This window comes from Streptomyces sp. NPDC002886, assembly GCF_042888445.1.
Taxonomy (GTDB): Bacteria; Actinomycetota; Actinomycetes; order Streptomycetales; family Streptomycetaceae; genus Streptomyces.
This window is the reverse complement of record NZ_JBIAPV010000003.1, coordinates 1-57,671: the sequence shown is the minus strand read 5'-3', so window position 1 is coordinate 57,671 and position 57,671 is coordinate 1. Positions and strand designations below refer to the sequence as shown.

General features: G+C 72.7%; 43 protein-coding genes (1 of these 43 running past the window's edge). 32 read left to right on the top strand and 11 right to left on the bottom strand.

The genetic code is table 11. The features are described 5' to 3' along the window. The 11 genes from ACFYYB_RS12470 to ACFYYB_RS12420 all read left to right on the top strand — a co-directional run. Nucleotides 1–840 carry the 3' portion of a PucR family transcriptional regulator gene (locus ACFYYB_RS12470; protein ID WP_389435065.1) on the top strand. The gene continues 738 nt to the left of window position 1, outside the view, so only the last 840 of its 1,578 coding nucleotides appear in the window; its start codon lies beyond the left edge, outside the window; the stop codon is at nt 838–840. Nucleotides 841–1,449: 609 nt separating this feature from the next. Further along, nucleotides 1,450–2,895 carry an aldehyde dehydrogenase family protein gene (locus ACFYYB_RS12465; RefSeq protein WP_389435063.1) on the top strand — a complete coding sequence of 482 codons (1,446 nt, stop codon included), beginning with the start codon at nt 1,450–1,452 and terminating at the stop codon, nt 2,893–2,895. Nucleotides 2,896–3,048: 153 nt separating this feature from the next. Continuing rightward, on the top strand, nt 3,049–3,774 hold the full coding sequence (locus ACFYYB_RS12460; RefSeq protein ID WP_389435061.1) for a thioesterase II family protein: 726 nt from the start codon (nt 3,049–3,051) through the stop codon (nt 3,772–3,774). A gap of 116 nt (nt 3,775–3,890) precedes the next feature. Next, nucleotides 3,891–5,888 carry an acyl-CoA dehydrogenase family protein gene (locus ACFYYB_RS12455; protein WP_389435059.1) on the top strand — a complete coding sequence of 666 codons (1,998 nt, stop codon included), beginning with the start codon at nt 3,891–3,893 and terminating at the stop codon, nt 5,886–5,888. Beyond that, nucleotides 5,866–7,317: a hypothetical protein gene (locus ACFYYB_RS12450; protein ID WP_389435057.1), complete on the top strand. Its 1,452-nt coding sequence runs from the start codon at nt 5,866–5,868 to the stop codon at nt 7,315–7,317. The genes ACFYYB_RS12455 and ACFYYB_RS12450 overlap by 23 nt, the downstream gene beginning before the upstream one ends. A 20-nt stretch (nt 7,318–7,337) precedes the next feature. Further along, on the top strand, nt 7,338–8,591 hold the full coding sequence (dxr, locus tag ACFYYB_RS12445) for a 1-deoxy-D-xylulose-5-phosphate reductoisomerase (protein WP_389435055.1): 1,254 nt from the start codon (nt 7,338–7,340) through the stop codon (nt 8,589–8,591). Next, a complete protein-coding gene (locus ACFYYB_RS12440) occupies nt 8,588–9,892 on the top strand; it encodes a M50 family metallopeptidase (RefSeq protein ID WP_389435053.1) in 1,305 nt (434 codons plus the stop codon). Before dxr ends, ACFYYB_RS12440 begins: the two co-directional genes overlap by 4 nt. 197 nt (nt 9,893–10,089) lie before the next feature. Then, nucleotides 10,090–11,247 (top strand): flavodoxin-dependent (E)-4-hydroxy-3-methylbut-2-enyl-diphosphate synthase, encoded by a 1,158-nt coding sequence (gene ispG / locus ACFYYB_RS12435; protein ID WP_327304277.1) that lies wholly within the window; start codon nt 10,090–10,092, stop codon nt 11,245–11,247. Between the two features lie 168 nt (nt 11,248–11,415). Further along, nucleotides 11,416–12,261: a GNAT family N-acetyltransferase gene (locus ACFYYB_RS12430; RefSeq protein ID WP_389435051.1), complete on the top strand. Its 846-nt coding sequence runs from the start codon at nt 11,416–11,418 to the stop codon at nt 12,259–12,261. 109 nt (nt 12,262–12,370) lie between these two features. Beyond that, nucleotides 12,371–12,940, top strand: a complete 570-nt coding sequence (locus tag ACFYYB_RS12425) for a GNAT family N-acetyltransferase (RefSeq protein ID WP_389436173.1) — start codon at nt 12,371–12,373, stop codon at nt 12,938–12,940. A 57-nt stretch (nt 12,941–12,997) separates the two neighbouring features. Beyond that, a complete protein-coding gene (locus ACFYYB_RS12420) occupies nt 12,998–14,701 on the top strand; it encodes a proline--tRNA ligase (RefSeq protein ID WP_389435049.1) in 1,704 nt (567 codons plus the stop codon). Between the two features lie 141 nt (nt 14,702–14,842). On the opposite strand, the gene ACFYYB_RS12415 is transcribed toward ACFYYB_RS12420, so the two are convergent. From ACFYYB_RS12415 to ACFYYB_RS12400, 4 genes are read right to left on the bottom strand one after another with little or no spacing between them, the layout of a single operon-like run. After that, nucleotides 14,843–15,814, bottom strand: coding sequence for a slipin family protein (locus tag ACFYYB_RS12415; RefSeq protein WP_389435047.1), 972 nt, complete (start codon nt 15,812–15,814; stop codon nt 14,843–14,845). Between the two features lie 41 nt (nt 15,815–15,855). Next, the gene (locus tag ACFYYB_RS12410; protein WP_389435045.1) at nt 15,856–16,758 is read right to left on the bottom strand and encodes an aminoglycoside phosphotransferase family protein; all 903 of its coding nucleotides are present in this window, start codon (nt 16,756–16,758) and stop codon (nt 15,856–15,858) included. Between the two features lie 52 nt (nt 16,759–16,810). Continuing rightward, the gene (locus ACFYYB_RS12405) at nt 16,811–17,266 is read right to left on the bottom strand and encodes a ferritin-like domain-containing protein (protein WP_389435043.1); all 456 of its coding nucleotides are present in this window, start codon (nt 17,264–17,266) and stop codon (nt 16,811–16,813) included. Further along, nucleotides 17,263–17,814: a hypothetical protein gene (locus ACFYYB_RS12400; protein ID WP_389435041.1), complete on the bottom strand. Its 552-nt coding sequence runs from the start codon at nt 17,812–17,814 to the stop codon at nt 17,263–17,265. Before ACFYYB_RS12400 ends, ACFYYB_RS12405 begins: the two co-directional genes overlap by 4 nt. Nucleotides 17,815–17,968: 154 nt before the next feature. Here ACFYYB_RS12400 and rimP point away from each other — a divergent pair, with 154 nt between their 5' ends. The 9 genes from rimP to ACFYYB_RS12355 all read left to right on the top strand — a co-directional run bounded on the left by rimP (nt 17,969) and on the right by ACFYYB_RS12355 (nt 31,056). Next, nucleotides 17,969–18,466 carry a ribosome maturation factor RimP gene (gene rimP / locus ACFYYB_RS12395; protein ID WP_266904030.1) on the top strand — a complete coding sequence of 166 codons (498 nt, stop codon included), beginning with the start codon at nt 17,969–17,971 and terminating at the stop codon, nt 18,464–18,466. Nucleotides 18,467–18,468: 2 nt separating this feature from the next. Further along, a complete protein-coding gene (gene nusA / locus ACFYYB_RS12390) occupies nt 18,469–19,569 on the top strand; it encodes a transcription termination factor NusA (protein WP_389435038.1) in 1,101 nt (366 codons plus the stop codon). 188 nt (nt 19,570–19,757) lie between these two features. Then, on the top strand, nt 19,758–20,051 hold the full coding sequence (locus ACFYYB_RS12385; protein ID WP_383955177.1) for a YlxR family protein: 294 nt from the start codon (nt 19,758–19,760) through the stop codon (nt 20,049–20,051). Nucleotides 20,052–20,194: 143 nt separating this feature from the next. Continuing rightward, nucleotides 20,195–23,365, top strand: coding sequence for a translation initiation factor IF-2 (gene infB, locus ACFYYB_RS12380; RefSeq protein WP_389435036.1), 3,171 nt, complete (start codon nt 20,195–20,197; stop codon nt 23,363–23,365). A gap of 173 nt (nt 23,366–23,538) precedes the next feature. Then, nucleotides 23,539–23,832, top strand: a complete 294-nt coding sequence (locus ACFYYB_RS12375) for a DUF503 domain-containing protein (protein WP_030161467.1) — start codon at nt 23,539–23,541, stop codon at nt 23,830–23,832. A gap of 28 nt (nt 23,833–23,860) precedes the next feature. Continuing rightward, complete coding sequence (rbfA, locus tag ACFYYB_RS12370) at nt 23,861–24,343, top strand: 30S ribosome-binding factor RbfA (RefSeq protein ID WP_389435034.1); 483 nt, start codon at nt 23,861–23,863, stop codon at nt 24,341–24,343. Further along, nucleotides 24,343–25,251 carry a tRNA pseudouridine(55) synthase TruB gene (truB, locus tag ACFYYB_RS12365; RefSeq protein ID WP_327304267.1) on the top strand — a complete coding sequence of 303 codons (909 nt, stop codon included), beginning with the start codon at nt 24,343–24,345 and terminating at the stop codon, nt 25,249–25,251. Before rbfA ends, truB begins: the two co-directional genes overlap by 1 nt. Before the next feature lie 328 nt (nt 25,252–25,579). Then, nucleotides 25,580–30,043, top strand: coding sequence for a serine protease (locus ACFYYB_RS12360; RefSeq protein ID WP_389435031.1), 4,464 nt, complete (start codon nt 25,580–25,582; stop codon nt 30,041–30,043). Nucleotides 30,044–30,099: 56 nt separating this feature from the next. Further along, complete coding sequence (locus ACFYYB_RS12355) at nt 30,100–31,056, top strand: bifunctional riboflavin kinase/FAD synthetase (protein WP_389435029.1); 957 nt, start codon at nt 30,100–30,102, stop codon at nt 31,054–31,056. Nucleotides 31,057–31,161: 105 nt separating this feature from the next. Here ACFYYB_RS12355 and ACFYYB_RS12350 read toward each other — a convergent pair whose 3' ends face one another. The 3 genes from ACFYYB_RS12350 to eccE form a co-directional block, all read right to left on the bottom strand. Continuing rightward, the gene (locus ACFYYB_RS12350) at nt 31,162–33,924 is read right to left on the bottom strand and encodes an SCO5717 family growth-regulating ATPase (RefSeq protein ID WP_389435027.1); all 2,763 of its coding nucleotides are present in this window, start codon (nt 33,922–33,924) and stop codon (nt 31,162–31,164) included. A 1,169-nt stretch (nt 33,925–35,093) separates the two neighbouring features. After that, nucleotides 35,094–35,867, bottom strand: a complete 774-nt coding sequence (locus ACFYYB_RS12345; RefSeq protein ID WP_389435026.1) for a hypothetical protein — start codon at nt 35,865–35,867, stop codon at nt 35,094–35,096. After that, a complete protein-coding gene (eccE, locus tag ACFYYB_RS12340) occupies nt 35,864–37,147 on the bottom strand; it encodes a type VII secretion protein EccE (protein WP_389435024.1) in 1,284 nt (427 codons plus the stop codon). Before eccE ends, ACFYYB_RS12345 begins: the two co-directional genes overlap by 4 nt. 261 nt (nt 37,148–37,408) lie before the next feature. Here eccE and eccB point away from each other — a divergent pair, with 261 nt between their 5' ends. The 4 genes from eccB to ACFYYB_RS12320 all read left to right on the top strand — a co-directional run bounded on the left by eccB (nt 37,409) and on the right by ACFYYB_RS12320 (nt 41,238). Continuing rightward, nucleotides 37,409–39,022 carry a type VII secretion protein EccB gene (gene eccB, locus ACFYYB_RS12335; protein WP_389435022.1) on the top strand — a complete coding sequence of 538 codons (1,614 nt, stop codon included), beginning with the start codon at nt 37,409–37,411 and terminating at the stop codon, nt 39,020–39,022. Beyond that, on the top strand, nt 39,022–40,314 hold the full coding sequence (gene mycP, locus ACFYYB_RS12330) for a type VII secretion-associated serine protease mycosin (RefSeq protein WP_389435020.1): 1,293 nt from the start codon (nt 39,022–39,024) through the stop codon (nt 40,312–40,314). Before eccB ends, mycP begins: the two co-directional genes overlap by 1 nt. Before the next feature lie 214 nt (nt 40,315–40,528). Beyond that, nucleotides 40,529–40,870: a WXG100 family type VII secretion target gene (locus tag ACFYYB_RS12325; protein ID WP_389435018.1), complete on the top strand. Its 342-nt coding sequence runs from the start codon at nt 40,529–40,531 to the stop codon at nt 40,868–40,870. Nucleotides 40,871–40,929: 59 nt separating this feature from the next. Then, nucleotides 40,930–41,238: a WXG100 family type VII secretion target gene (locus ACFYYB_RS12320; RefSeq protein WP_327304258.1), complete on the top strand. Its 309-nt coding sequence runs from the start codon at nt 40,930–40,932 to the stop codon at nt 41,236–41,238. A gap of 117 nt (nt 41,239–41,355) precedes the next feature. Here the strand turns inward: ACFYYB_RS12320 and ACFYYB_RS12315 are convergent, their stop codons facing one another. Together ACFYYB_RS12315 and eccCa are read right to left on the bottom strand one after the other, a co-directional pair. After that, complete coding sequence (locus ACFYYB_RS12315) at nt 41,356–41,601, bottom strand: DUF397 domain-containing protein (protein ID WP_254385841.1); 246 nt, start codon at nt 41,599–41,601, stop codon at nt 41,356–41,358. 132 nt (nt 41,602–41,733) lie between these two features. Continuing rightward, nucleotides 41,734–45,711, bottom strand: coding sequence for a type VII secretion protein EccCa (gene eccCa, locus ACFYYB_RS12310; protein ID WP_389435016.1), 3,978 nt, complete (start codon nt 45,709–45,711; stop codon nt 41,734–41,736). A 239-nt stretch (nt 45,712–45,950) separates the two neighbouring features. Between eccCa and eccD the strand changes: the two genes are divergently transcribed. From eccD to ACFYYB_RS12280, 6 genes are all read left to right on the top strand, one after another. After that, nucleotides 45,951–47,456, top strand: coding sequence for a type VII secretion integral membrane protein EccD (gene eccD, locus ACFYYB_RS12305; protein ID WP_389435015.1), 1,506 nt, complete (start codon nt 45,951–45,953; stop codon nt 47,454–47,456). A 172-nt stretch (nt 47,457–47,628) separates the two neighbouring features. Continuing rightward, a complete protein-coding gene (gene rpsO, locus ACFYYB_RS12300; protein ID WP_243337509.1) occupies nt 47,629–47,916 on the top strand; it encodes a 30S ribosomal protein S15 in 288 nt (95 codons plus the stop codon). Nucleotides 47,917–48,212: 296 nt separating this feature from the next. Next, nucleotides 48,213–50,435 carry a polyribonucleotide nucleotidyltransferase gene (locus tag ACFYYB_RS12295; RefSeq protein WP_389436172.1) on the top strand — a complete coding sequence of 741 codons (2,223 nt, stop codon included), beginning with the start codon at nt 48,213–48,215 and terminating at the stop codon, nt 50,433–50,435. Then, the gene (locus tag ACFYYB_RS12290; protein WP_389435014.1) at nt 50,432–51,811 is read left to right on the top strand and encodes a M16 family metallopeptidase; all 1,380 of its coding nucleotides are present in this window, start codon (nt 50,432–50,434) and stop codon (nt 51,809–51,811) included. The genes ACFYYB_RS12295 and ACFYYB_RS12290 overlap by 4 nt, the downstream gene beginning before the upstream one ends. Before the next feature lie 74 nt (nt 51,812–51,885). Continuing rightward, nucleotides 51,886–52,638, top strand: a complete 753-nt coding sequence (gene dapB, locus ACFYYB_RS12285) for a 4-hydroxy-tetrahydrodipicolinate reductase (protein ID WP_389435013.1) — start codon at nt 51,886–51,888, stop codon at nt 52,636–52,638. A gap of 16 nt (nt 52,639–52,654) precedes the next feature. Continuing rightward, entirely contained in the window at nt 52,655–53,107 is a 453-nt protein-coding gene (locus tag ACFYYB_RS12280; RefSeq protein WP_327304253.1) for a hypothetical protein, read from the top strand. Between the two features lie 69 nt (nt 53,108–53,176). Here ACFYYB_RS12280 and ACFYYB_RS12275 read toward each other — a convergent pair whose 3' ends face one another. Further along, a complete protein-coding gene (locus ACFYYB_RS12275; protein WP_327304252.1) occupies nt 53,177–53,734 on the bottom strand; it encodes a PH domain-containing protein in 558 nt (185 codons plus the stop codon). 48 nt (nt 53,735–53,782) lie between these two features. Further along, nucleotides 53,783–54,022: a hypothetical protein gene (locus ACFYYB_RS12270; protein WP_327304251.1), complete on the bottom strand. Its 240-nt coding sequence runs from the start codon at nt 54,020–54,022 to the stop codon at nt 53,783–53,785. 458 nt (nt 54,023–54,480) lie between these two features. Between ACFYYB_RS12270 and dapA the strand changes: the two genes are divergently transcribed. Next, complete coding sequence (gene dapA / locus ACFYYB_RS12265) at nt 54,481–55,380, top strand: 4-hydroxy-tetrahydrodipicolinate synthase (protein ID WP_266904008.1); 900 nt, start codon at nt 54,481–54,483, stop codon at nt 55,378–55,380. A gap of 116 nt (nt 55,381–55,496) precedes the next feature. After that, a complete protein-coding gene (locus ACFYYB_RS12260) occupies nt 55,497–57,182 on the top strand; it encodes a ribonuclease J (protein WP_383953425.1) in 1,686 nt (561 codons plus the stop codon). The last annotated feature ends 489 nt before the right edge of the window (nt 57,183–57,671 follow it).

Genomic DNA, 57,671 nt, shown 5'->3' with positions numbered 1-57,671 from the left:
TACGCCGTCCACTCCGCGGTGGCCCTGCTGACCCTCACCACCGAACGCTCCCGCTCCCTGCACGACGCCGAGTCCCGGCTCGGTGCCGCCGTGCTGCGCATGCTGCTCGCCGGTCAGGCGGACCACGCCCAGGCCGTGGCCGGGGACCTGTACGGGGCCCTGCTCGACGCGCCGTTCCGGATCCTCGTGGCGGAACCGGCCCTGACGGGCACCGCCCAGCCGGAGGGCCTGGCGATGCTCGCCGACGCCGTGGAATCGGCGGCCGCGCGCACGGGGGAGACCCTGCTGGTGGTTCCCGAGCCGGGCCGCCTCGTGGTCCTGGCGGCCGACGGGGGCTCGGCGGTGCAGGCGTGCGTGGAACACGCGGAGGTGCTGGAATCCCGCCGCGGCCGGGAGACGGGCGAACCGGAGCCGGACGAGCTGGTCCTCGGCCTGTCGGCCCCCGCGGCGGCCTCCGGAGTGGCGGCCGCCTTCAAGCAGGCCGACCAGGCCCTGGCCGTGGCCCGGCGGCGCGGGCGCCCGATGGTCGAGCACGAGGACCTCGCGGCGGGCTCCGTCCTCCCGCTCCTGGCCGACGACGCGGTACGGGCCTTCGCGGACGGCACCCTGCGGGCGCTGCGCGAGCACGACGAGAAGGGCCGCGGCGATCTGGTGGCCTCCCTCCAGGCCTGGCTCTCCCGCCACGGCCAGTGGGACGCGGCGGCGGCCGACCTCGGCGTCCACCGCCACACCCTGCGCTACCGCATGCGGCGGGTGGAGGAGATCCTCGGCCGCTCCCTGGACGACCCGGACGTCCGCATGGAGTTGTGGCTCGCCCTGAAGGCCACCACTCCTTCTTGACGCGCCGCACTCCTTCCTGACGCGCCGCTCGCACCGCTGCGCGGGCTTCGCCTCGCTGCGCCGGACCCCGTCCGGCGGTGGCCGGTCGGGGCTGCCGCCACTGCCGTCCGGCTCGGGGGCTGGTGGGCGGGTGCGGCTGTGTTGGCCCTGCGGGGCGAGGCCCCCTACCCGCCCTTCGCCCGTTCCCCGGGCTGCGCCCGGACCCGTACGTGCGCTGCGCGCCCGTGCCCTCAAACGCCGGGCGGGCTGAGATTGCCGCTGCGCGGCACATCCAGCCTGGAGGGCAATTTCAGCCCGTCCGGCGTTTGAGGACCGGGATCCGGGCGGAGCCCAAGGAACGGGCGAAGGGCGGGTAGGGGAATCCCGCCCCGCGCAGCCGGGCCGGGCCATGGCGCAGCCGGGCCGCCGCCCCGCGCAGCGGGGGCTGGTCGGGGCCCCGTAGAAGCCCCCGCCAGGGCCCCGCACGGGCCGGGCCGCCCCCGACACTGACAAAGCGGCGCGCCGCGCCACGCGCGTACTCCACCCCGGACAAACGCCGAAACCCCGGCGGAGTCCTACGGTGGAGGGGACAAGGACCCACCGCACACACTCCGAAGGGCCGGGATCAGCATGACTTCCACCCACGCCTTCTGGCTCGCCGGCCGCCAGGCCACGGGCGACGACAGCTTCGACGTCCACTCCCCGTGGGACGGCCGCCTCGTCGGTACCGTCAGCGTTCCGACCGATGCCCAGGTCGAAGAGGCCGTCGCCGCCGCGTACGCCGTGACCGCGGAGTTCTCCGCCACCCCGGCCCACGTACGCGCCGAGGCCCTGGCCCACGTCGCCCGTCGGCTCGCCGAGCGCACCGAGGAGATCGCGCTGCTGATCTCCGCGGAGAACGGCAAGCCGATCAAGTGGGCCCGCGGTGAGGTCGGCCGTGCGGTGTCCGTGTTCCGCTTCGCCTCCGAAGAGGCCCGCCGCTTCAACGGCGGAGAGGCCCAGCGTCTGGACACCGACGCCGGCGGCGTCGGCCGCCTCGCGCTGACCCGCCGCTTCGTCAAGGGTCCGGTCCTGGGCATCGCGCCCTTCAACTTCCCGCTGAACCTGTGCGCCCACAAGGTGGCCCCCGCCATCGCCGTCGGCGCGCCGATCATCCTGAAGCCGGCCCCGGCCACCCCGCTCTCCGGTCTGATCCTCGGCGAGCTGCTCGCCGAGACCGACCTGCCGGCCGGTTCCTGGTCCGTGCTCCCCGTCGCCAACGACAAGATGCCGGAGCTGGTCAAGGACGAGCGCCTGCCCGTCATCTCCTTCACCGGTTCGGACAAGGTCGGCTACGCCATCCAGCAGGCCGTGCCCCACAAGCACTGCACCCTGGAGCTCGGCGGCAACGCCGCGGCCGTGGTCCTGGAGGACTGGTCCTCGGAGGCCGACCTCGACTGGGCCGCGACGCGCATCGCCACCTTCTCGAACTACCAGGCCGGCCAGTCCTGCATCGGTGTGCAGCGCGTCATCGCCGACGCGACGGTCTACGACCGCCTCGTCGAGAAGGTCGTCGCGAAGGTCCGCGAGCAGGTCACCGGCGACCCGAACGACTCCGCCACCGACGTCGGCCCCCTCGTCTCCGAGGACGCCGCCAAGCGGGTCGAGTCCTGGGTCGACGAGGCCGTCGCCGCCGGAGCCAAGCTGCTCACGGGCGGCAAGCGCGAGGGTGCCTCGTACGAGCCCACCGTCGTCGCGGAGGTGCCCGAGGGCGTCACCCTCGCCACCGAGGAGGTCTTCGGACCGGTCCTCACCCTGCGCCGGGTCGAGAACACCGACGAGGCCTTCGCCGCCGTCAACGACTCGAAGTTCGGTCTGCAGGCCGGCGTCTTCACGCGGAACATCCAGACCGCGTTCCGTGCCCACCGCGAGCTGGAGGTCGGCGGCGTGATCGTCGGCGACGTCCCGTCCTACCGCGCCGACCAGATGCCGTACGGCGGCGTCAAGCAGTCCGGTGTGGGCCGCGAGGGCGTGCGCTACGCGATGGACGACTACACCTACGAGCGGGTCCTGGTCCTCAGCGGCCTCGACATCTGACCGAACTCGTACGGCCACCAAGCCGACGGCCGGAGCCTACTGTGCGGGGGCTCCGGCCGTCCCTTTTTGCCGTGTGGCAAGGTCGTGGGCGTCCGGGTGCGCGTCCCCACGCCGCCGGGCGAGACGTTCCCCGGCCGACGAATCGAGTCCCGCGTGTCTTACCTGGTGCGCCACCGCCCCGTCGCGGATCCCGCCCTGCGCCTGGTGTGCTTCCCGCACGCGGGAGGCGGCGCGGGCTTCTTCCGCGACTGGACCCGGCACCTGGACCCTTCGGTCGAACTCGTGGCGGTGCGCTACCCGGGACGCGAAACCCGCATGGGCGAGCCGCTGATCCCGACGATGGACGGGCTGGTACCGCAGGTCGTCGCCGAGCTCCTGGCCGAAACTCCCGTGCCCACGGTGCTCCTCGGCCACAGCATGGGCGCGGCCGTGGCCTACGAGAGCCTCCTGCGGCTCGAAGCCGCCGGGGCGGACCACGTCACGCGCCTGTGCGTCTCGGGCCGCGGACTCCCCTCGCCCGCCGTCGTGCTCCCTCCGCGCACCGACGAGGACCTGATCGCGGCCGTCACCGCGCTGGGCGGCCCCCACGTGGAGGTCTGGAGCCACCCGGAACTGCGCGAGCTGTTCCTGCCGGTCGTCCGCAACGACTTCCGCCTGATCGACGCCTACCGCCGCCGCGAGGACGCCCCGCCGCTGCGCGCGGACGTCATGGCCCTCACGGGCGATCGCGATCCCCGCGTCACCCCGCTCGGGGCCCAAGCGTGGTCGACGGTCACCACGGGCGCCTTCACGTCCCACGTCTTCGAGGGCGGCCACTTCTACCTCGTCCCCCACGCGGAGCGGGTCGCCCGGCTCGCCGTGGGCCGGCCGGGCGCCTGAGCGGGCTCCGGCGTCCCTCTTTTACCGCCGCTTCCGCGCCGCCGGAAACGGGTACGACTCACTGGTAGCACCCACCGGTAAGCACCCCCACTCTCGGCGGCGAGGTGAGCCCCCTCATGTCCGCACCACAGCCCGCACAGCCAGCACAGCCCGTTCCGCCCCCGGAACCCGAAGAGTCCGCACCGTCCGCACCCCCCAAGGTGACCGAGCGCGAGGCCCGGCAGGTCGCGGAAGCGGCCCGGGAACAGGACTGGCAGCGGCCGAGCTTCGCCAAGGAGCTGTTCCTCGGCCGGTTCCGGCTGGACCTGATCCACCCCCATCCGCTCCCCGCCGAGGAGGACGTCCGGCGCGGGGAGGCCTTCCTGGCCCGGATGCGGGAGTTCTGCGAGACCTCCGTCGACGGGGCGCGCATCGAGCGCGAGGCGAAGATCCCCGACGAGACCGTGCGCGGGCTCAAGGAGCTCGGCGCGCTCGGCATGAAGATCGACCCGAAGTACGGGGGCCTCGGCCTCACCCAGGTGTACTACAACAAGGCGCTCGCCCTCGTCGGCTCCGTCAGCCCGGCCATCGGCGCCCTGCTCTCCGCCCACCAGTCGATCGGCGTACCCCAGCCGCTGAAGATGTTCGGCACGCAGGAGCAGAAGGACGCCTACCTGCCGCGCTGCGCGACCACCGCCATCAGCGCCTTCCTCCTCACCGAGCCCGACGTCGGCTCCGACCCGGCGCGGCTGGCCACCACGGCGGTCCCGGACGGGGAGGACGCGTACGTCCTGGACGGCGTGAAGCTCTGGACCACCAACGGGGTCGTCGCCGACCTGCTCGTCGTCATGGCCCGGGTGCCGAAGAGCGAGCACCACCGGGGCGGGATCACCGCCTTCGTCGTCGAGGCCGACTCCCCGGGCATCACCGTCGAGCACCGCAACGCCTTCATGGGCCTGCGCGGCTTGGAGAACGGCGTCACCCGCTTCCACCGGGTCAGGGTCCCCGCGGCCCAGCGCATCGGCGCCGAGGGCGCCGGCCTGAAGATCGCGCTGACCACGCTGAACACCGGCCGGCTCTCGCTGCCCGCCATGTGCGTGGGCGCGGGGAAGTGGTGTCTGAAGATCGCCCGTGAATGGTCCGGCGTGCGCGAGCAGTGGGGACGGCCCGTCGGCCTGCACGAGGCCGTCGGCTCCAAGATCTCCTTCATCGCGGCCACCACCTTCGCGCTGGAGGCCGTGGTCGACCTGGCCTCCCAGATGGCCGACGAGGACCGCAACGACATCCGCATCGAGGCCGCCCTCGCCAAGCTCTACGGCTCCGAGATGGCCTGCCTGATGGCCGACGAGCTGGTCCAGATCCGCGGCGGGCGCGGCTTCGAGACCGCCGAGTCCCTCGCCGCCCGCGGCGAGCGGGCCGTTCCGGCCGAGCAGATGCTCCGCGACCTGCGCATCAACCGGATCTTCGAGGGATCCACCGAGATCATGCACCTGCTGATCGCCCGCGAGGCCGTGGACGCCCACCTGTCGGTGGCCGGCGACCTCATCGACCCGGACAAGGCACTGGGCGACAAGGCCAAGGCGGGGGCCCGCGCCGCCGGGTTCTACGCCCGCTGGCTGCCCCAGCTCGCCACCGGCGCCGGCCAGGTCCCCGGCACCTACCGGGCCTTCCACCCGAGCGGCCACCCCGACCTCGCCACCCATCTGCGCTACGTGGAACGCGGGTCGCGCAAACTCGCCCGGTCGACCTTCTACGCCATGTCCCGCTGGCAGGGCCGGATGGAGACCAAGCAGGGGTTCCTCGGCCGGATCGTCGACATCGGCGCCGAGCTCTTCGCAATGAGCGCGGCCTGTGTGCGCGCCGAGCACCTGAGGGCCTCCGACGAGCACGGCCGGGAGGCCTACCAGCTCGCCGACGCCTTCTGCCGGCAGTCCCGGCTCCGCGTGGAGGAGCTCTTCGGGCGGCTCTGGGACAACACCGACGACCTGGACCGCAAGGTCGTGGCCGGGGTTCTGTCCGGGACCTACACCTGGCTGGAGGAGGGCGTCCTGGATCCCTCCGGCGACGGCCCGTGGATCGCCGACGCCACCCCGGGCCCCTCCACTCGTGAAAATGTCCACCGGCCGCTGCGCTGACCTGAAATCATCGCCGGACGTCGGACGGACGTACGAGGATGAGTACGAGTACGGGTACGCGTACGAGCACAGCGCGAGGCGGACGAGAACGATGCCGACGGCCGAGGAAGACCGCACCAGCCGACGGCTGGCCTGGTGCGTGGCGCACGTGCTGCGCCACGCACCGGACCACGTCGTCACCGACATGATCGGGCGGCTCGACGAGCCCGCCTTCAAATACCTGTGCCGCGACGAATGGCTGGCGGCCTCGACCGTCACCCTGCTGCTCCGCCACGGAACCGCGGCCGACCGGAGCTACGTCGCCCGCAACCCCCGCGTCGTGGGCCGGCCGCTGCCCGGCCTGCCCGGGCCCGCCCGGTACGCCCGCCGCCGGACCCCGCCGGAGCTCCTGCCGGTGCTCCGCGCCGAGCTCGGCCGGGACCCGGAAGAGGAGCCGCTCACCGAGGCCGAGCTCATCGCACTGCTGCGCCGCCACGGCCGGCGCGGGCCACGGGTCCCGCTGGACGTCCTGGCCCTGCCCCACGACACGGACCCGGAGCCGCTGCTCGCCGAACACCTCCGCCGGCCGCTGCCGGCCGGCTCCGTCGAAGCCCTGCTGCTGACCCTGGACCTGCCCCGGGAGGCCGTCCACGCGCTGCTCGCCACCGCGGCTCCGGACGAGCGCTCCTGGTACCGGCCCGCCGTCCGCGCCGTACGGATGGGCCGGGTCACGCACGAGGAGGTCGTCGCCCACGTGGCCCCCGCGCACCGCACCCTGCTCCTCACCGACGTGTCCCGGGCCCGCGGCCTGCGCTGGACCCTGCCCGAGCGGACGGGGATGCGCACGGCCGTCGCCCGGGCCCTGCGCCCGCTGCGCGACGACCCCCGGCTCTGGGCGGAACTGCTGCGCCACGCCCCCGCCTTCCCGGGGACCCTGCCGGTCCTGGTGGCCCGGATCGTGCGCGGCACCCTGCCGGAGCCCGCCGAGGGAGAGCCGGTCCACGGGCTCGCGGAGGCGGTGCGCTCCATGGCGCCCGGGGGCGCCGAGCCCGCCGGTCCCGTCGATCCCGTCGGCGGGGTGGACCGCGAACTGGCCCTGGCGAGCCTCGCGGTGCCCATGCAGTCCGTCGAGGAGGACGTCCGGTGGGTGCGCGACTGCCTCGCCCGCGGGCTGCTCACCGGCGAGGACGTGATCCGGCACAAGGCGCCCGCCTGCTGGGCCCTGGACGAGGACCACTGGCTGGGTGAGGTGGACCACCCCGACCGCCACGAACCGTCTGCCCCGGTGATCGCCGCCCGGTCCGAGGCCGACCGGCTGTTCGCGCTGGCCCTGGGCTCCGATCCGGACGCCTGGTGGCGGGTGGCCACCACCCTCCCCGACTTCGCCGGGACGCTCCCGCACCTCCTCCTTCGGGTCACGGAAGGGGGCGCGGTGTCCGGGCGCCCCTGAGTTGCGGCAACAATGGGTCCATGAGCGACCGCCCATCTCCCCTCGCCGATCCGCACCTCCTCTTCGACCCCGCGGCCGGCCGTCGGGACATCGTCATCCTCGGCTCCACCGGGTCCATCGGGACCCAGGCCATCGACCTGGCCCTGCGCAACCCGGACCGGTTCCGGGTCACGGCCCTGTCCGCCGCCGGCGGCCGGGTCGCGCTGCTGGCCGAGCAGGCCAGGCTGCTGCGCGTGAACACCGTGGCCGTCGCACGGGAAGACGTCGTACCGGCCCTCAAGGAGGCCCTGGACGCCGAGTACGGCGCCGGTGAGCCGCTGCCCGAGATCCTCGCCGGACCGGACGCGGCGACCGAGCTCGCCGCCTCCGAGTGCCACACCGTGCTCAACGGCATCACCGGTTCCATCGGCCTCGCGCCCACCCTCGCCGCGCTGCGCGCCGGGCGGACCCTGGCCCTCGCGAACAAGGAGTCGCTGATCGTCGGCGGCCCGCTGGTGAAGGCCCTGGCGAAGCCGGGCCAGATCATCCCGGTCGACTCCGAGCACGCCGCGCTCTTCCAGGCCCTGGCCGCGGGCACCCGCGCCGAGGTCCGCAAGCTCGTGGTCACCGCCTCCGGCGGGCCCTTCCGCGGCCGCACCCGCGCCGAGCTGGCCTCGGTCACGGTGCAGGACGCCCTGGCCCACCCGACCTGGGCGATGGGCCCGGTGATCACCGTGAACTCGGCGACCCTGGTCAACAAGGGTCTGGAGGTCATCGAGGCGCACCTGCTCTACGACATCCCCTTCGAGCGGATCGAGGTCGTGGTCCACCCGCAGTCGTACGTGCACTCCATGGTGGAGTTCACGGACGGCTCCACGCTGGCCCAGGCCACCCCGCCGGACATGCGCGGCCCGATCGCGATCGGCCTCGGCTGGCCCCAGCGGGTCCCGGACGCGTCCACCGCCTTCGACTGGACCAAGGCGTCCACCTGGGAGTTCTTCCCGCTGGACACCGAGGCCTTCCCGGCGGTGGGCCTGGCCCGGCACGTCGGGGCCCTGGGCGGTACCGCGCCCGCCGTGTTCAATGCGGCGAACGAGGAGTGCGTAGAGGCGTTCCTGGCCGGTCGGCTCCCGTTCACAGCAATCATGGATACGGTCTCCGCGGTGGTCGATGAGCACGGAACCCCCGCCGGGGGAACTTCTCTCACCGTCGCGGACGTCCTTGAAGCGGAGACCTGGGCCAGGGCCCGGGCACAGGAGATGGCGGCACGGGCCGCCGTGGAGGCGCGCGCATGACCGTACTGCTGACCCTGATCGGCGTGCTCGTCTTCGTCGTCGGGCTGCTCTTCTCGATCGCCTGGCACGAGCTCGGCCACCTCTCCACGGCCAAGCTCTTCGGGATCCGCGTGCCCCAGTACATGGTCGGCTTCGGCCGGACCATCTGGTCGCGCAAGAAGGGCGACACGGAGTACGGGCTCAAGGCCATCCCGATGGGCGGCTACATCCGCATGATCGGGATGTTCCCGCCGGGCGAGGACGGCAAGATCACCGCCCGCTCGACGTCGCCGTTCCGCTCGATGATCGAGGACGCGCGCTCGGCGGCGTACGAGGAACTGCAGCCGGGCGACGAATCGCGGCTCTTCTACACGCGCAAGCCGTGGAAGCGCGTGATCGTGATGTTCGCGGGACCGTTCATGAACCTGGTCCTCGCCATGGCGATCTTCTTCGGCGTGTGGATGACCTTCGGGGTGCCGCAGACCACCACCGAGGTCAAGACGGTGACCCCCTGCGTCATCAAGCAGAGCGAGAAGCGCGACGTCTGCAAGGCGGGCGACCCGGAGGCTCCGGGCAAGGCCGCGGGCCTGAAGGTCGGCGACAAGATCCTGGCCTTCGACGGCAAGCGCGTCGAGGACGACTGGGACGCGCTCCAGAAGCAGATCCGCGCCACCGTCGGACCCGCCACCCTCACCATCCTCCGCGACGGGCAGAAGATGGACCTCCGCGCGAACCTCGTGGAGAACCGCGTCGGCAAGACCGACAGCAAGGGCGTCTTCCTCAAGGACCAGTACGTCTCGGCCGGCTACCTCGGCGTGGCCGCGAAGAACGTGATCGCACCGCTCACCTTCTCCGAGTCGGCGGAGCACGTCGGCGAGGTCGTGGAGAGCAGCGTGCAGGGCCTGGCCCAGCTCCCGGGCAAGATCCCGGCCCTGTGGAACGCGGTCTTCAACGGAGCCGAGCGGGAGGCCGACTCCCCGATGGGCATCGTCGGCGCGGCCCGGATCAACGGGGAGATCGCGGCCCTGAACATCCCGAGCGAGGAGCGGATGTCGATCATGCTGAACGTCCTCGGCATGTTCAACCTCTCCCTCTTCCTGTTCAACATGCTGCCCCTGCTGCCCCTGGACGGCGGGCACATCGCGGGCGCCCTGTGGGAGTCGGTGCGGCGGGCCTTCGCCCGTGTCTTCCGGCGCGCCGACCCGGGCCCGTTCGACGTGGCGAAGCTGATGCCCGCCGCCTACGTGGTGGCCGGGGTCTTCCTCTGCTTCACGTTGCTGGTGCTGGCCGCGGACGTGGTCAACCCCATCAAAATCACCTGACCCAAAGACCGGCGGATCGTCCTGCGGGACACCCGTACAGCATGGGGACCGGAGCCGGGCACGCATCGTGCCCGGCTCCCTACGTTCGGGTGGCACGCCACCTGCGATGCACGTGAGCCGTGCCGGTTGGCGTAATCTCGGACGTTGGGGACCGCCGATCCCGGCACCTATATCCACACCTTGGGGTTGCACAGCAGATGACTGCCATCTCTCTCGGAATGCCGGCCGTGCCGACGAAGCTTGCCGACCGCAGGGTCAGCCGCAAGATCCAGGTCGGCTCGGTCGCCGTCGGCGGGGACGCACAGATCTCCGTGCAGTCGATGACCACCACCAGGACCTCCGACATCGGGGCCACGCTCCAGCAGATCGCGGAGCTGACCGCGTCCGGCTGTGACATCGTCCGCGTGGCCTGCCCGACGCAGGACGACGCCGACGCGCTCGCCGTGATCGCGAAGAAGTCGAACATCCCGGTCATCGCCGACATCCACTTCCAGCCGAAGTACGTGTTCGCCGCGATCGACGCCGGCTGCGCCGCCGTCCGCGTGAACCCGGGCAACATCAAGCAGTTCGACGACAAGGTCAAGGAGATCGCGCGGGCCGCCAAGGACGCCGGCACCCCGATCCGGATCGGCGTGAACGCCGGCTCGCTCGACGCGCGACTGCTGAAGAAGTACGGCAAGGCCACGCCCGAGGCGCTGGTCGAGTCCGCGCTCTGGGAGGCCGGCCTCTTCGAGGAGCACGGCTTCAGCGACATCAAGATCTCGGTCAAGCACAACGACCCTGTCGTCATGGTCAACGCCTACCGGCAGCTGGCCGCCCAGTGCACCTACCCGCTGCACCTCGGTGTCACCGAGGCCGGCCCGGCGTTCCAGGGCACGATCAAGTCCGCCGTCGCCTTCGGCGCGCTGCTCTCCGAGGGCATCGGCGACACGATCCGCGTCTCGCTGTCGGCCCCGCCGGTGGAGGAGATCAAGGTCGGCATCCAGATCCTGGAGTCGCTGAACCTCAAGCCGCGCCGCCTGGAGATCGTCTCCTGCCCGTCCTGCGGGCGTGCGCAGGTGGACGTCTACAAGCTGGCCGAGGAGGTCACGGCGGGCCTGGAGGGCATGGAGGTGCCGCTGCGCGTCGCGGTCATGGGCTGCGTCGTCAACGGCCCCGGCGAGGCCCGTGAGGCCGACCTGGGCGTCGCCTCCGGCAACGGCAAGGGCCAGATCTTCGTCAAGGGCGAGGTCATCAAGACCGTTCCCGAGTCGAAGATCGTCGAGACCCTCATCGAAGAGGCGATGAAGATCGCCGAGCAGATGGAGAAGGACGGCGTGATGTCGGGCGAGCCGACGGTCGCGATCGGCGTCTAGTTTCCGCAGCAGGTGACGGGCCCGGAGCCGCAGGTGCGGTTCCGGGCCCGTCGGCGTGCGGGCCTCCGGGCGGACCGCACCGAAGGCGCCTCCGAGGGGCCTCGAAGGCATCTCGGAGCCGGTCCGGGTACAGTGCGGAGATCAGCAGACTTGCATGGTGAGGCCCCAGTGTTGACGCAGACCACCACCCGGGTCCTTGAGCCCAGTGATCTCGACGCCGCGCTCGACATCCTCGGCCGCGAGCCGGTCGAGAACGCGTTCGTCACCTCCAGGGTCCAGATCGCCGGGCTCGACCCGTGGCGCCTGGGCGGCGAGATGTGGGGCTGGTACGCCGACGGCGAGCTCCGCTCCCTCTGCTACGCCGGCGCCAACCTGGTGCCCGTCTGCGCCGGCCCCGACGCCGTACGGGCCTTCGCGGAACGCGCCCGGCGCACCGGCCGCCGCTGCTCCTCCATCGTCGGCCCCGCCGAGGCGACGGGGCTGCTGTGGCAGCTTCTGGAGCCCAGCTGGGGACCGGCCCGGGACGTCCGCTCCCGGCAGCCGCTCATGATCATGGAGCAGCCGTCCACCACGGTGACCGCGGACCCCGGGGTCCGCCGGATCCGCAAGGACGAGATGGACCTGATCATGCCCGCCTGTGTGGCCATGTTCACCGAGGAGGTCGGCATCTCCCCGATGACCGGCGACGGCGGCCTGCTCTACCAGGCCCGGGTGGCCGAGCTGGTGGCAAGCGGGCGCTCCTTCGCCCACGTCGAGGACGGCAAGGTCGTCTTCAAGGCCGAGATCGGCGCCGCGACCTCCCGCGCCTGCCAGATCCAGGGCGTCTGGGTGGCCCCCGAGTTCCGCGGCCGCGGGCACTCCGAGAGCGGGATGGCCGCCGTCGTCGCGTACGCGCTGCGGGACGTGGCCCCCGTGGTCAGCCTGTACGTCAACGACTTCAACACCGCCGCGCGCGCCTCCTACCGCCGGGTCGGCTTCCGCGAGGTCGGCGCGTTCATGAGCGTGCTGTTCTGAGGGTGCCGTTCCGAGCGTGCCGTTCCGAGGGTGTCGTTCCGAGCGTCGGGCACCTCCTGTTCCGATCTTCCTGTTCGTCCGCACGCCCGGCCAGTAAGGTCGCCGCATGATGCCTACCCCCGCGGGAGACGACCCCGGCCGGCCCGCCGGCCTGCGCATCGGGGCCCTCGACCTCGCCGCCCGGGTCGACGAGGCCCTGCGCGTGCAGGCCGTGGCCTTCGGCCTCAGCGAGGAGGAGGTCGGCATCCGGCGCTACATCGTCCAGCGCCACATGACCTGCCGCGGCGCCCGCGCGCTCGGCGCGTTCACCGAGGACGGGGGCCTCGCCGGGTTCGTCTACGGCATGCCCAACGACCGCACGCACTGGTGGTCCGGAGTCGTCGAGCCCTATCTGCGGACCGGCGGCCTCGAAGGCTGGCTCGACGGCTCCTTCGTGATCACCGAGCTCCACGTCCACCCCAGGTTCCAGGGCAAGGGCGTCGGCCGCGCCCTCATCACCCTCATCACCGACACCGCCGCCGAGGAACGCTCGATCCTCTCCGCGATCGACACCGAGAGCCCCGCCCGCGGCCTCTACCGCTCCCTCGGCTACACGGACCTGGCCCGCCAGGTCCTCTTCCCGAGCGCGAGCCTCCCGTACGCCGTCATGGGCGCCCCGCTGCCGCTGCGCAAGCCCTGACCCCGCGGACCCGGAAAGTGTTTCCGAGGCCCGCGCGGCCCCCGATAGCCTCCCTCCATGTCAACGCAACACGTGCAGCGCATGTCCCGCCTCATGGCCAAGACCCTCCGCGAGGACCCCGCCGACGCGGAAACCCTCAGCCACCGCCTCCTGGTCCGCGCCGGCTACGTCCGGCGCAGCTCCGCCGGGGTGTGGAGCTGGCTGCCGCTCGGCAAGCGGGTCCTGGACAACGTCTCGCGCATCGTCCGCGAGGAGATGGACGGGATCGGGGCGCAGGAAGTGCTGCTCCCGGCGCTGCTGCCGAAGGAGCCGTACGAGGTCAGCGGGCGCTGGTCGGAGTACGGGGACCTGCTCTTCCGGCTCAAGGACCGCAAGGGCGCCGACTACCTGCTGGGCCCCACCCACGAGGAGATCTTCACCCTGGTGGTCAAGGACCAGTGCACGTCCTACAAGGACCTGCCGGTCATGCTGTACCAGATCCAGACCAAGTACCGCGACGAGGCACGGCCCCGCTCGGGCGTCCTGCGCGGCCGCGAGTTCCAGATGAAGGACTCGTACTCCTTCGACGTGTCGGACGAGGGTCTGGCCGAGTCCTACCGGCTCCACCGCGAGGCCTACGTACGCATCTTCGAGCGGCTCGGCCTCGACCACCGGGTGGTGTCGGCGGTGTCGGGCGCGATGGGCGGCTCGGCGTCGGAGGAGTTCCTGGCACCGGCCCCGGCCGGCGAGGACACCTTCGCGGACTGCCCCTCCTGCGGCTACGCGGCCAACACGGAGGCGGTGACCTTCGCCCTGACCCCGGCCGAGGGGGAGCACGGCCCGCTGGAGGAGATCCCGACCCCCGACACCCCCACCATCGAGTCCCTGGCGGCGCACCTGGGCATCCCCGCCTCGGCGACGCTGAAGAACCTCCTGGTGAAGGTGGACGGCGAGATCACCGCCGTCGGCGTACCGGGCGACCGCGAGGTCGACCTCGGCAAGCTCGGCGAGCACCTGGCCCCGGCGGTCGTGGAGCTGGTGACGGCGGAGGACTTCACCGGCCGGCCCGACCTCGTACGGGGCTACGTGGGCCCGCAGGGCCTGGAGAAGGTCACCTACCTCGCCGACCCCCGCGTCGCGCCGGGCACCTCCTGGGTGACGGGCGCCAACCAGCCCGACACGCACGCCCGGAACGTGGTCTGCGGGCGGGACTTCGAGGTGGACCGGTACCTGGACGTGGTCGTCGTCGAAGAGGGCGACCCCTGCCCCTCCTGCGGCGCCGGGCTCCGCCTGGACAGGGCGATCGAGATCGGCCACATCTTCCAGCTCGGCCGCAAGTACGCGGACGCGTTCGGCCTGGACGTCCTCGGGGCGCAGGGCAAGCCGGTCCGCGTCACCATGGGCTCCTACGGGATCGGCGTCTCCCGCGCGGTGGCCGCGCTGGCCGAGCAGACGGCGGACGAGCGGGGCCTGTGCTGGCCGGCGGCGGTGGCCCCGGCCGACGTGCACGTCGTGGCGGCGGGCAAGGCGGTGCCGCTCGCTCTCGCGGAGTCGGCGGCGGACGCTTTGGCCGCGGCCGGTCTCCGCGTCCTCCTCGACGACCGCCCCGGCCTGTCACCGGGGGTGAAGCTGACGGACGCGGAGCTGATCGGCGTCCCGTGGATCCTGGTCGCGGGCCGCCGCTCGGCGGACGAGGTGGTCGAACTCCAGGACCGCCGCTCGGGCACCCGAGAGGAACTCCCCCTCCCGGAGGCCCTGTCCCGCCTGACCGGCACCGCGTAGCCCTGCGGGGCTGGATTGCCCGCAGGGCAATTCCAGCCTCGCAGGCGTTTGGGGCGCGGGGTCTGGGGCGGAGCCCCAGGGGGTCCGGGCGGCGCCCGGGGAACGGTGGAAGGGCGGGTAGGGGACGGCTCCGCGCAGCGCCTAGCCGCGCACGTCCGGCTCGGCCGGGGGCGGGAGCGGGGAGCCGTCCAGGCAGGGCTCGTCCGCCGCCCGGGGCCCGAGACCCGCACCGGTGTCCGGAGGAGCCGCCTCGGGGTCAGGGTCCGTGAGGGGCGCAGGCGCGGCCGCAGGAGCGGGGGCCGCGGCAACCGGGGCCGCCACCGCAGGAGCGGGGCCCGGGGTACCCGTAGGGGCAGGGGCCGCGCGTTCCAGGAAGCGCAGGAGTTCCACCGGGAACGGGAGGACCAGCGTGGAGTTCTTCTCCGCGGCGACCGCCACGACCGACTGGAGCAGCCGCAGCTGAAGCGCCGCCGGCTGCTCCGACATGACCTCCGCCGCCTCGGCCAGCTTCCTCGACGCCTGGAGCTCCGCGTCCGCGTTGATGATCCGCGCCCGCCGCTCCCGGTCGGCCTCCGCCTGCCGCGCCATCGACCGCTTCATCGTCTCCGGGAGCGACACGTCCTTGATCTCCACCCGGTCGATCTGGACGCCCCAGCCCACCGCCGGACTGTCGATCATCAGCTCCAGGCCCTGGTTGAGCTGCTCCCGGTTGGACAGCAGGTCGTCCAGATCGGACTTGCCGATGATCGACCGCAGTGAGGTCTGCGCCATTTGGGAGACGGCGAACCGGTAGTCCTCGACCTCGATGATCGCGTTGGCCGCGTCCACCACCTTGAAGTACACGACCGCGTCCACCCGCACCGTGACGTTGTCCCGCGTGATCCCCTCCTGGGCGGGCACCGGCATCGTCACGATCTGCATGTTGACCTTGCGCAGCCGGTCCACGACCGGGACCACGAAGGTGAAGCCGGGCCCCCGGACACCGCCCCGCAGCCGGCCCAGGCGGAAGACCACGCCCCGCTCGTACTGCTTCACCACGCGGGCGGCGGCGCCCGCGTAGGCCGCGATCCCGACGCCCGCGACGGCGCCGGCTGTCAGCAGTTCCTGGAGCATGGCGTCCTCCTGGCGGGCAGGTCCCCCACCAGGCTTATGCCCTACAACCAGCCCGCGAACTCCAGCAACAGCTCCGCGTCCCGCCGCCGCCCCGCGGCCAGCGCCCGGTTGCCCGATTCGACCGCGCGGAACAGCGTCCAGCCCCGCAGCCGGTCCCGGTCCACCTCCAGCGCGTCGGCCAGCTTGTTCACCCGTCGCCGGGCGCCCGATGCCCCCGCCGAGGAGGCCATCTGGTCCTCCAGCCGGTCCCGTACCAGCCGCGCCAAGTCGTACGCACGCTCGCCGACCATCGGGTCCGGACCCACCGCCAGCCACGGAGCGCGCTCGCCGGAGAGGACCTTGCCCTGCCGGAAGTTCCCGTGCAGCAGCAGTTCCTCGGCCGGCGCCGCCGTCAGTTCCTCGCGGGCCGCCAGCGCCGCCGAGGCCAGCTCCGCCGTCTCCGGGGGAGCCTTGCGGAGCACCTCGGCCTGCTCGGAGGTCCGCTCGGCGACCGTCTCCCAGCCGTGCCCCGGCGCTGGTGCCACCCACAGTCTGCGCAGCGTGCCGCAGGCCTCCAGCAGGGCCTTCGCCTCCGGCAGCGACCGCAGCGAGACCTCGGGGTGCAGTCGCTCCAGCAGCAGCGCCCCGTCCTCCTCGTGATGGCGCGTGTCGAGGACCCGTACCGCCCCGAAACCACCCCAGTGGGCCAGGGCGGCCAGCTCCCGGTCGGGCCGGAGCTCCGGCGGGGCCAGCTTCAGCGTGGCCGGGGTCCCGTCGGCGTACCGGACGAGGACGACCAGGCTGCTGCGCCCGCCGGGTGCCTGGACCCGCTGGGCCTGCACCCCGCGCCGCGCCAGCGCGTCCCGCGCCAGCCCGGGGAGCTGCCCCAGCCAGTCCGAGACGTGCGCCGATTCCGGCAGCTCGCCGAGCGCCCGTACGAGCCGCTGCGGCGGTTCGAAAGCCATGCGTGCGTGGTCCCTTTCAGCCGTGCCCGGGCTCGTCGCGCATGGTTGCGCGCTAGGTCGGCGGTGTGTCCGCGCGTTCCGTGAGCCCAGGGAAGGCTACGCCGACACCGCGCCACCGTGCCGCCCGCAGGGCCGCGGCGCTCAGCGCGTCGGCCGCCTCGCGGCGCAACCGGCCCTCGGCGGCGCGCACCAGATCGGAGTACGCGCCGGCCACCCGGTCCTCGATCCCGGCGGCCAGCCGCTCGGCGTCGGCGGGCGTGCGCACGGTGAACGGCAGGGTGTACGCGGCCTCCGAGGGCCGCGGGGAACCGCCCAGCTCACGCACGGTGCGGGCGAGCGCGTCGCGGCGCGCGAGGTGGCCGCCGTGCGCCTCGCGGGCCTCGGCGGAGCGGGCGGCCGAGGCCCGGGCCCCGATCACGCCGTAGCCGTACGCGGCCGCGTGCTCGGCGGCCAGCGCGGCCTGCGCCGCCTCCAGGACCCGGCCGGCGGGGGAGGGTGTGGAGGTCACGAGGAGGCTCCCGGGTTCGAGGTCAGCAGGTACGCGTGCACGTGGCCGCACGCCGCGACGGAGGCGAGCATCCGGGCCAGCTCCCCGGGGGCGCCGGCCAGGGAGATGGTCCGGGCCTCGGCCAGGCTCCGCTCGGCGTCCGCGAGGGCGGCCAGCGCGTCGGCGGGCGCGGCGGGCACCGGCGCGGCCGCCGGAGCGGGGGGAGCGGCCGCGGCGCCGGACGGGACGGGGGAGTGCGCGGAGGCGGAGCGGGAGGGCGAGGCCGCCGGGGAGCCCTCGTCGGCGAGGGCCGCCGTGTGCGCCGCGACCGAGGCGCGCAGCGGTGCGAGGCGCGGGCCGAGGGCCGGATGGGCCGCGGCCGTCGCGTCGTAACGTTTCAGCAGTCGCTCGCTCTCACGAACGGCCGTCTCGCGCATCCGCCGTTCGAGTGGAACCTCGGGGGCCGCTGCGGGCGGCCGGTCGTCGGAGCAACCGCTGAGCAGCACGGCTCCGGCGACGCCCGCGGCACCGGCGAGCAGGCCTCTTCGCGAGGGCGGGATCGAGGGCACGGGGACGTCCTTGGGGGTGATGGTGGCAGGGTGTGATCACGGTACCCGGGGCCCCGTCCACAGGGCGGACGGCAACACCCCCCGCGACCGGATACCCTTTGACCTGACGCACGACGGAAATCACAACAGCACACGCGGCCGAGGAGTCACCCGGATGAGCACCACCCAGAGCGACAGGCTGCGCGCATTGCTGGAGCCGCTCGTCGCCGCCAAGGGCCTGGACCTCGAGGAGATCGAGACGTCCAAGGCGGGCAAGCGCCGGATGCTGCGCATTATCGTGGACTCCGACGAAGGCGTGGAGCTGGACGCGTGCGCCGAGCTGAGCCGCGAGGTCTCCGACCTGCTGGACGAGACCGACGCGATGGGTGAGGACGAGTACGTCCTCGAAGTCAGCTCGCCGGGCGCGGACCGCCCGCTGACCGAGCACCGTCACTACATCCGGGCGATCGGCCGCCTCGTGAAGTTCCAGACGTCGGACGGCGGGGAAGTGATCGCCCGCATCCTCGACGTCGACGACGAGGGCATGGACCTGGAGGTCCCGGGCGTGAAGGGCCGCAAGGCGACCGCCCGCCGCATCGTGTTCACCGACATCGCCAAGGCGCGTGTCGAGATCGAGTTCAACCGCAAGGACAAGAAGGAAGAGGAGGCGTAGTCGTGGACATCGACATGAGTGCCCTACGGGGTCTGGTCCGGGAGAAGGAGATTTCCTTCGACCTGCTCGTCGAAGCGATCGAGTCGGCCCTCCTCATCGCGTACCACCGCACCGAGGGAAGCTTCCGGCGCGCACGCGTCGTGCTCGACCGCACTAACGGTCACGTGATCGTGTGGGCGACCGAGGACCCGAGGGACCTGGAAGAGGGCCAGGAGGCCAAGGAGTTCGACGACACCCCGTCGGACTTCGGCCGCATCGCCGCGACGACCGCCAAGCAGGTGATCCTCCAGCGTCTGCGCGACGCCGAGGACGACCTGACCTTCGGCGAGTTCCTGGGCCGCGAGGGTGATGTCATCACCGGCGTCGTGCAGCAGGGCAAGGACCCGAAGAACGTCCTGGTCGACATCGGCAAGATGGAGGCCATGCTGCCGGTGCAGGAGCAGGTCCCCGGGGAGGACTACACGCACGGACTGCGACTGAAGTCGTACGTCGTGCGGGTGGCGAAGGGCGTTCGCGGTCCGTCCGTGACCCTGTCGCGCACCCACCCGAACCTGGTGAAGAAGCTGTTCGCGCTGGAGGTCCCGGAGATCGCCGACGGCAGCGTCGAGATCTGCGCGATCGCCCGTGAGGCCGGTCACCGCACCAAGATCGCCGTTCGCGCCAACCGCTCCGGCCTCAACCCGAAGGGCGCCTGCATCGGCCCGATGGGCAGCCGCGTGCGCAACGTGATGGCCGAGCTGCACGGCGAGAAGATCGACATCGTCGACTGGTCGGACGACCCGGCGGAGATGGTCGCCAACGCCCTGTCACCCGCCCGGGTGAGCAAGGTCGAGGTCGTGGACTGGGACACCCGGTCCGCGCGGGTGACCGTGCCCGACTACCAGCTGTCGCTGGCCATCGGCAAGGAGGGCCAGAACGCCCGCCTCGCCGCCCGCCTGACCGGCTGGCGCATCGACATCCGTCCCGACACCGAGCAGCCCTCGGACGGCGATGACCGCGACCGGGGCGAGCGCCGCGACGACCGCGGCGAGCGCCGCGACGACCGGGGCGACAGCCGCGACGACCGGGGCGCCGACCGGCGCGACGACCGCCGCGGGGAATAAAACCGCTACCGCCCGGAGCTGTTCGGGCGGTACACAAGAACGGCAGGGGCGACAAGAGCCCTGCTCGACGTGCACGGATGTCCGCCGCCGGGGTTTCGGCGGCGTGACCCGGCACTAGTGATCACGACAACATCCGTTCGATTTTTCGCCCGAAGGGGTGAGGTCGGTGCGGGGAGGTAGACTTAAGCGTGTCTGGCCGGACGCAAGCCCGCGCATGCCCCGAACGCACCTGTGTGGGGTGTCGGGAGCGAGCGGCCAAGAGCGATCTGCTGCGCATCGTGGCGGTCGGTGACAAATGTGTCTCCGATCCTCGCGGTACGCTGCCCGGCCGGGGTGCCTACGTGCACCCCGCCGTGGTCTGCCTCGACCAGGCTGTCCGCCGTAGGGCGTTCTCCCGGGCCTTCAAGTCCGCAGGACCGTTCGACACGGCGGAACTGCACCATGCCGTGGCCGATGAGGCCGAGGCGACACCAAGCACGTAGTACGGCACGGATCACCGTGCGGTCAGGTACCTCGCGAGTTGGAAGTAGGTCGAGATTGCGATGAGCACCCCTCGATGAGTACGCGATGAGTACGAGCATGAAGTAGAGACGGTCCGGCGTAACCCGGACCTAAAAGGAGCGAAGTGGCTAAGGTCCGGGTATACGAACTCGCCAAGGAGTTCGGAGTTGAGAGCAAGGTCGTCATGGCCAAGCTCCAGGAACTCGGTGAGTTCGTCCGTTCGGCGTCCTCGACGATCGAGGCGCCGGTCGTACGCAAGTTGACCGACGCATTGCAGGGTCCCGGCGGCAACGCCGGCAAGGCCCCTGCGAAGCCTGGCGCGCCCCGCAGCGCGGCGCCCGCCAAGCCCGGGGCCCCGACCCCGGGTCCCGCACGATCCGCTGCGCCGAAGCCCGGCGCACCGGCCCCCAAGCCGGTCGTCGCAGAGGCTCCGGCCCCCGCAGCGCCCGCCCCGGTGACCCCGACCGCCGCCCCCGGTGGTCCGCGTCCGGGTCCGAAGGCTCCGGCCGCCCCGAAGCCCGCTCCGGCGGCTCCCGTGGCGACCGAGTTCTCCGCGCCTCCGGCGGCTCCGGCCGCCGCGGCTCCGGCGCGCACCGACCGTCCCGCCGGCCCCGGCGCGACCCCCGGTCCGCGTCCGGTGCAGCAGCGCCCCGAGCGCACCGAGCGTCCGGCGGCCCAGGGCGGCCAGTCCGGCGCCCGTCCCGGCGCCCCGCGTCCGGCCGGTGCCGCTCCGGCGCGCACCGAGCGTCCCGCCGGTCCCGGTGCTTCGGCCCCGCGTCCGCAGGGCGCCCGTCCGGCCGGTCCCCGTCCGGGCAACAACCCGTTCACCTCTGGTGGCTCCACCGGCATGGCGCGCCCGCAGGCGCCCCGTCCGGCCGGCGCTCCCCGTCCCGGTGCCCCCGGCGCCGGTGACCGCCAGGGTGGCGCTCCCCGTCCGCAGGGCGGCCCCGGCGGCGCTCCGCGTCCGCAGGGTGCCGGTGCGGGCCGTCCGACCCCGGGCGGCATGCCGCGTCCGCAGGGCGGCGCCCCGCGTCCCGGTGGTGCTCCCGGTGGCAACCGTCCCAACCCGGGCATGATGCCGCAGCGTCCCGCTGCCGGTGGTCCCGGTCCCCGTCCCGGTGGCGGCCCCGGTGGCCGTGGTCCCGGTGCGGGCGGTCCCCGTCCCGGCGGCGCCGGTGGCGCCGGTCGTCCCGCGGGCGGCGGCTTCGCCGGTCGTCCGGCCGGTCCGGGCTCGCGTCCGGGTGGCGGCGGCGGCTTCGGCGGTCCCCGTCCCGGTGGCGGCGGCTTCGGCGGCGGTCCGGCCGGTGCCGGTGGCGGCGGTCGTCCCGGCTTCGGCGGTCGTCCCGGTGGTCCCAACGCCCGTGGTGGCACGCAGGGCGCCTTCGGCCGTCCCGGTGGTCCCGCGCGTCGTGGACGCAAGTCCAAGCGCCAGCGTCGCCAGGAGTACGAGGCCATGCAGGCCCCGTCGGTCGGCGGCATCATGCTGCCGCGTGGTCACGGCGAGACCGTTCGCCTGTCCCGCGGTGCGTCCCTCACCGACTTCGCGGAGAAGATCAACGCCAACCCGGCGTCGCTCGTCGCCGTGATGATGAACCTCGGCGAGATGGTCACCGCCACGCAGTCCGTCTCCGACGAGACCCTCGAAATGCTGGCCGGCGAGATGAACTACGTCGTTCAGATCGTCAGCCCGGAGGAAGAGGACCGCGAGCTCCTCGAGGGCTTCGACATCGAGTTCGGCGAGGACGAGGGCGGCGAGGAATTCCTCATGCCGCGTCCGCCGGTCGTGACCGTCATGGGTCACGTCGACCACGGTAAGACCCGCCTCCTCGACGCCATCCGCAAGACGAACGTCGTTGCGGGCGAGGCTGGTGGCATCACCCAGCACATCGGTGCGTACCAGGTCAGCGCCACGGTCAACGATGAAGAGCGCAAGATCACCTTCATCGACACCCCGGGTCACGAGGCGTTCACCGCCATGCGTGCCCGTGGTGCCAAGTCGACCGACATCGCGATCCTCGTGGTCGCGGCCAACGACGGCGTGATGCCGCAGACGATCGAGGCGCTCAACCACGCCCAGGCCGCCGGCGTTCCGATCGTCGTCGCGGTCAACAAGATCGACGTCGAGGGTGCCGACCCGGTCAAGGTGCGCGGTCAGCTCACCGAGTTCGGTCTGGTCGCCGAGGAGTACGGCGGCGACACGATGTTCGTCGACATCTCCGCCAAGCAGGGTCTGCACATCGACTCCCTGCTCGAGGCCGTCGTCCTCACCGCCGACGCCTCGCTCGACCTGCGCGCCAACCCGGAGCAGGACGCTCAGGGTATTGCGATCGAGTCCCACCTCGACCGCGGCCGCGGTGCCGTTGCCACCGTCCTCGTCCAGCGCGGTACCCTCCGCGTCGGCGACACGATGGTCGTGGGCGATGCCTACGGCCGCGTGCGCGCCATGCTCGACGACAAGGGCAACAACGTCGAGGAAGCGGGTCCCGCGACCCCCGTCCTGGTCCTGGGTCTCACCAACGTCCCCGGCGCCGGCGACAACTTCCTCGTCGTCGACGAGGACCGTACGGCCCGTCAGATCGCCGAGAAGCGTGCTGCGCGTGAGCGCAACGCCAACTTCGCCAAGCGCGTCCGCCGGGTGTCCCTGGAAGACCTCGACTCGGTCCTCAAGGCCGGTCTGGTCCAGGAACTCAACCTCATCATCAAGGGCGACGCGTCCGGTGCGGTGGAGGCTCTCGAGTCCTCGCTGCTCCAGCTCGACGTCGGCGAAGAGGTCGACATCCGCGTCCTGCACCGCGGTGTGGGTGCGGTCACCGAGTCCGACATCAACCTGGCGATGGGCTCCGACGCCATCGTCATCGGCTACAACGTCCGTGCGGCCGGCCGTGCCGCGCAGATGGCGGAGCGCGAGGGTGTCGACGTCCGCTACTACTCGGTGATCTACCAGGCCATCGAGGAGATCGAGGCGGCCCTGAAGGGTCTCCTCAAGCCGGAGTACGAAGAGGTCGAGCTCGGTACGGCGGAGGTCCGCGAGGTCTTCCGCTCGTCCAAGCTGGGCAACATCGCCGGTGTCCTCATCCGGTCCGGCGAGGTCAAGCGCAACACCAAGGCGCGGCTCCTGCGCGATGGCAAGGTCATCGCCGAGAGCCTCAACATCTCCGGTCTGCGCCGCTTCAAGGACGACGTCACCGAGATCCGCGAAGGCTTCGAGGGTGGTATCAACCTCGGTAACTTCAACGACATCAAGGTCGACGACGTCATCGCGACGTACGAGATGCGCGAGAAGCCCCGCGCGTAAGCGCGAGGCGGTTCGCACCGTGTCGTAGCCAGTCGTAGGTTGCTGTAACACCGGGGCCGGTCGGCGGAATATCCGTCGATCGGCCCCGGCCGTTGCGTGTACGGTTCTGATGACCCTGCCGCGCGACGGCCGGCAGGCCACCGAACCCGCACCGGCGGGATATCCGGAACTGCATGTACGTGGGGACTCTGTCCTTCGATCTGCTCCTCGGCGACGTTCACTCGCTGAAGGAGAAACGCTCCGTCGTCCGGCCCATCGTGGCCGAGCTCCAGCGCAAGTTCTCTGTGAGCGCGGCCGAAGTGGGCGACCAGGACCTGCACCGCAGGGCCCGTATAGGGGTCGCTCTGGTGAGTGGGGACACGGGGTTCCTCTCGGATGTACTGGACCGCTGCGAGCGGCTGGTCGCGGCACGTCCGGAAGTGGAACTGCTGTCGGTACGACGGCGGCTCCACGGTGATGAAGACTGACCGCAAGACTTGAGAAGGAGACGGACCAGTGGCCGACAATGCGCGGGCGAAGAAGCTGGCGGACCTCATCCGGGAGGTGGTGGCCGAGAAGCTGCAGCGCGGCGTCAAGGACCCCCGCCTCGGTACGCACGTGACCATCACGGACACCAGGGTCACCGGCGACCTGCGGGAGGCCACGGTCTTCTACACGGTGTACGGCGACGACGAGGCGCGGGTCAGTGCGGCAGCGGGTCTGGAGAGCGCCAAGGGCGTACTGCGCTCCGCGGTCGGCCGGGCGGCGCAGACCAAGTTCACGCCGACCCTGACGTTCGTGGCGGACGCCCTTCCGGAGACCGCCAAGAGCATCGAGGACCTCCTCGAGAAGGCGCGGACCTCCGACGCACAGGTGCGCGAGGTCTCCTCGGGCGCGAAGTACGCCGGCGACGCCGACCCGTACAAGAAGCCCGACGAGGACGCTGACGACGCCGCCGAAGAGGCCGGCGCCGACGAAGACGGGGACGCATCCGCGTAATGAGCACCAACGCAGGGAAGACGCCGGACGGCCTGGTCATCGTCGACAAGCCGTCCGGTTTCACTTCGCACGACGTGGTCGCCAAGATGCGCGGGATCGCCAAGACCCGCCGCGTCGGCCACGCCGGCACGCTCGATCCGATGGCTACGGGCGTGCTGGTCCTGGGCGTCGAGAAGGCCACCAAGCTCCTCGGCCACCTCGCGCTCACGGAGAAGGAGTACCTCGGCACCATCCGGCTGGGCCAGAACACCCTGACGGACGACGCCGAGGGCGAGATCACCTCCTCCACGGATGCCACCGGGGTCACCCGGGAAGGCGTGGACGCGGGCATCGCCAAGCTGTCCGGCGCGATCATGCAGGTCCCGTCCAAGGTCAGCGCCATCAAGATCAAGGGCGTGCGCTCCTACAAGCGCGCACGCGACGGCGAGGAGTTCGAGATCCCGGCCCGCCCGGTGACCGTCTCCTCGTTCCAGGTGTACGACATGCGGGAGGCGGAGGCCGAGGACGGCACCAAGGTCGTCGACCTCGTCGTCTCCGTGGTCTGCTCCAGCGGGACGTACATCCGCGCGCTCGCGCGGGACCTGGGCGCCGACCTCGGCGTCGGCGGGCACCTCACGGCGTTGCGGCGCACGCGGGTGGGCCCGTACAAGATCGACCGGGCGCGCACGCTCGACCAGCTCCAGGAGGAGCTGACCGTCATGCCGATCGGCGACGCGGCGGCTGCCGCGTTCCCGCGCTGGGAGCTCGACGCCCGGCGGGCGTCACTGCTGGCGAACGGCGTGCGGATCGACATGCCGGACGAGTACGAGCCCGGCAAGGCGGTCGCGGTCTACGGGCCGGACGGGCAGCTGCTCGGGCTCGTCGAGAGCAAGGGCGGCAAGGCGAAGTCGCTCGCGGTCTTCGCCTGATCCGTTCCGTTGATCTGTTCCGCTGACGCGGTTCACCGGCCGGCCTTCGGGCCGGCCGGTTCTCGTTTGCCCCCCGCCGGTTCTCGTTCGCCCGGCTGGTCCTCCTTCGACGTGGAGCGGCGAGCGCACAGGGACTGCTGCTCGCCGCTCCACGACCCCCCTCGGGTAGGTCTCTATCCATCCGGACCCCCTTATTCACCCGTCCGAGCAGGCGCTCGGAGTGAATGGAGGGAGCGTAAGGGGGCGCTTTCGCCACGCGTGCTGTTCCCGCTGATCTTCACCTGCCTACGGTCGTGGCTACGGGGCACGCGCGGCGGGGAGTGGTGCGGTGACGGCGGAACTGATCAGGATCTGCGATCTCGCCGGACGGCCGCGGGGGAGCGGCTTCGTCGCGGACGACCGCGGGACGGTGCTCACCAGCCACGAGGCGGTGGACGGACTGGCCCGGATGGTCCTGCACGGACCGGGGCCGGGGGAGCGGACCTGGCGGGCCGGGGCCTCGGACGTGACCGCCCTGCCGGAGCTCGGGCTGGCGCTCGTCCGCAGCGACGGGCTCGGGGTGCGGCCGCTGCCGGTCGCGCCGCGCGGGGTGATCGTCCCCGGGACGTACGTACGGCTGTCCGCGCGGGGCTGGCGCCAGGCACGGGTGCTCGGCTCGGCGGAGGCCACTTACGCGGCGTCGGCGACCGACGGTTCGCACCTGCTCCCGGCCGCGCTGGAACTGGCCATCGGGACCGACGGCCGCGACGCGCTGCGGCTCGGCGGCGAGGCCTGTGGGGGCCCGGTGCTGGACGCCGTAACCGGAGCGGTGCTCGCGGTCCTGTGCACCGCTCTGCGGGCGGAGCACCGCTCCGGGGGCTTCGCCGTGCCCCTGGCGGCCGCGGCCGCCGCCGATCCGGGCGGACCCCTCGCCGCGCTGCTGGAACGCAACGCCGCCACCGTGCCGGGCTTCGGCGCCGACCTGAACCTCGCCGGAGCCCTCCAGCTCACCGGCACCACCCTGGGCGCGGCCCTCACCACCGGGGGACCGGAGCCGGTGGACCGCCCGGGGATCGCCGCCGAACTGGACGCCTTCGCCGCCGGGGAGCACCCGGTCCTCGCGCTGGTCGGCCGTCCCGGCACCGGCCGCACCACCGCCCTCGCCGCGCTGGCGGCCCGCCGCGCCCGGGGCCCCCACCCGGCCCCGACCCTCTGGCTGCGCGGCGCCGACCTGCGGGCCGACGACACCTCGCTGGCCGACGCGGTGGCGCGGGCCCTGGCGGCGGCGGGACGGATCCTGGAGGCGCCGGCCGCCGCCCCGGGGCCGGACGGCTGCCAGGGGCCGGACGGCGGGCCCGACCGGGGCCCCGAGCCGGCGTCGGCCTCGGCGCTGGCCTCCCTCGTGGCCTCGGCCGGGCGGCCCCTGCTCGTCGTCCTGGACGGGCCCGAGGAGATGCCGCCGCGGCTCGCGGGGCGGGCCGGGCCGTGGACCGGCGCCACCGCCGCCTGGCTGGAGGCGACCGGGGCCCGGCTGGCCGTGGCCGCCCGCCCCGAGTACTGGGAGTCGGCCGGGCGGCTCTACCCGCCTCGGATGCTCCGGAACCCGGCCCGGCCCGCCCGGCGGCTGCCGCCCGCGGTCCCGGTCGGCGATCTCACCCCCGAGGAAGCGGCGCGGGCCCGGACCCGGCTGGGCATCCCGGCCGGGGCCGTCGCCGACTCCGACGCCCGGCACCCGCTCACCCTGCGGCTGCTCGCGGAGATCCACGCGGCCGGGGTCACCGCGGGCCGTCCGTCCCGTGACGAGGTGTTCGCGGCGCACCTGGCCCTGCTGTGCCTGCGCGTGGCCGTCCGCGCATCCGCCGCACTCCCCGAGCCCCACAGACGCGCCGGGGCCGCGGGCGGCGGGCCGCACGGGCGGAACACGGAGGGGTGCGACCCTGCCGGGCCGACCGGGGACGGGCCGTACCCGGGCGGGCCCTTCCCGGGTGGGCCGGGCATGGGCGGGTGGGGCATGGGCGGGTGGGGCATGGCGGGGCCGTGCGCGGACGGGCCGGCTACGGGTAAGCCGTACGGCGACGGGCCGGGGGCGGGTGGGCCGTACCCGGACGGGCCCGATTCCGGTGAGGGGGGCATGGCGGGGCCGTACGAGGGCGGGCCGCACGCGGGTGGGCAGGACACGGCGGGGCCGTACGCGGGTGGGCCGGGGGTCGCCGGGCCGGATGCGGCCGGGGTGTACGGGCCCGGGGTGGGCCGGCTGGCCGCGCGGGTGGCCGGGCGGGTGCACGAAGCCGCCCGGCGGTGCCTGGGTCCGGGTCAGGGACAGCTGGACCGGGCCTCCTTCGAGGAACTGTTCCCCTGGCGGTCGGGGTGGGCTTCCGCGGTGCTCACGGAGGGGCTGCTGGTGCCCGCCGGCGAGGGCTACCGCTTCGCCCACGAGGAGATCGCCGACTGGCTGCAGGCCGCGCACCTGGACCTCCCGGTGGCCCTCGACACCCTGGGCCGGGAAGTCCCCCGCCACCGCATCGGTCCCGTGCTGGAGGCCCTGCGCCTGCTTCCGCCCGGGGAGCGGGCAGCCGCGCTGGAGCGGCTCGTGGCCCTGCTTGACGGAGCCGACGGCCCGGAGGCGGGTTGGTGGGCCGCCCGTCTCATCGGCGAGACCCTGCTGCGCGCCCCCGACGCCACGCCGTACCTGCCGGTCCTGCACGCCCTGGCCGAGCACCTGTCCCGGCCCCGTCCCGCTCCGGCGCAGGGCACCCCTCCGGGGGCGGACCCGCCGCACCCGGCCCCGACACCGGCCGGCTCCGCCGCGTACGCGGGGCCTTCGGGAACGGGCTTGCCGCGCCCGGCACCGGTGACGGCGCCCTCGGCATCGGCCGGCCCCGCCGCGGAGGCCGGGCCTCCCGGGGCGGACCTGCCGGGCTCGGCACCGGTCGCGGCCTCCTCGGTATCGGCCGGCTCCGCCGGGTATGCGGGGCCTTTGGGAACGGGCTTGCCGCGCCCGGCGTCGGCCGGGTCCGTCGCGGAGGCCGGGCCTTCCGGGGCGGACCTGCCGCGCCCGGCACCAGGGGCGGGATCCTCGGCGTCGGCCGGCTCCGCCGGGTATGCGGGGCCTTCGGGAACGGGCTTGCCCCGCCCGGCGCCGGGCGCGGTGCCCCCGGCGTCGGCCGGGTCCGCCGCGTACGCGGGCACCCTGGGGCCGGCGGACATCACCGCGTGGGCGGGACCCGGTGACACCGGGCACCCGCGGATTCCCGCCCAGGGTGGAGCATCGGCGGCCGGTGGGCCGGCCGGGCACCTCCGCCCCGGTACTGCCACCGTCGGCGGCACCCGGCCCGGCGTGCCGGCCGGGCACCTCCGCCCCGGGGCGGCTGCCACCGTTGGCGTCGGCGGCAACGGGTGCGGCGGGACCGCCGCGTCCGGCCACGGCGAGGGGGACGAGGGGGAGTTCGGGGTGTGGTTCTGGAGCCGGGTGCGCCTCGCCGAGGAGGACCGGTTCGAGCTGCTGCGGCGGCTGGTGCCCCATGACCACCGGCTCCTCGACGCCGCCGCCCGGCGGCTGGTCCGGGCACCGCACCTCGTGCAGCCGCTGCTCTGCGGCTGGTTCCGCGACGAGCGGCGGCTGCTCGGGCGGCCCGGGGCCACCGTCGCCACCGCCGCTCAGGCCCTGCTGCACACCCACCGCAGCCTGGCCGTCGACGACCTCGCCGAAGCGCTCGTCACCGCCGCGCACCCCCGCGCCGACGAGCTGCTCGCCGTACTCGCCGAGGACGAGCCCTCCGCCCTCAGCCGGGCCGTGGACCGCTGGGCCCACGACGAGCGGCCCGGCCGCCGGGTCGCGGCCGCCGCGTACGGGCCGCTCACCGCCCCGCACGTGCGCACCCCCGCCGACCGCGAGCTGCTGCGCTACGCCGCGCAGGCCCTCCTCGCCCGCCCCGCGGACGCCTCCCTGCACGGCAGCGCCCTCGGGATCCTGCTCCGCGACCCCCAGGTCCGGGCCCGCTACCTCCCCGAGGCCCTCGCCTGCTTCCGCGACCCCGGGCCCGGCCGGCTGCTGCCCGCCGCCGCGCTCGTCGCCGCGCTCCCCGTGCTGCCCGACCCGGACGCGGTGTTCGCCGCGCTGCGGGAGCGGGCCGACGGGGAGGTGGTGCGCGCACTGGCCGCGCTGACCACGCCGGGCCTGGCGCGGCGCGCGGCCGACCTCGTACGGGACCACCTCGCGCGGCACCCGCAGGACGCGGCGCACGCCGCCGCGTTCGTGGACCGGCGGCTCGAACAGGGCCTGGCGGCCGCCCCCGTGCTCCGCCCGCTCGTACGGGACCTGCTGGGCTCCGGGCCGCCCCCGGTACGGGCCGCGCTGGCCGGCGTACTGGCCGCCCCGGGCACGGAGTCCTCGTACACGCTCCGCGGCGAACTGGCCGAGGCGCTGCTCCGCGAGGAGCTCGACCCGTCGGTGCTCGACGCCTTCCTCGGCGCGCTGGCGGCGGGTGCGGCCGCCGGCGGGCCGCCGGACCGTACCCGGGACCTGCTGCGGCGCACCGGCCGGCAACTGCTGCGGGCACCGGGCGGGCCGGCGGTCTTCGAGCGGCGCACGGTCGAGCTGGCGCGGGCCGAACCGGCCTTCCGCGCGCTGGTGGCCGGCTGGCTGGAGCGGGCGCCGCAGGAGGCGGCGGCGCTGCTGGGACCGGGCGCGCGCCGGACCGTCGAGACCCTCGCTCACAGCGTGTCCGCGAGCGCGCCCCCGAGCGCGTCCCGGAGCGCGTCCGCGCCGGACGACGCCGATGATGGGCAGCGGGCACCGGCATGGCAGTCTTAGACCTGCAATCGGCAACCAGGACAGGGCCTAAAGGGTTCGGGCGAGGAGCGGTCACAGTGCAGCGCTGGCGTGGCTTGGAGGACATCCCCCAGGACTGGGGACGCGGCGTCGTCACCATCGGCTCCTACGACGGCGTCCACCGGGGTCATCAGCTGATCATCGGACGCGCCGTGGCCAAGGCGCGCGAACTCGGTGTCCCCTCCGTCGTCGTCACCTTCAGCCCGCACCCGAGCGAGGTCGTCCGCCCCGGCAGCCACCCGCCGATCCTGGCCCCGTACGACCGGCGCGCCGAGCTGATGGCCGGGCTGGGCGTGGACGCGCTGCTGATCCTGCCCTTCACGGCGGAGTTCTCGCAGCTGTCCCCGGCCGACTTCATCGTGAAGGTGCTCGTCGACAAGCTGCACGCGCTGGCGGTCATCGAGGGCCCGAACTTCCGCTTCGGCCACAAGGCCGCGGGCAACGTGGAGTTCCTGCGGCAGCTCGGCGCCACCTACGACTACGAGGTCGAGGTCGTGGACCTGGTGGAGCGCGGCGAGGCGGGCGGCGGCGTGCCGTTCTCCTCCACGCTCGCGCGCAAGCTGGTGGCGCAGGGCGACATGGACGGCGCGGCCGAGATCCTGGGCCGCCCGCACCGGCTCGAAGGCGTCGTGGTGCGCGGTGCGCAGCGCGGGCGCGAACTCGGCTACCCGACGGCGAACGTGGAGACGCAGCCGCACACCGCGATCCCGGCCGACGGGGTGTACGCGGGCTGGCTGACGGCGGACGGCGAGCGGATGCCGGCGGCGATCTCGGTCGGCACGAACGTGCAGTTCGACGCGACCGAGCGGACCGTGGAGGCGTACGCGATCGACCGGGTCGGGCTGGACCTGTACGGCATGCACGTGGCCGTCGACTTCCTCGCCTACATGCGCGGGATGGCGAAGTTCGAGTCGCTGGACGGGCTGCTGGAGGCCATCGCCGACGACGTGAAGCGCGCGCGGGTGCTGACGGACGCGTACGACGCGGAGCGCTGACGAGCGGTCGACCGACGGGCGAGGGCCCGTACCGTCCCGGGGATTCCGGGGGCGGTACGGGCCCTCGTGCGTGTGCGGGCTGCGCCGGCCGTAAGCCGCCGGCCGTCAGCCCAGGCGCGGGTCGCGCGGGGGCCCGTTGGGCTGGGGCGGCTGGGGCTGACCGGGCTGCTGGGGCCAGGGCTGGCCGGGGGTGGGGTAGGGCTGCTGGCCGTACGGGGGCTGCTGCTGGGGCTGGTGCGGCTGCTGCGGCTGCTGCGGGTAGGGCTGCTGGGGCGGCTGCGGCTGGCCCCAGTGGTTCTGCGGTGCCTGCTGCTGGGCGCGGATGAAGTCCTCGGCGACCAGGGCGGAGAGGTTGAAGTAGGCCTCGCGCGTCTTGGGCCGGAGCATGTCCAGGTCGACCTCGGCGCCGGCCGCGAGGTGGTCGTCGAACGGGACCACCACGACACCGCGGCAGCGGGTCTCGAAGTGCCGCACGATGTCCTCGACCTTGATCATCTTGGCGGTCTCGCGGACCCCGGAGATCACGGTGAGGGAGCGCGAGACGAGGTCGGCGTACCCGTGCGCGGAGAGCCAGTCGAGGGTGGTGCTGGCGCTGCTCGCGCCGTCCACCGACGGGGTCGAGATGATGATCAGCTGATCGGCCAGGTCCAGGACCCCGCGCATCGCGGAGTAGAGGAGGCCGGTGCCCGAGTCGGTGAGGATGATCGGGTACTGGCGGCCGAGCGTCTCGATGACGCGGCGGTAGTCCTCGTCGTTGAAGGCCGTCGAGACGGCCGGGTCCACGTCGTTGGCGATGATCTCCAGACCGGAGGGCGCCTGGGAGGTGAACCGGCGGATGTCCATGTACGAGTTCAGGTACGGGATCGCCTGGACCAGGTCCCGGATCGTGGCCCCGGTCTCGCGGCGCACGCGGCGGCCGAGGGTGCCGGCGTCGGGGTTCGCGTCGATGGCCAGGATCTTGTCCTGGCGCTCGGTGGCGAGGGTGGCGCCGAGGGCGGTGGTGGTCGTGGTCTTGCCGACGCCGCCCTTGAGACTGATGACGGCGATCCGGTAGCAGGACATCACCGGCGTGCGGATCAGCTCCAGCTTGCGCCGCCGCTCCGCCTCCGCCGCCTTGCCGCCGAAGCGGAACAGGCCGCCGCCACCGGAGGCGTTGTTGCCGCTCCGCGCCTTCTGCCGGCCGCGCAGCAGGCGGTCGGAGGACAGCTCGACGGCGGCGGTGTAGCCGAGGGGCGCGCCGCCGGAGGGCTGGGGTGCGCCGCCGCCGTAACGGGAGTCTTGGCCGTGGGGGCCCTGCGGCCCCTGGGGCCCCGGCGGACCTTGCTGCCACTGGCCGCCGCGCGGATCGGCGTACTGCGGCTGCGGCTGTGGTTGCTGCTGGGGTGCCTGCGGGGCCTGGTGCGCGGGCGGGAATCCGTACCCGGCGTCGGGCGCCTGCGGGCGGGGCTGGGCCGGCGGCTGGATGTCGTACCCGGCCTGGGGGTCCACCGGTGCGGTCAACTCGGCGGGCCACTGCGGAAGTTCGGCGCCGGACGCCGGGGCGACTCCGGCGGATCCCTCGAACGGGTTCGCCTCGCGCGGCGCCGGGATGACCGTCCCCGCCGGGGGAGTGGGCGTACGCACGACGCCGGGCGGCGCGTCGCCGACCGGCGCGGAGTCCGCGTACGGAGGCCGGGCGTCGTACGCGGCCGGCGCATGCCCCTGGCCGGCGGGCGCGGCGGCGTACGGGTCGCTCGAGGGGACCTGACCGGCGGGGGACCCGGTGGTCGCCGCCGGTGCGATGCCGGCCGGGGCCGGCGGGGCCGGGGAGGCGGCGTCCGGCGCGGGGGGATGGGAGGCGTCCGGGCTGCCGGGGTACGGGGGAAGGGCGTTGGCCGGGGCCAGGGCGGGGGCGTGGGGAGGGACGCCGGCGTCCGGCGCGGAGGGATAGGACGGGGCCGGGCTGCCCGGGTGCGGCGGCAGGGGGGCGTCCGGGGTCGGCGCGGCCGGTGCGGCGGGCTGCGGCGCGGCGCTGTCGGCGCGGCCGGGCGCGGAGCCGTCCGGGACCGGCGGGACCGGCGCCAGGGCGAAGTCCGGGGCCGGCGTGTGGGCCGGGGCGGGGCCGTCCGGGGCCGCCGGGGTCGACGGCAGTCCGATGACCGAGGGCGGTGTCTGGGGCGAGGCGGCGCTGATCGAGGCCGACGGGTACGCCGGCCCGGCGGCGTCCGGCGCCGGGGTGTGCGCCGGAGCGGGGCTGTCGGTGCCGACGGAGTGCGACGGCAGTCCGGTGCCCTGGGCCGGCGGGTGGGGCGGGGCGGCAGTGTCGGGGGCCGGCGGGTACGCCGGTGTGGAGGCATCGGGGGCCGGCGGGTATGCCGGGGCGGCGGTGTCAGGGGCCGGCGGGTACGGCGCGGCCGGGGTGCTGAGGGCCGGCTGGTACGGCGGCGCGGCCGGAGTGCCGGCGGCCGGAGCGTACGGTGCCGCCTGAGCGGCCGGGTCCTGAGCGGCGGGAGCCGGAGCAGGAGCCGCCGGAGCCGGAGCGTACGGTGCGGGCGCGGAGTCCGCGGGCAGCGCCGTGAGTGCGTCGGGGGTGCCCGCGTACGGCACGGCCGGGGCCGGTGCGGGGTGCGACGCCGCGCGGGGCGCGGGCGGTGCGATGCGCATCGTCGGAGGGGTCTCCAGGTCCGACGGAGGCCGGTGGGGCTCGAAGCCGCTGCCTTCGGGCAGGCCCGGGATCTCGGCGGCCGCCGGAGCCGTGCCCTGCGTGTACCAGGCCGGCGGGGTGTAGTCGATGGTGAACTCGCCCGTCAGCTCGGGCTCCGCGTCGGACTGATCGTCCGTCGGGACGTCCCACGTCCCGCCGCGCCTCTCGTTCCGATCGCCGCTCACTGGTCCTCCTGATCTGTCGAACACTGGTCCGGCGTCCCACCGGGCCACGCCGTCGCCCAGCCTAATCGTGCACTGCGGCCGGTCTCCGCCCCCGTCTGCCCGTACCCGGGGCGGACCACGGGCCGGGGCCGCCCCCATCCTGCCCATACGGCCGGGCCCCGGCCAATCCCGTCTCCCCGGCCCACCTGCCGTATCACGCCGTTCCGTCCTGCCCGGTTGCGGCCCGCCCTTCGTCGGGGGCGCGTGCGGGAGGGTCTCCCTCCACCCGTTCCCGCGCTGCGGGTGGTCAATCCGCGTGTGGCGCGGTCCGGTGCGGCCTTGCGGGCGCGGTCCGTTCCGGCGCGGGTGGTGGCCTGCCCTTCGCCGGCGGCGCGTGCGGGCCGGTCCCCGTCCGGCTGTTCCCGTCCGGCTGTTCCCGCCCCGCGGGTTCCCGTCCGCTTCGTCCTCGCCCGGTGCGGCCTTGTGGGCGTGGGCTGTTCCGGTGCCAGCGGTGGCCTGACGCCGGTTCGGAGCTTGTCTGTTCGTGCCCGGCCGTTCCCGGGGCTTGTCCGGCTCGGCCCGCCGTTGCCCGGTCGCCCCGTGCACCGCTCGTGTGGTGCGGGTGGTGGGCCCGGCGGGGCGAAGTCCCCCACCCTCCCTTCGCCCGTTACCCGGGCTCCGCTCGGACCCGGTCCTCAAGCGACGGACGGGCTGGAAGGCCCGGGGCTCCACCCGTTCGCCGGAGCCGGTGCTGGGCACGCCCTGCCCCGCACCGGCACATCGCTCCGCCGGACGGTTCCCGCGGTGCCGGCCGGAGCGCGCCCGCTTCTGTTCCGCCGTTACCGGACCGCTCGTTCGGGCCACCCGGTTCCCGACTGACCGGTCGCCCGAACTGCCGGTCAGCGGCCTGGCCGTTGCCGTCCCGCCGACAGGCTCGTTCCACCGGCGGGCACGTCTGCCCGCTCGCGGTCCGTTCCGCGGGACCGCGGGCCGCGTACACGCTGCCCCGCCCATAAGGACCCCGCGAGCCACGGTTCCGCGAACCGGTCCCTCCCGAGTGTCCACGCCACGACCCAGGGTCCCCCGTGAGGGTGAACCCCGCCGCACCCCGGGCCCCGCCGGCAGCCACCCGGAACTCCCGGACCCGCTCAGCCGGTCAGCGCCCGGCCAGGGCCAGGGCTCCGCCCCGCTCAGTCGATGCGACGTGCCGGGCCCAGCAGGCCCGTCTCCCCGTCCGTCGGCTGGGTCATCACGAACTGCCGGTCCCGCTCGGTGCACCACAGCGTGACCCCGTCGCCCAGCGTCGGCAGTGACTCCACCGCCGCCGCGGGCAGCAGCATCAGGCGGCCGAGCTGCTCCGCTTCGTCCGGGGAGACCCGCTGGATGCCGACCAGGGAGGCATTGCGCACCAGGCGGGGGGCCGCCGGGCTCAGGTACGGGAGCAGGGTCAGGACCGACTGCCAGGGTCCCGCCGCGACGCGGCCCCGCGGCGGCCGCATGCCGCAGTCGCGGATCACCAGGACCGGACTTCCCGCCGACGCGCCCTGCGGCGGCACCCGGCCCACGTCGTGCAGGGTCACGCACTGCTGGCCCCCGCCCGCGGCCTGCGCCAGCCCGGACCACACCGGGCCGCGCCCGGTCTCCACCGTCACCCGTGCCCCCGTGGCGGCGGCCCGCAGGGCCAGGACCTGCGCCGTCCACAGGCCGCCGATCAGCGTGACCTCGTACGGAGTCGGCCGGTTGATGCCGAGGACCGCCGGGCGGCCCCCCGAGTCGACGCCGATGACGACTCCGTCGTCCCCGACCGGCAGGGCGAGCGCGTCCAGCTCCGCCGCCTGGACCACGTGCCGTTCCCGGCGCGGGCCGACCAGCCCGAAACCGCCCCGCGAGCCCGAACCCGCTCCGGCGCGCGATCCCACAACGGATCCCGATCCCCCGGCGGATCCCGAACGAGAGCCCCTCATCGCGTCCCTCCCAGCGGCAGCGACGCCAGCAGCCCCGGCACCTGCTCCCGGTCCAGCCGCACCAGCCCGGCCTTGACCCCGCGGGCCGTCTGCTCCAGTCCGCGCCGCGCGGTGACCAGCTCCTCGTCGCTGCGCCCGGTGACCCGTACGTGCCCGGTCAGCGCGACCTCGTGCCGCGCGGCCGGGGTCATCGTCAGGCTGAAGTTCGTGGCCAGCGCCGGCAGCGAGGTCAGCAGCGCGACGAACTGCGGCAGTGCCGCCCCGCTTCCGCCCAACTGGGGCCAGCGGCTGATCCAGTACGTGGTGTGCCGCCGGTCGTCACAGCGCCAGGTCCGCGCGGTCTCCTCGGTGCGCCGGCCCGTGGCCGCCGACCGCCCGGCCTGGGTGATCGCCATCGGGTTCGCACACGAGGACGTGGCCAGCGCGCCCGTCAGCTCCTGCTCCGTGAGCACCGTCGCGCGGAACCCGGCCCCCGCGAGCCTGCTCGCCAACTGGTCCGCGACCCGCACCAGACACCGCTGCGCCCCCGGCAGCCCACCCCCGCGCGCCGTGACGGCGTCGGGGCACAGCTCCGGATCCAGCTTCAGCGCGATCCACGTGAGGCGTACGGCCGGGCTCCCGGTCAGGGCCTGGAGCGGGGCGTAGTTGCGCGCGGCCATCGACTGGGCCGGCAGGTGCGGGGCCGGCGCGGGCTGGGTGTGCTGCACGAGCTGCGCGGACTCCAGCCGGATGCCGTCCACTTCGAGGACGTCCCGTACGAGGGCCAGCGGCAGCGGCCGCGCCGCCCGGTCGGGGCGCAGTGCGGTGGCGTCCATGTCGACCTGGACCACCGCGGTCAGGAAGGTGCCGTCGCCGACCATGCCCACGGGCCGCCGGTCACGGTCGCGCTCCCGCTCGCTGAACGTGAGCGTCCGCAAAGCCGGTTCGGCCTCGACGAGCGGGGCCAGCCCGGGTTCCGTACCGGCCGGCACCGCCGTGGCGGCGGCCCGGCGGCGGCGTGCGCGCAGGGCCAGGGCGCCGCCGATCCATTCGGGCAGCGAGCGCCGGTGCCTGCGTACGACGGCGAGCAGGACGAGGAGCAGGGCGAGCACACCGGCCGGAGCCAGCAGCAGCGGATCCACGACCCAGGCCGCCAGCAGGGCCGCGGCGGCCACTTGGAGGAGCACGAGTTGTTGCAATCGGAACGGGCCGAAACGCCCCGGGCCGGACTTCGGATGCGGCGTCACTCCGGCGCGCGCGGGTTCGGGCGCCCCGGTCCGCGGCCTCACGGCAGTGGCCATCACTCGCGCACCTCACCTTTCCGGGGTTCGTACCCCTGAGCCCCGGCAGCACGCGCGACAGCCGGCCGCTCGCCCCCGGAATCTCCCCAACCCGCCCCAACACCCCTGTTTCCCCCCGGCCCGGAAGGCGTGGAGCGGCTGCCTCACCCTACCCGGCCCCCAACCGGCCCCCGTCAAGAGGCATAGTAGGTGGCCGGTCGGACAACAGAGGCCCGGCGACCGTACTCACCGACCGGGCCGTGCGGGGAGAATCAGGCGGCCATGGCCTCACGACGTGACGAGCTCAACGCGTACACCTTTGCGAAGCGACGCACGGTGGCCGCGTTCCTTCAGCCCTCGGCGAGCGGTTCGGAGGAGGGTGCGCCGCGGCCGCTGCGCGCCGTCCTTCCCAGTGTGATCACCGCCGCCGTCGTCCTCGCGGCCTTCGGAGCCTGGGGGATGTTCAAGCCGACGGCCCCCAAGGGCTGGGACACCCCCGGCGACCACGTCATCGTCGGCAAGGACTCGACGACCCGCTACGTCATCCTGACGACCACGGTCGACGGCAAACCCCAGACCCGGCTGCACCCGGTCCTCAACCTCGCCTCCGCCCGGCTGCTCCTCGACCCGTCCAAGGCCAAGGTCGTCCAGGTGGAGGACAAGGTGCTGGACGCGGGCAAGATCCCGCGCGGCCCCATCATCGGCATCCCGTACGCCCCCGACCGGCTGCCCGCCCCGGCGGAGGCCGGGAAGGCCAAGCGGTGGGCCGTCTGCCAGCAGCCCGGCGGCAACGGCAAGGGCGTGCAGACGGCCGCCTTCGTCCTCGCCGACCGCGAGGCGCATCTGATGGACGACAGGCGCCGGCTCTCCGACACCCAGGCCCTGTACGTCCAGAGCACCGGCCAGGGACGGGCCCGCTACCTCGTCGACGCGGCGGGCATGAAGTACAAGTTCCCCGACGCCGCCGCCGCGGACTCGCGCACGATGACCAATGCCCTGGTCGGCAACAGCGCCGTCCCGCAGCAGGTCACCGAGGAGTGGCTGGCCACCCTGGGCTCCGGCGACGACCTGGCCTTCCCCGAACTGCCGGGCGCCCGGGCCGGGACGGCCGCCGGGGTCAAGGGCCTGGCCAGCACCGACGACAAGGTCGGCATGGTGCTGAAGGCCGTGACCGGCGCCGGTGTGCAGCACTACCTGGTGCTGCCCGGCAAGGTCGTGCCCGTCTCCGACTTCGTCGCCTGGCTGATGATCTCCTCGCCCGCGACCGACCGGCTCGACATGCACGGCAAGGCCCACGAGGTGGACATGCAGTCCATCAACCCGGACCGCACGCCCTTCAAGGGCGACGCGAAATGGCCGCAGAAGAAGACCGAGCGGGTCAACGAGGTCCGCGCCTCCGCGGCCTCCGCCGCCGGTGCGGACGGCGCCCGCGACACCGTGTGCAGCGTGCTGCGCTCGGTCGACGCCCGGGGCCGCCAGACGCTGAGCACCTGGGCCGGCACCGGATTCCCCGTCGACATCACCGCCAGCGGCACGAGCGCCTACGTCACTCCGGGCACCGGCCTGCTCTACACCCAGGCACAGGGCCGCCAGACCACCGCGGGCGGCGCGCTCTTCCTGGTCACCGACACCGGCCTGCGGTACGCGGTCCAGGCGAACGGCGACAGCGACGCGGCCCAGCCCTCACCCGGACCGGGCGCGAGCTCCGGCCAGAGCGAGAGCCCCGGTCAGGGCGGGTCGGCCACTTCCGACGGCCGCCCCGCGCCGAGCCAGGCCCAGGCGCGGCTCGGATACGCGGACGTGGTCCCGGTGACGGTGCCCATCGCGTGGTCGGAGTTCCTCTCCAAGGGCCCCCGCCTCGACAGCAACTCCGCCCGTCAGCCCCAGGGTTCGTGATGCGCAGGACAGTCAGGCCCGCCCTCGCCGCCCTGCTGACGGCCGCGGCCCTCACCCTGGGGGCCGCGCCGCAATACTCGTACGCGAGCCCGCGCGAGTCTTCGTCCGCGAGCCCGCGCGAGTCCTCGTACCCCCTGCGTCTCGCGGGCGCGGGGGAGTGCACCTTCCCGATGAAGAAGCAGATAGAGGACCGGCCCTGGGCCCTCCAGCGCCTGCTGCTCGACGAGCTCTGGGCGCAGACCAAGGGCCGCTCCAAGGACGGCAAGTCCGTCCGGGTGGCCGTCATCGACACCGGGGTCGACCGGGTCAACCCGCAGCTCAGCGACGCCCTCGACATCGGGGCCGGCCGCGACTTCATCGACGCCAAGGGCGACGGCACGGCGGACAGCGTCGGGCACGGCACCAAGGTCGCCGGGCTCATCGCGGCCCGCCCGAAGGCCGGTACCGGCTTCGTCGGGATCGCCCCCGAGGCCACGATCATCCCCATCCGGCAGAACGACGGACAGGGTGGCGGCAACGCCCAGACCCTGAGCGAGGCCATCACGCACGCGGTGGCCAAGGGCGCCCAGGTCATCAACATCTCGCAGGACACCGAGCAGCCGATGACCCAGGACTCCAAGCTCGGGCAGGCCGTGAAGAAGGCCGTGGAGGCCAACGTGGTCGTCGTCGCCTCGGCCGGCAACGACGGCCTGACCGGGAAGAAGCGCGCCACCTACCCGGCGGCCTTCCCCGGCGTCCTGGCCGTGGGCTCCTCGGACCGCAACAACGAGCGCGCCGCCTTCTCCCAGCCCGGCTCCTTCATCGGGATCGCGGCCCCCGGCGTCGACATGGTCTCCACCGTCCCCGGCTTCGGCCAGTGCGTGGACAACGGCACCAGCTTCTCCGCCCCCTACGTCGCCGGGGTCGCCGCCCTGCTGCGCGCCAAGCATCCCGAGTGGACCGCGCAGGAGGTGATCTGGCAGCTCCAGAACACCGCCGAGCGCTCCGTCAACGGCCACGACGACTACGTGGGCTGGGGCGTGGTCGACCCGGTCCGCGCGCTCACCCAGTCCGCCGTGGGCGCGGAGCCCCCGAAGGCCCCCGTACCGGACCCCGGTCCGCCGCCCGCGGCGGCGCCGGAACCGGCCGCGATGCAGACGACGGAGACGGCCCGCGAACGCGACGAGCGGCTCGCCACGTACGCGCTGGGGATCGGCGGCGTACTCATCGCCGTGATCGCCGGTACCGCCACGGTGGTCCGGGACGCACGGAATCGGGGCAACCGACGGAACCGAAGGCGCCGTTTGCAGTGAACGGTCACGGTTCCTCAACAGATCCCCAAGGGCTGTGTTGGGTCGGGCCGATCAACTGACTACAGTGTTCGGAGGCTTCACGACTGTGATCGGGGATGGTGCGTGGAGCGGAGGGGATCCGGGGGCGTGTGGCTGAAAACCGCCCCCTCGACATACCGCTCCGCCGCGCGATCCGCCGTTTCTGTCTGGCGAATTGAGAGATGAGGAGCTTCGGATGACCAACAATTTCGGACTCGCTGATGACCCGGTAAAGCAGGCACTGAACAAGATTTCGGAGACCGCCGACAGCGTCACCCGGCAGTCCCGGGAGCTGGCGGACATCCTCGCCACCGTCGGCGCGGGCTGGACCGGTGTGGGTGCGTCGGGGTTCACCTCCGCGCAGACCGTCGTCAACGAGGACCACGACGAGATCCGCCGGCTGCTCGGCGTCCTGCACAACGCGGTCGGGCAGACCAAGAACCTGAGCAACGCGCAGGACGACGACGTGGTCTCGGCGTTCCAGGCGGTCAAGGCTTCCAGCGGCGGCGGCAACACCTCCGCCCTCAACGGGATCTGACCCGCGGGATCCGACCCGTTTCCCACCCACCTGCCCCGCCCCGTGCGAAGGAGAAGAGCATGACCGCGAACGACGGGCACACCAAGGTCCAGTACGAGAGCCTCCAGGGGATGGCGGACCGCATCCGCATCGTCTCGGACAACATCAAGAAGGACCTCGACGAGATGGGCGCGGCCCTGACGGTCGTCACCGACACCTGGGACGGCGAGGCGCACCTCCAGTACGTCGAGCTGCAGCGCAAGTACAACGCCAAGGCCGACCACATGCGCGCCCAGCTCCGCCAGGTCGCGGACCTGATCGAGCGCGGCAAGAACGACTACCGCGCCACCGACGTGAAGGCCTCGCGCCTGTTCACCGAGGCCTACTAGGCCCGCGGTACCGCGAAACACGAGGAAGGGGCGCGCCCGCACCGGGCGCGCCCCTTCCTCGTGTCCTGGCGTCTCCCGAGGCCCGGAGGCCTCGTGTGTCCGGAGGCCGTACGGGTCCTAGCGCGGATCCCGGTCCAGATCGAACTCCCCGTCCCGGGCCCCGAGTACGAACGCCTCCCACTCGGCGGCGGTGTAGCGCAGCACCGTGTCCCGGTCCAGCGAGGACCGCATCGCCACCGCCCCCTCGGGCAGCCGGGCGATCTCGACCCGCTCCTCGTCGGGAGAGGTGCCGGGCGGGCCCTCCCACTCGACGCCGCTGATGTCGAGCCCGTACAGCTCGTCCTTCTCCTGCTGAGTGCCCATGCGCGGCCTCTCCTTCGGTGGTGCGATCCCTGCCGATTATCGACGGTGGCGAGCCGCGCGCGGGGGGCTTTCCGCAAGCCACCACGAGCCCCCGCACGCCTCCGCCCCCGCACGCCCGGCCCCGGCTCCGCCCTACATCCCCGGCACCCGGCCGATCTGGATCAGCGAGGTCCCGCGCTTGCGCGAGACGAAGGAGGCCCGGCCCTGAGGCATGGGACGCGGCCGCACGCTGCCGACCAGATCCCCCTCGGACGGATCGCCGGACAGCACCACGCCCTGCGCGCCCAGCTCCTTGATCCGCTGCATGAACGGCTCGTACAGCGCCCGCGAGGCGCCCGCCGAACTGCGCGCGATGATGAAGCGGACCCCGGTGTCGCGCGCGAACGGCAGGAACTCCACCAGCTGCGCCAGCGGATTGCCCTGACTCGTGGCCACCAGGTCGAAGTCGTCGATGATGATGAACACGTCCGGGCCCGTCCACCAGCTACGGTCGCGCAACTGCTGCGGAGTGACGTCCTGCGGAGGCTGCCGGCGGGCGAACACCCCGGCCAGCGCCTCCATGTGCATCTGCAGGGAGCTCGCCATCGGCGCGTACTCCAGCAGGTGCTCCTCCGGCAGCGCGCCGAGCAGGCCGCGCCGGTAGTCGCCGACCACCAGCCGGGCCCGGTCCGGGCCGTAGCGCTCCGAGATCCGCTGGGCGATGAGCCGCAGCAGGTTCGTCTTGCCCGACTCGCTCTCGCCGAACACGAGGAGGAAGGGGTCGGTCTCGAAGTCGACGAACACCGGCTCCAGCTCGGTCTCGTCGATGCCGATCGCGATCCCGCGCTCCGGGTACTCCCCGCCCTTGGGGAGCTGGTCCGCGTGCAGCAGCCGCGGCAGCAGCCGCACACCGGGGGCGGCCTGGCCGGTCCAGTTCTGCTTCACGGCGCCCACGAAGGCGGCCGTCGCCTCCGACAGGTCCTCCGTCGCATGCGAGCCGTCGACCCGCGGCAGCGCGCCCAGGAAGTGCAGCTTCTCCGCGACCTGGCCCCGGCCCGGCATGCCGGCCGGGACGTTCGCCGCGACCTTGCGGTCGAACTCGGAGTCCATGACGTCGCCGAGGCGCAGCTCCAGCCGGCTGAGGATCTGGTCCTTCAGCGCGGCCCGGACCTCCATGTACCGGGCGACCGTGATCACCACGTGGATGCCGTATCCCAGCCCGCGGGACGCGATGTCCGTGACGACCTGCTCCAGGGCCTCGTACTCGCCCCGGAAACCGCCCCAGCCGTCGACGACCAGGAACACGTCGCCCCAGGCCTCACCGGGCAGCTCGCCCGCGGCCCGCCGGCGCCGGTAGGTGCCGATCGAGTCGATGTTGTTCGCGCGGAAGAACTCCTCGCGCCGGCGCAGCACCCCGGCCACCTCCGCGACCGTGCGCCGTACCCGCTCCGGGTCCAGCCGGGACGCGATCCCGCCCACGTGCGGCAGCTCGGCCAGCGAGGACATGCCGCCGCCGCCGAAGTCCAGCCCGTAGAACTGCACCTCGCGCGGGGTGTGCGTCAGCGCGAAGGAAGAGATCAGCGTCCGCATCAGCGTGGACTTGCCCGACTGCGGACCGCCGACCACCATCATGTGGCCCGCCGCACCCGAGAAGTCCCGGTACAGCACCTCGCGCCGCTGCTCGAAGGGCTTGTCGATGAGCCCGAGCGGTACCACCAGCCCGCCCGGCCGCGTGTACCCCTCGGCGTGCAGCCCCCGCTCCGCGCTCGGCGCCAGCGCCGGCAGCAGCTGGTCCAGCGGCGGAGCCTGGTCCAGCGGCGGCAGCCACACCTGGTGCGCCGGCACCCCCTGCCCCTCCAGCCGTCCCACGATCACGTCGAGCACCGTGTCCGCGAGCGCGTCGTCCCCGGCCCGCGCCTCCTGCTCCGCCCGCGCCGACAGGTACGCCGGGTCCGGAGCCGCGTACACCACCGGCACCGGCGCCGCCGTGAACAGCACGGGCCGCCGCTCCACCGGGAACAGCCCGACCGACAGGTCCGGCCCGCCCGAGCGGTAGGTGCCCGAGACGTACGCCGCCTTGAAGCGCGTCATCTCGTCCGTACCGAACTTCAGGTAGCCCGAGCCGGGCACCGACGGCAGGTGGTAGGCGTCCGGCACGCCGATCGCGGTCCGCGACTCCGCCGCCGAGAAGGTCCGCAGACCGATCCGGTACGACAGGTACGTGTCCAGCCCGCGCAGCTTGCCCTCCTCCAGCCGCTGCGAGGCCAGCAGCAGGTGCACGCCCAGCGACCGGCCGATGCGGCCGATCTGGATGAACATGTCGATGAAGTCCGGCTTCGCGGTCAGCAGCTCGGAGAACTCGTCGATGACCAGCACCAGCGAGGCCAGCGGCTCCAGCGGAGCACCCGCCGCGCGGGCCTTCTCGTAGTCGTGGATGTTCGCGTAGTTGCCCGCCGAGCGCAGCAGCTCCTGGCGGCGCTGCAGCTCGCCGCGGATCGAGTCGCCCATGCGGTCCACGAGCGTGAGGTCGTCCGCCAGGTTGGTGATGACCGCCGCGACGTGCGGCATCTGCCCCATCCCGGTGAAGGTCGCACCGCCCTTGAAGTCGGCGAGCACGAAGTTCAGCGTCTCCGAGGTGTGCGTGACGGCCAGCCCCAGCACCAGCGTGCGCAGCAGCTCCGACTTGCCCGAACCGGTCGCGCCCACGCACAGCCCGTGCGGGCCCATGCCCTCCTGCGCGGCCTCCTTCAGGTCCAGCATCACCGGGGAGCCGTCCTCGCCGACCCCGATCGGCACGCGCAGCCGCTCGCCGGCGGAGCGCGGCCGCCAGGTGCGGGCCACGTCCACCGCGGCCGCGTCGCCCAGGTTCAGCAGGTCGGTGAAGTCCAGATTGGCGAGCAGCGGCTCGTCCTCGTCCCCGCCGCCCGTCCGCAGCGGCGCCAGCTGCCGGGCCAGCGCCTCGGCCGCCGGCAGCGACAGGACGTCCGGCAGACCCTCGTAGGCGAAGCCCGCACCCGACTCCAGCCGCAGCCGGCCCGGCCGCACCACGACCGACAGCCCGCCGCGCGCCTCGTCCAGCTCGCCCGCCACCACCTCGACGACGGTGACCCCCTGCAGGCCCTCGGCCGCCGCGAACACCGAGTCCGGCGGCACCAGACCCCCGCGGGAACCCGAGTCCAGTACGAGCACCACGTGCGGCTGGTCCAGCACCGGGGAGCCCTCCCGGCTGAACCGGGGCCGGCCCTCCAGGCGGGAGCCGAGCAGCCCCTCCAGCTCGCCGAGGTCGTCGCCGAACAGCCGCTTCGTGCCGGCCCCGTCGATCTGACCCGGCAGCTGGGTGTGCGGCAGCCACTTGACCCAGTCCCACTCCGCCACCGCGCCCGGCGCCGCCACCACGGCCACCATCAGGTCCTCGGGGGAGTGCAGCGTGGCCAGTTGTGCCACCAGCGCCCGCGCGGTGCCCCGAGCGGACTCCGGCTCCCCGGAAACCGTCACGTGGTAGAACGCCCGCAACGACACAGCCATCGGCAGCCCGTCCAGCGAGGAGTGCACCCGCAGGAACCGCTGCATGGCCCCGGCCGCCAACGGCTCCAGCTCGTCCACCGGCGCCGTGTCCGGCGCCACCAGCGGGGTCGCCAGGCGCTGCGCGCCCAGCCCCAGCCGGGCCTGCCCGAAGTCCGCGTCGCCGACCCGCCGCTCCCACAGCCGCGAACCCTCGGCCACCACCGACCACAACTGCTCCGGAGCCGGGTGCAGATACAGCTGCGCGTCGCGCTGGGCCCGCGCGGTCCTGCGTACCTGACGACGGGTTTGAGCCAGGTACTTGAGGTAGTCCCGCCGGATATCGGCCATTTGCCCCTGCGTACCGCGCCGGTGCCGCACCAACTGCGCCACCAGCATGCCCACCGTCGACACCATCATCAGCACGCCCATGATGCGCATGAACGGCGCGGCGCCCGGCATGAAGAAGAAGACGGCCGACGAGCCCATCCCGAGCATCGGGAGGAGCTGCATCAGCACGCCCTCCTGCTGCCCCCGGGGAAGTTCCGGCGGCGCCTCCAGCCGCAGTTCGTCCGAAGGCACTTCGGGCGGCAGCGACCGCGGCGGACGCTTGACGACGATCTGGCTCACCGGAGCATCAATCCCTCGAAAACAGACGGGACGTCGCAACCGGCGCCCTCAAGTCCCGGGCGCGAAGGGGGTCTCCTCCGCAGGGAGGTGATCCTACTTGCCGACAGTCATCAGCCCTCCCGGTAGGGTGGCGCGCGCGGCATGCGCATCCGCGAATCGGACGCGCACCGGCGGGCGGACCACCACCGCCGGCGCATACCCACGCGACACCAACGCACACACCCACCGGGGGGCATCAGGTGAACACCGCCGAGGCGACCGGCTTCCGCAGGGTCACCGTCGTGGCTCCCGACAGCCGCATAGACGTCGCCCTCCCCGAGGACATCGCCGTCGCCGACATCTACCCCGAGCTGCTGCGCCTCACCGGCCAGACCCAGCCCGTCGGCGCACCCACCGGCTTCCACCTGGTCCTGCGCTCCGGCACCGTCCTCGACGGCGCCCGCACCCTCGCGGCCCAGCAGGTCCTGGACGGCGAAGTGCTCAGCCTGCGCCCCTTCGCGGAATCCCTGCCGCCCGCCGTCTTCGACGACGTCTCCGACGCCGTCGCCGCCGCCGTGGTGCGCGACCGCCACCGCTGGAGCGACGACATGCTGCGCGGCGCGGGCCTGACCGGCGCCGCCGTCCTCTTCGTCCTGCTCGGCTTCGTCCTCTGGTACGCCGACCCCGTCCTGCACGACATGCACGGACTGCCCGGCATCACCGCCGGCTCCGTCGGCGTGCTCCTCACCGCCGCCGCGGGCGTCCGCGCCCGGGTCTACCGCGACCGCGGCTCCGCCGTCGCCCTCGGCCTCGCCGCCGTACCGCACCTGCTGCTCGCCGGCGCCGGCATCATCGCCCCCGCCGCTGGCCAGGGCCCCGGCCGGCTGCAGTTCCTCCTCGGCTGCGTCTGCGTCCTCGTCGCCTCCGTCGCCCTGGTGGCCCTCACCCCCGACGGCGACGCCCCCTTCGTGGCGACCACCTTCCTCGCCGCCACCGGGACCCTGGCCACCTTCGCCGCCATCGCCGCCGACGCGAGCGCGACCTACGCCGCGGCCGTCTGCGCCCCCGCCGCCATCGGCCTCGTCGCCTTCCTCCCCGGCCTCTCCGCCCGCTTCGCCCGGCTCCCCATCGGCTACGCCGCCCCCCGGAGCGCCACCGCCGAGTACGAGACCCCGGACCGGTACGAGACCGAGCCGTACGGTGACCGTTCCGCCACCGACGGGCACGACTCCGCAGCCCCCCTCGACGCCGAGGCCATCGCCGCGCAGGCCCGCCGCGGCCACGAGATGCTCCTCGGCCTCGTCGGCGGCTGCGCGGCCGTCGCCGTCGGCTCGGCCGCCGTCCTCGGCTTCTCGGACAACACCTGGGCCCGGCTCCTGGCCCTGGCCACCGGTCTCGCCATGCTGCTGCGCGCCCGCCTCTTCCGGTACACCTCCCAGGTCGCCTGCGCCCTCGTGGCCGGCTTCGCCGCCCTCGGCCTGCTCGTCCTGGGCCTCGCGATGCACCCGCCGTACGCCCTGCTCAAGGAGCTCGCCCAGTACGGGGACCACAGCGGCCTGGAGATCCGTACGCTCTGGCTCTCCGCCGCCGTCGCCGCCGGCGCGGCCCTCTTCGCCGGAATTGCATTGGTCATTCCCCGCAAGGGTCTGTCACCCTTCTGGGGGCGGCTGCTCGACCTCACCGAGGCGGCGGTCCTGCTCAGCCTGGTCCCGCTGGCCCTGGCCGTGCTCGACGTCTACGCCCGGGCCCGCGCTCTCACCAGCTGAGACGAGGGGCAGCGGCAGCCTGGTACGCTGTGTGACGGCCGTTTGTGTACGCGCCTCCGGACTCTTCCGGGGGCTGCGCTCAACGGATCCCGCCTCCCGAGTTACGGAAGATCCCCAGAGAATTCGACCTGGGGCACTCGGTGGCTATGTAGACCTATTACAAGGAGTACGCGTGCCGCTCGACGCCGCAGTCAAGAAGCAGCTCATCGCAGAGTTTGGTGCCAAGGAGGGCGACACCGGCTCCCCCGAGGTCCAGGTCGCGATGCTGTCCCGCCGCATCTCGGACCTGACCGAGCACCTGAAGTCCCACAAGCACGACCACCACTCCCGTCGTGGTCTGCTGATCCTGGTCGGCCAGCGCCGCCGCCTGCTGCAGTACCTGGCCAAGAAGGACATCCAGCGCTTCCGTACGCTGGTCGAGCGCCTCGGCATCCGCCGCGGTGCGGCCGGCGCCAAGTAAAGACGCTGTGAAGGGAGCGGTTCCCACATTGAGTGGGCCGCTCCCTTTGCTGTACGTGCGCGAGGTACCGGACGCTTTGTAGTCTGGAAGCGTCCGCGTCGCAAGACGCGCACAACTGAAGAGGAGGAGCGCCCTCCCACGCCGCCGGTCCTCGGTAGTGGCATCCGGAAAGCCCGTACGGGGCTTCGCCCGGCTGCTTCGATCGAAGACCGGCCCGCACGCCAGGAGCGCTTCTCCGCAACCGTCCACCACCACACGGGTGGCGGACGGAGACGACGAAAATGGAGAAAACGCTAGTGGAGAACGAGACCCACTACGCCGAGGCCGTCATTGACAACGGTTCCTTCGGCACCCGCACCATCCGCTTCGAGACGGGCCGTCTGGCCCGCCAGGCCGCCGGCTCCGCCGTTGCCTACCTGGACGACGACACGATGGTGCTTTCCGCCACCACCGCGTCGAAGAAGCCCAAGGACCAGCTCGACTTCTTCCCCCTGACGGTGGACGTCGAGGAGCGCCAGTACGCGGCCGGCAAGATCCCCGGCTCGTTCTTCCGCCGCGAGGGTCGCCCCTCCGAGGACGCGATCCTCACCTGTCGCCTGATCGACCGCCCGCTGCGCCCGTCCTTCAAGAAGGGCCTGCGCAACGAGATCCAGGTCGTCGCGACGATCATGGCGCTCAACCCCGACCACCTGTACGACGTCGTGGCGATCAACGCCGCCTCCGCGTCCACCCAGCTGGCCGGTCTGCCCTTCTCCGGCCCGATCGGCGGCGTCCGCGTCGCGCTGATCCGCGGCCAGTGGGTGGCCTTCCCGACGCACACCGAGCTCGAGGACGCCGTCTTCGACATGGTCGTCGCGGGCCGCGTGCTCGAGGACGGCGACGTCGCGATCATGATGGTCGAGGCCGAGGCCACCGAGAAGACCATCGCCCTGGTCAAGGGCGGCGCCGAGGCGCCGACCGAGGAGGTCGTGGCCGCCGGCCTCGACGCCTCGAAGCCCTTCATCAAGGTCCTCTGCAAGGCCCAGGCGGACCTGGCGGCCAAGGCCGCCAAGCCCGAGGGCGAGTTCCCGGTCTTCCTGGACTACCAGGACGACGTCTACGAGGCCCTCGCGGCCGCGGTCAAGGGCGAGCTCTCCCAGGCGCTGACCATCGCGGGCAAGCAGGACCGCGAGGCCGAGCTGGACCGCGTCAAGGAGATCGCCGCCGAGAAGCTCCTCCCGGCCTTCGAAGGCCGCGAGAAGGAGATCTCCGCCGCGTACCGAGGCCTGACCAAGGCCCTGGTCCGCGAGCGCGTCATCAAGGACAAGGTCCGCATCGACGGCCGCGGGCTCACGGACATCCGTACCCTCGCCGCCGAGGTCGAGGCCATCCCGCGCGTGCACGGCTCGGCGCTGTTCGAGCGTGGCGAGACCCAGATCCTGGGCGTCACCACCCTCAACATGCTCCGCATGGAGCAGCAGCTGGACACCCTCTCCCCGGTGACCCGCAAGCGCTACATGCACAACTACAACTTCCCGCCGTACTCGGTCGGCGAGACCGGCCGCGTCGGTTCGCCGAAGCGCCGCGAGATCGGCCACGGCGCGCTCGCCGAGCGCGCGATCGTGCCGGTCCTCCCGACGCGTGAGGAGTTCCCCTACGCGATCCGCCAGGTGTCCGAGGCTCTCGGCTCCAACGGCTCGACGTCCATGGGCTCGGTCTGCGCCTCCACCATGTCGCTGCTGAACGCCGGTGTGCCCCTCAAGGCCCCCGTCGCCGGTATCGCCATGGGCCTGATCTCGCAGGAGATCGACGGCAAGACCCACTACGTCGCCCTCACCGACATCCTCGGTGCGGAGGACGCGTTCGGCGACATGGACTTCAAGGTCGCCGGCACCAAGGAGTTCGTCACCGCGCTCCAGCTGGACACCAAGCTCGACGGCATCCCGGCCTCGGTTCTGGCCGCCGCCCTCAAGCAGGCCCGCGACGCCCGCCTCCACATCCTCGACGTGATGATGGAAGCGATCGACACGCCGGACGCCATGTCCCCGTTCGCCCCCCGGATCATCACCGTCAAGATCCCGGTGGACAAGATCGGTGAGGTCATCGGGCCCAAGGGCAAGATGATCAACCAGATCCAGGAGGACACCGGCGCCGAGATCACGATCGAGGACGACGGCACCATCTACATCGGTGCCGCCGACGGTCCGGCCGCCGAGGCCGCCCGCGCCACGATCAACCAGATCGCCAACCCGACCATGCCGGAGGTCGGCGAGCGTTACCTGGGTACGGTCGTCAAGACCACCACCTTCGGTGCCTTCGTCTCCCTCATGCCCGGCAAGGACGGCCTGCTGCACATCTCGCAGATCCGCAAGCTCGCCGGTGGCAAGCGCGTGGAGAACGTCGAGGACGTGCTCGCGGTCGGCACCAAGGTCCAGGTCGAGATCGCCGAGATCGACTCCCGCGGCAAGCTCTCGCTGGTCCCCGTCATCGACGGCGAGGCCGCCGGTGACGACGCTGACAAGGACGACTCCGACAAGTGACGTCGCGTAGTTCCCGTGTGACGGCCCGCCCCTCTTCGGAGGGGCGGGCCGTCGCCCGTACCCAAACACTGCTCAAGGGCGCGAACGGCATCGGCACCGTCCGCCGCACGGTCCTCCCCGGCGGACTGCGCGTGGTGACCGAGACGCTGCCGTCCGTGCGCTCCGCCACCTTCGGGATCTGGGCGCACGTCGGCTCCCGGGACGAGACGCCTTCGCTGAACGGCGCCACGCACTACCTGGAGCACCTCCTCTTCAAGGGCACCGAGAAGCGCAGTGCCCTCGACATCTCCTCCGCGATCGACGCGGTCGGCGGCGAGATGAACGCCTTCACGGCGAAGGAGTACACCTGCTACTACGCGCGGGTGCTCGACACCGACCTGCCGCTGGCCATCGACGTCGTGTGCGACATGCTCACCGGCTCGCTGATCCTCGAATCCGATGTCGACGCCGAGCGCGGAGTCATCCTCGAAGAGATCGCGATGACCGAGGATGACCCGGGCGACATGGTCCACGACCTGTTCGCCCAGACCATGTACGGGGACACCCCGCTCGGGCGCCCCGTCCTCGGCACCGTCGACACGATCAACGCGCTCACCGCCGACCGGATCCGCCGCTTCTACAAGAAGCACTACGACCCCACCCACCTGGTCGTGGCGGCCGCGGGCAACGTCGACCACAACAAGGTCGTACGGCAGGTCCGCGCGGCCTTCGAGAAGGCCGGCGCCCTGACCCGCGCCGACGCCGAACCGGTGGGTCCGCGCTCCGGCACCAAGCGGATCCGCACCTCCGGCCGCGTCGAGCTGGTCAACCGCAAGACCGAGCAGGCCCACGTGGTCCTCGGCATGCCGGCCCTGGCCCGCACCGCCGAGCGCCGCTGGGCGCTCGGCGTACTGAACACCGCGCTCGGCGGCGGCATGTCCTCCCGCCTCTTCCAGGAGGTCCGGGAGAAGCGCGGTCTCGCCTACAGCGTGTACTCGTACACCTCGGGCTTCGCCGACACCGGTCTCTTCGGCGTCTACGCCGGCTGCCGCCCCAACCAGGTCCACGACGTACTGCGGATCTGCCGGGACGAGCTGGACAAGGTGGCCGCCGACGGGCTCACCGACGAGGAGATCCGGCGGGCCGTCGGCCAGCTGTCCGGCTCCACCGTCCTCGGCCTGGAGGACACCGGCGCGATCATGAACCGCATCGGCAAGAGCGAGCTGTGCTGGGGCGACCAGATGTCGGTCGACGACCTGCTGGCCCGCATCGCGGCCGTCACCCCGGACGAAGTGCGCTCCGTCGCGCAGGACGTCCTGGCCCAGCGGCCCTCGCTCGCGGTGATCGGCCCCCTGAAGGAGAAGCAGGCGGCCCGTCTGGACGAGGCCGTCGCCTAGCCGGGCGAACCCCGGGAGCACGTTGCCCGGGCCCCGGGACAGGGCCCGGGTCCGTACGCACTTTAAGGAATGACATGAGCAAGCTGCGCGTGGCAGTTCTCGGCGCCCAGGGCCGCATCGGCTCCGAGGCCGTCAAGGCGGTCGAGGCCGCCGAGGACATGGAACTGGTGGCCGCCCTCGGCCGCGGAGACAAGCTGGAGACGGTGGCCGAGGCCGGCGCCCAGGTCGCGATCGAGCTGACCACCCCCGCCTCGGTGATGGAGAACCTCGAGTTCCTCGTCGGCCACGGCATCCACGGAGTGGTCGGCACCACCGGCTGGACCGAGGACCGCCTCGGCCGGCTGAACGGCTGGCTCGCCGCTTCCCCGGCGACCGGCGTGCTCATCGCCCCGAACTTCTCCATCGGCGCCGTCCTCACCATGAAGTTCGCGGCCCAGGCCGCCCGGTACTTCGAGTCCGTCGAGGTCGTCGAACTGCACCACCCGAACAAGGTCGACGCCCCCTCCGGTACGGCGACCCGTACGGCGCAGCTCATCGCGGCCGCCCGCGCCGAGGCCGGCCTCGGCGCGCAGCCCGACGCCACCGCCACCGCCCTCGACGGCGCGCGCGGCGCGAACGTCGACGGCGTCCCGGTGCACGCGATCCGCCTCCGCGGCCTGCTGGCCCACCAGGAGGTGCTCCTCGGCGGTGAGGGCGAGACCCTGACCATCCGTCACGACTCCCTGCACCACAGCAGCTTCATGCCGGGCATCCTGCTCGGCGCGCGCCGCGTGACGCAGACCCCGGGCCTCACCTTCGGCCTGGAAAACTTCCTCGAACTCGGCTGACGAGCAGGCGGTACCCATGCGCGCGAAGATCCTCTACTTCCTCACGGCCGCCGTCCTGGTCGTGTACTTCGTCCTGGTCGGCAGCAGGGGCCTGATGCTGATCCGGCACGGGACCTTGCTCACCGTCACCTTCGGGGTGGCCGTGCTGATCCTGCCGGTCATCGGCGTCTGGTTCCTCTGGAAGAACACCCAGTTCGTCACCCGGGCCAACCAGCTGGGAGTCGAGCTGGAGGCCGAGGGCGGACTGCCCGTGGACGAGCTGGAGCGGGACAAGTACGGCCGGATCCTGCGGGACTCGGCCGACGAGGTCTTCGCGCGTCGCAGGGCCGAGACGGAGGACGCGCCGGGGGACTGGCGCAGCTGGTTCCGCCTGGCCATCGCGTACCACGACGCCCGCGACACCCCGCGGGCCCGCAAGGCCATGCAGAGGGCCATCTCCCTGCACGACGGAAAGCCCGTACAAGCCTGAGCCTGTACGGGCTTCCCGTGCGCGTGACGCACTCTCACCGGGGGCGCCGCGGCGCCGGGGCGGACCGCCTCAGGCGGGCACGGCCCGGTACTCGTCGGCCCAGGCCTCGACCCTGCCGGCGGCCCGGTCGAAGGCCTCGGTCCGCGACAGGAAATCGGCGTTGTGGTCGGTCAGCAGCACCGGCAGCTCGGCGCCGCCGCGCGCGGCCACCGTCAGGGCCTGGCCCTGCACGGTCCTCGGCAACCCGAGCCAGCGCACGGGCTGCTGCACGGTGCGGACTTCGCCGACCTGGTCCCAGGGGATCGAGCGCGTGGTCAGGAACCCGGCCACGCGCAGCCCCTTGGGGCTCACCCAGACGCCCGTGCGCAGCAGCCGCAGGGCGGAGCCGACCACGGCGAGCGAGGCCAGCAGACCGCCCAGGGCGCCGGTCCAGGTGCCGGCGGCCACGATGATCACCGTGGCGAACAGCATGAACGAGCCGACCAGGAGCATCACCGAGGCGATGGCCACCCGCCAGGGCCCCGGGCGGTACGGACGGCGCCATCGGTCGGGGTCTTCGTAGGGGAGCGTCTCCCCGGTGTCGTGCGCGTCGAATGCGCCGTCGGCCGTCAGGAAGGGCAGGGGCACGGCAGGACCTCACTCACATGCACGTTCGGTTGGGCTGTGCCCGTGAGGCTACCGCCCCTCGGAGGCCTCCGACTGCTGCGACTTCTCCGGTGCGTGGCTCGGCTGCAGTGCGGGGACACCGAAGAGCAGCGATCCGACGAGCCCCGCGACGACGGTCAGTCCGACCAGACTACGGGCGGCGATCTGGGTCTTGCTCAGACTCTCGCGCGGCGGCGGGGTGACATTGCTGCGGAATCGGTCGGCCTCGGCGACGAAGGCGAACGGGACGGGTTCGCGCCGGCGGAACATGGGGAACGACTCTCCTTACGGTCAGGGCCCTGGGGCTGTGGGGCGGGATGGACGGACGTTCTACGTAGTAGGACGTACGAATGGCCCGATCGGTGCCGATTTTCGGGAGATTCGCCAAAGTTCATGGCGTTGCGTCAGTTTCGCCGCCGAGGGCCCGACGCGGCCCGGGCTGCCCGTTCGGCCCTGCCGGCCGTCTCGGCCGTCCCCGCGGTGTGACCTGGGCCGGACCCTTCCCAGGGCCGACCGCGATGCCCCGTATAGCCCGAATCACCGGTTCCGCACGGATGTACGGAACAAGTCTGAAGTGTCCGTATTGCCACGTTTCGTAAAGTTCATCTAGGCTGATCAAACGGACCCGGCACTGCTTGAACCCCCGAGCAGGCAGTGCCGGGCTCCAACACCGTCATCACGTCCCCCGAGGGGACACCGCGAGCATGGCAGCGAGTAGCGTGTTACCCATGGCTCCGATCTCGACTCCGCAGACCCCCTTCGGGCGGGTCCTCACCGCCATGATCACGCCGTTTACGGCGGATGGCGCACTTGACCTCGACGGCGCGCAGCAGCTCGCCGTCCACTTGGTGGACGCAGGCAACGACGGCCTGATCATCAACGGCACCACCGGTGAGTCGCCGACCACCACTGACGCGGAGAAAAACGACCTCGTACGAGCCGTACTCGAAGCGGTCGGAGACCGGGCCCACGTGGTCGCCGGCATCGGCACCAATGACACCCGTCACACCCTCGAGCTGGCCCGTCAGGCCGAGCGCACCGGTGCTCACGGCCTGCTCGCGGTCACCCCGTACTACAGCAAGCCGCCGCAGGAGGGCCTCTTCCGGCACTTCACGGCGATCGCCGACGCCACCGAGCTCCCGGTCATGCTCTACGACATCCCCGGCCGCAGCGGTGTCCCGATCAATACGGAAACACTCGTCCGGCTGGCCGAGCACCCCCGTATCGTTGCCAACAAGGACGCCAAGGGCGACCTCGGACGCGCCAGCTGGGCCATCGCACAGAGCGGCCTGGCCTGGTACTCCGGTGACGACATGCTGAACCTGCCGCTCCTGTCGGTCGGCGCGGTCGGCTTCGTCTCCGTGGTCGGTCACGTGGTCAGCCCCGAGCTCCGAGAGATGCTCGAGGCCCACCTGGGCGGCGACGTCCAGAAGGCCACCGAGATCCACCAGAAGCTGCTCCCCGTCTTCACCGGCATGTTCCGCACCCAGGGTGTGATCACCACCAAGGGTGCGCTGAACCTGCAGGGCCTGCCCGCGGGCCCGCTGCGTCTCCCGCTGGTCGAGCTGACCGCCGAAGAGACGGCCCAGCTCAAGATCGATCTTGCCGCCGGCGGGGTACAGCTCTGACACCAGACTTCACAACTGAATAAGCAGAACCACACAAGACAACAGCAAGTGCACGAATGACATGCGCGCCATGTGCCTCGACGGGTACGTGGCCGCGCGTGGTGAAGGAGAACCTTTTGAGCCATCCGCATCCTGAACTCGGTCCGCCGCCGAAGCTCCCCAAGGGCGGCCTTCGGGTCACCCCCCTGGGCGGGCTCGGTGAGATCGGCCGCAACATGACCGTCTTCGAGTTCGACGGCCGCCTGCTCATCGTCGACTGCGGTGTCCTCTTCCCCGAAGAGGAACAGCCGGGCATCGACCTGATCCTTCCGGACTTCTCGTCCATCCGGGATCGCCTCGACGACATCGAGGGCATCGTCCTCACGCACGGCCACGAAGACCACATCGGCGCCGTCCCGTACCTCCTCCGGGAGAAGCCGGACATCCCGCTGATCGGCTCCAAGCTGACGCTGGCGCTCATCGAGGCCAAGCTCCAGGAGCACCGCATCCGCCCCTACACCCTTGAGGTGAAGGAAGGCGAGCGCGAGAACCTCGGCCCCTTCGACTGCGAGTTCATCGCGGTCAACCACTCCATCCCGGACGCCCTGGCCGTGGCCATCCGCACCGGCGCCGGCATGGTCGTGTGCACCGGTGACTTCAAGATGGACCAGCTCCCGCTGGACAACCGCCTCACCGACCTGCACGCCTTCGCGCGCCTGAGCGAAGAGGGCATCGACCTTCTCCTCTCGGACTCGACGAACGCCGAGGTCCCGGGCTTCGTCCCGCCCGAGCGCGAGATCTCGAACGTCCTGCGCACGGTGTTCGCCAACGCCAACAACCGGATCATCGTGGCGAGCTTCGCGAGCCACGTGCACCGCATCCAGCAGATCCTCGACGCCGCCCACGAGTACGGCCGCAGGGTCGCCTTCGTCGGCCGCTCGATGGTCCGCAACATGGGCATCGCCCGTGACCTGGGCTACCTGAAGGTCCCGGCCGGCCTCGTCGTGGACGTCAAGACCCTCGACGACCTGCCGCCCCACGAGGTCGTGCTGGTCTGCACGGGTTCGCAGGGCGAGCCGATGGCGGCCCTGTCCCGCATGGCGAACCGCGATCACCAGATCCGGATCGTCCCGGGCGACACGGTGATCCTGGCCTCGTCCCTCATCCCGGGCAACGAGAACGCGGTCTACCGCGTGATCAACGGCCTGACCCGCTGGGGCGCCAACGTCGTGCACAAGGGCAACGCCAAGGTGCACGTCTCGGGCCACGCCTCCGCGGGCGAGCTGCTGTACTTCTACAACATCTGCAAGCCGCGGAACCTGATGCCGGTCCACGGCGAATGGCGCCACCTGCGCGCCAACGCGGAGCTCGGCGCCCTGACGGGCGTTCCGAAGGACCGCATCGTCATCGCCGAGGACGGCGTCGTCGTCGACCTCATCGACGGCAAGGCCCGCATCTCCGGCAAGGTCCAGGCCGGCTACGTCTACGTGGACGGCCTCTCGGTCGGCGACGTCACCGAAGCCCACCTCAAGGACCGCAAGATCCTGGGTGACGAGGGCATCATCTCGGTCTACGTCGTGGTGGACAGCACCACGGGCAAGATCGTCAGCGGCCCGAACATCCAGGCCCGCGGCTCCGGCATCGAGGACTCGGCGTTCACGTCCGTCCTGCCGAAGATCGAGGAAGCCATCGCCCGCGCCGCCGCGGACGGTGTGGCCGAGCCGCACCAGATCCAGCAGCTCATCCGCCGCACGATGGGCAAGTGGGTCTCGGACGGCTACCGCCGCCGCCCGATGATCCTCCCGGTCGTCGTCGAGGTCTGACCCTCGCCGTAGCGACCACACCGGAGCGGGGCAACCGGATTTGCATCCGGGGGCCCCGCTCCAGTACGTTTACGTCTCCACCTCGCACGGCCCCCCGGCACACACGTGTGCCCGGCCATGCCGATGCGGGCGGGTGGGATTCCAGAGCAGGGAAACCTGATAAAGTCTGGCTCGCCCGAAAGGGAATGGCTCTCCAATGGCCGTCCAATTCAAATCCAAGTCGGAAACGACGCGGAAATGATCTGGTAGAGTTGGAATCGCCGGAAAGGGAAACGCGAAAGCGAAGAACTGGAAAGCGAATCCCGCTGACTGGGAATCGGACACGAAAGAGTCTGATAGAGTCGGAAACGCAAGAACAGAACGAAAGCCCGGAGGAAAGCCCGAGAGGGTAAGTACAAAGGAAGCGTCCGTTCCTTGAGAACTCAACAGCGTGCCAAAAATCAACGCCAAAAAGTTGATACCCCGTCCATTTCGGTGGATGAGGTTCCT

Coding starts and splice junctions, on each gene's coding strand:
- ACFYYB_RS12315 (WP_254385841.1), bottom strand. CDS start 41,601: ATGGGCACTCAGCAGGAGAAGGACGAGCTGTACGGGCTCGACATCAGC.
- eccB (WP_389435022.1), top strand. CDS start 37,409: ATGGCCTCACGACGTGACGAGCTCAACGCGTACACCTTTGCGAAGCGA.
- rimP (WP_266904030.1), top strand. CDS start 17,969: ATGAGCACCACCCAGAGCGACAGGCTGCGCGCATTGCTGGAGCCGCTC.
- dxr (WP_389435055.1), top strand. CDS start 7,338: ATGAGCGACCGCCCATCTCCCCTCGCCGATCCGCACCTCCTCTTCGAC.
- ACFYYB_RS12320 (WP_327304258.1), top strand. CDS start 40,930: ATGACCGCGAACGACGGGCACACCAAGGTCCAGTACGAGAGCCTCCAG.
- ACFYYB_RS12270 (WP_327304251.1), bottom strand. CDS start 54,022: ATGTTCCGCCGGCGCGAACCCGTCCCGTTCGCCTTCGTCGCCGAGGCC.
- ACFYYB_RS12375 (WP_030161467.1), top strand. CDS start 23,539: ATGTACGTGGGGACTCTGTCCTTCGATCTGCTCCTCGGCGACGTTCAC.
- ACFYYB_RS12455 (WP_389435059.1), top strand. CDS start 3,891: ATGTCCGCACCACAGCCCGCACAGCCAGCACAGCCCGTTCCGCCCCCG.
- mycP (WP_389435020.1), top strand. CDS start 39,022: ATGCGCAGGACAGTCAGGCCCGCCCTCGCCGCCCTGCTGACGGCCGCG.
- ACFYYB_RS12425 (WP_389436173.1), top strand. CDS start 12,371: ATGCCTACCCCCGCGGGAGACGACCCCGGCCGGCCCGCCGGCCTGCGC.
- ACFYYB_RS12325 (WP_389435018.1), top strand. CDS start 40,529: ATGACCAACAATTTCGGACTCGCTGATGACCCGGTAAAGCAGGCACTG.
- ACFYYB_RS12420 (WP_389435049.1), top strand. CDS start 12,998: ATGTCAACGCAACACGTGCAGCGCATGTCCCGCCTCATGGCCAAGACC.
- ACFYYB_RS12465 (WP_389435063.1), top strand. CDS start 1,450: ATGACTTCCACCCACGCCTTCTGGCTCGCCGGCCGCCAGGCCACGGGC.
- ACFYYB_RS12415 (WP_389435047.1), bottom strand. CDS start 15,814: ATGCTCCAGGAACTGCTGACAGCCGGCGCCGTCGCGGGCGTCGGGATC.
- dapB (WP_389435013.1), top strand. CDS start 51,886: ATGAGCAAGCTGCGCGTGGCAGTTCTCGGCGCCCAGGGCCGCATCGGC.
- ACFYYB_RS12440 (WP_389435053.1), top strand. CDS start 8,588: ATGACCGTACTGCTGACCCTGATCGGCGTGCTCGTCTTCGTCGTCGGG.
- ispG (WP_327304277.1), top strand. CDS start 10,090: ATGACTGCCATCTCTCTCGGAATGCCGGCCGTGCCGACGAAGCTTGCC.
- ACFYYB_RS12280 (WP_327304253.1), top strand. CDS start 52,655: ATGCGCGCGAAGATCCTCTACTTCCTCACGGCCGCCGTCCTGGTCGTG.
- truB (WP_327304267.1), top strand. CDS start 24,343: ATGAGCACCAACGCAGGGAAGACGCCGGACGGCCTGGTCATCGTCGAC.
- dapA (WP_266904008.1), top strand. CDS start 54,481: ATGGCTCCGATCTCGACTCCGCAGACCCCCTTCGGGCGGGTCCTCACC.
- ACFYYB_RS12345 (WP_389435026.1), bottom strand. CDS start 35,867: ATGAGGGGCTCTCGTTCGGGATCCGCCGGGGGATCGGGATCCGTTGTG.
- ACFYYB_RS12450 (WP_389435057.1), top strand. CDS start 5,866: ATGTCCACCGGCCGCTGCGCTGACCTGAAATCATCGCCGGACGTCGGA.
- eccE (WP_389435024.1), bottom strand. CDS start 37,147: ATGGCCACTGCCGTGAGGCCGCGGACCGGGGCGCCCGAACCCGCGCGC.
- ACFYYB_RS12410 (WP_389435045.1), bottom strand. CDS start 16,758: ATGGCTTTCGAACCGCCGCAGCGGCTCGTACGGGCGCTCGGCGAGCTG.